This window comes from Ligilactobacillus murinus DSM 20452 = NBRC 14221, assembly GCF_001591685.1.
In the GTDB taxonomy this organism is placed as follows: domain Bacteria; phylum Bacillota; class Bacilli; order Lactobacillales; family Lactobacillaceae; genus Ligilactobacillus; species Ligilactobacillus murinus.
Genome location: NZ_BCVJ01000012.1, coordinates 1 through 42322 on the forward strand (window position 1 = coordinate 1; position 42322 = coordinate 42322).

Annotated in this window: 36 protein-coding genes; 9 read left to right on the forward strand and 27 right to left on the reverse strand. The window is 41.4% G+C overall.

Annotated elements, in window-relative coordinates; genetic code table 11:
• Nucleotides 1-21 precede the first annotated feature (21 nt).
• The 3 genes from pyrG to LMU01S_RS03740 all read right to left on the reverse strand — a co-directional run bounded on the left by pyrG (nucleotide 22) and on the right by LMU01S_RS03740 (nucleotide 2822).
• Nucleotides 22-1620, reverse strand: coding sequence for a CTP synthase (pyrG, locus tag LMU01S_RS03730; RefSeq protein ID WP_004048741.1), 1599 nt, complete (start codon nucleotides 1618-1620; stop codon nucleotides 22-24).
• Between the two features lie 171 nt (nucleotides 1621-1791).
• The gene (gene rpoE / locus LMU01S_RS03735; protein WP_056960121.1) at nucleotides 1792-2367 is read right to left on the reverse strand and encodes a DNA-directed RNA polymerase subunit delta; all 576 of its coding nucleotides are present in this window, start codon (nucleotides 2365-2367) and stop codon (nucleotides 1792-1794) included.
• Between the two features lie 44 nt (nucleotides 2368-2411).
• Nucleotides 2412-2822, reverse strand: a complete 411-nt coding sequence (locus tag LMU01S_RS03740) for a YwiB family protein (protein WP_056960123.1) — start codon at nucleotides 2820-2822, stop codon at nucleotides 2412-2414.
• 119 nt (nucleotides 2823-2941) lie between these two features.
• Between LMU01S_RS03740 and LMU01S_RS03745 the strand changes: the two genes are divergently transcribed.
• Nucleotides 2942-4255: an HD domain-containing protein gene (locus LMU01S_RS03745; RefSeq protein ID WP_056960125.1), complete on the forward strand. Its 1314-nt coding sequence runs from the start codon at nucleotides 2942-2944 to the stop codon at nucleotides 4253-4255.
• A gap of 652 nt (nucleotides 4256-4907) precedes the next feature.
• On the opposite strand, the gene LMU01S_RS03755 is transcribed toward LMU01S_RS03745, so the two are convergent.
• The 4 genes from LMU01S_RS03755 to LMU01S_RS03770 form a co-directional block, all read right to left on the reverse strand.
• On the reverse strand, nucleotides 4908-5276 hold the full coding sequence (locus tag LMU01S_RS03755) for a DUF3899 domain-containing protein (protein ID WP_172477232.1): 369 nt from the start codon (nucleotides 5274-5276) through the stop codon (nucleotides 4908-4910).
• Between the two features lie 17 nt (nucleotides 5277-5293).
• The gene (locus tag LMU01S_RS03760; protein WP_056960129.1) at nucleotides 5294-6298 is read right to left on the reverse strand and encodes a hypothetical protein; all 1005 of its coding nucleotides are present in this window, start codon (nucleotides 6296-6298) and stop codon (nucleotides 5294-5296) included.
• A 93-nt stretch (nucleotides 6299-6391) separates the two neighbouring features.
• A complete protein-coding gene (locus LMU01S_RS03765) occupies nucleotides 6392-7159 on the reverse strand; it encodes a YibE/F family protein (protein ID WP_056960131.1) in 768 nt (255 codons plus the stop codon).
• Complete coding sequence (locus LMU01S_RS03770) at nucleotides 7146-8255, reverse strand: YibE/F family protein (RefSeq protein WP_056960133.1); 1110 nt, start codon at nucleotides 8253-8255, stop codon at nucleotides 7146-7148. The genes LMU01S_RS03765 and LMU01S_RS03770 overlap by 14 nt, the downstream gene beginning before the upstream one ends.
• A gap of 94 nt (nucleotides 8256-8349) precedes the next feature.
• Between LMU01S_RS03770 and LMU01S_RS03775 the strand changes: the two genes are divergently transcribed.
• Together LMU01S_RS03775 and LMU01S_RS03780 are read left to right on the forward strand one after the other, a co-directional pair.
• Nucleotides 8350-9315 (forward strand): biotin--[acetyl-CoA-carboxylase] ligase, encoded by a 966-nt coding sequence (locus LMU01S_RS03775; RefSeq protein ID WP_056960136.1) that lies wholly within the window; start codon nucleotides 8350-8352, stop codon nucleotides 9313-9315.
• 1 nt (nucleotide 9316) lies between these two features.
• Nucleotides 9317-9781 (forward strand): low molecular weight protein-tyrosine-phosphatase, encoded by a 465-nt coding sequence (locus LMU01S_RS03780; protein ID WP_056960138.1) that lies wholly within the window; start codon nucleotides 9317-9319, stop codon nucleotides 9779-9781.
• Nucleotides 9782-9856: 75 nt separating this feature from the next.
• Here LMU01S_RS03780 and LMU01S_RS03785 read toward each other — a convergent pair whose 3' ends face one another.
• Entirely contained in the window at nucleotides 9857-11479 is a 1623-nt protein-coding gene (locus tag LMU01S_RS03785; RefSeq protein ID WP_004048765.1) for an ABC-F family ATP-binding cassette domain-containing protein, read from the reverse strand.
• A 62-nt stretch (nucleotides 11480-11541) separates the two neighbouring features.
• On the reverse strand, nucleotides 11542-12213 hold the full coding sequence (locus LMU01S_RS03790; RefSeq protein WP_056960140.1) for a DUF6198 family protein: 672 nt from the start codon (nucleotides 12211-12213) through the stop codon (nucleotides 11542-11544).
• A 261-nt stretch (nucleotides 12214-12474) separates the two neighbouring features.
• Here LMU01S_RS03790 and LMU01S_RS03795 point away from each other — a divergent pair, with 261 nt between their 5' ends.
• Complete coding sequence (locus LMU01S_RS03795; protein WP_056960143.1) at nucleotides 12475-12699, forward strand: hypothetical protein; 225 nt, start codon at nucleotides 12475-12477, stop codon at nucleotides 12697-12699.
• 75 nt (nucleotides 12700-12774) lie between these two features.
• Here the strand turns inward: LMU01S_RS03795 and LMU01S_RS03800 are convergent, their stop codons facing one another.
• The 3 genes from LMU01S_RS03800 to purR all read right to left on the reverse strand — a co-directional run bounded on the left by LMU01S_RS03800 (nucleotide 12775) and on the right by purR (nucleotide 16228).
• Nucleotides 12775-13749 (reverse strand): ribose-phosphate diphosphokinase, encoded by a 975-nt coding sequence (locus tag LMU01S_RS03800; RefSeq protein WP_010689673.1) that lies wholly within the window; start codon nucleotides 13747-13749, stop codon nucleotides 12775-12777.
• Between the two features lie 94 nt (nucleotides 13750-13843).
• Nucleotides 13844-15244: a bifunctional UDP-N-acetylglucosamine diphosphorylase/glucosamine-1-phosphate N-acetyltransferase GlmU gene (gene glmU / locus LMU01S_RS03805; RefSeq protein ID WP_056960144.1), complete on the reverse strand. Its 1401-nt coding sequence runs from the start codon at nucleotides 15242-15244 to the stop codon at nucleotides 13844-13846.
• A gap of 150 nt (nucleotides 15245-15394) precedes the next feature.
• On the reverse strand, nucleotides 15395-16228 hold the full coding sequence (purR, locus tag LMU01S_RS03810) for a pur operon repressor (protein WP_004048778.1): 834 nt from the start codon (nucleotides 16226-16228) through the stop codon (nucleotides 15395-15397).
• Between the two features lie 371 nt (nucleotides 16229-16599).
• Here purR and LMU01S_RS03815 point away from each other — a divergent pair, with 371 nt between their 5' ends.
• From LMU01S_RS03815 to ispE, 4 genes are all read left to right on the forward strand, one after another.
• Nucleotides 16600-17814 carry an argininosuccinate synthase gene (locus LMU01S_RS03815; RefSeq protein ID WP_056960146.1) on the forward strand — a complete coding sequence of 405 codons (1215 nt, stop codon included), beginning with the start codon at nucleotides 16600-16602 and terminating at the stop codon, nucleotides 17812-17814.
• Nucleotides 17807-19192 (forward strand): argininosuccinate lyase, encoded by a 1386-nt coding sequence (gene argH, locus LMU01S_RS03820; protein WP_056960148.1) that lies wholly within the window; start codon nucleotides 17807-17809, stop codon nucleotides 19190-19192. The genes LMU01S_RS03815 and argH overlap by 8 nt, the downstream gene beginning before the upstream one ends.
• A 107-nt stretch (nucleotides 19193-19299) precedes the next feature.
• On the forward strand, nucleotides 19300-20433 hold the full coding sequence (locus tag LMU01S_RS03825) for a glycerate kinase (RefSeq protein WP_056960150.1): 1134 nt from the start codon (nucleotides 19300-19302) through the stop codon (nucleotides 20431-20433).
• Between the two features lie 77 nt (nucleotides 20434-20510).
• Nucleotides 20511-21386, forward strand: a complete 876-nt coding sequence (ispE, locus tag LMU01S_RS03830) for a 4-(cytidine 5'-diphospho)-2-C-methyl-D-erythritol kinase (RefSeq protein ID WP_056960152.1) — start codon at nucleotides 20511-20513, stop codon at nucleotides 21384-21386.
• A 55-nt stretch (nucleotides 21387-21441) separates the two neighbouring features.
• Here the strand turns inward: ispE and LMU01S_RS03835 are convergent, their stop codons facing one another.
• The 6 genes from LMU01S_RS03835 to pdhA form a co-directional block, all read right to left on the reverse strand.
• On the reverse strand, nucleotides 21442-22305 hold the full coding sequence (locus tag LMU01S_RS03835; protein ID WP_056960154.1) for an alpha/beta hydrolase: 864 nt from the start codon (nucleotides 22303-22305) through the stop codon (nucleotides 21442-21444).
• A gap of 174 nt (nucleotides 22306-22479) precedes the next feature.
• Nucleotides 22480-23499: a lipoate--protein ligase gene (lplA, locus tag LMU01S_RS03840; RefSeq protein ID WP_056960156.1), complete on the reverse strand. Its 1020-nt coding sequence runs from the start codon at nucleotides 23497-23499 to the stop codon at nucleotides 22480-22482.
• Between the two features lie 24 nt (nucleotides 23500-23523).
• Nucleotides 23524-24930 (reverse strand): dihydrolipoyl dehydrogenase, encoded by a 1407-nt coding sequence (gene lpdA, locus LMU01S_RS03845; RefSeq protein ID WP_056960158.1) that lies wholly within the window; start codon nucleotides 24928-24930, stop codon nucleotides 23524-23526.
• A gap of 5 nt (nucleotides 24931-24935) precedes the next feature.
• On the reverse strand, nucleotides 24936-26222 hold the full coding sequence (locus LMU01S_RS03850; RefSeq protein ID WP_056960160.1) for a dihydrolipoamide acetyltransferase family protein: 1287 nt from the start codon (nucleotides 26220-26222) through the stop codon (nucleotides 24936-24938).
• Between the two features lie 15 nt (nucleotides 26223-26237).
• The gene (locus tag LMU01S_RS03855) at nucleotides 26238-27215 is read right to left on the reverse strand and encodes an alpha-ketoacid dehydrogenase subunit beta (RefSeq protein ID WP_056960162.1); all 978 of its coding nucleotides are present in this window, start codon (nucleotides 27213-27215) and stop codon (nucleotides 26238-26240) included.
• On the reverse strand, nucleotides 27215-28315 hold the full coding sequence (pdhA, locus tag LMU01S_RS03860; protein ID WP_056960164.1) for a pyruvate dehydrogenase (acetyl-transferring) E1 component subunit alpha: 1101 nt from the start codon (nucleotides 28313-28315) through the stop codon (nucleotides 27215-27217). Before pdhA ends, LMU01S_RS03855 begins: the two co-directional genes overlap by 1 nt.
• A 538-nt stretch (nucleotides 28316-28853) precedes the next feature.
• Between pdhA and LMU01S_RS03865 the strand changes: the two genes are divergently transcribed.
• Nucleotides 28854-30212 carry an MFS transporter gene (locus LMU01S_RS03865; RefSeq protein ID WP_056960166.1) on the forward strand — a complete coding sequence of 453 codons (1359 nt, stop codon included), beginning with the start codon at nucleotides 28854-28856 and terminating at the stop codon, nucleotides 30210-30212.
• A 109-nt stretch (nucleotides 30213-30321) separates the two neighbouring features.
• On the opposite strand, the gene LMU01S_RS03870 is transcribed toward LMU01S_RS03865, so the two are convergent.
• The 9 genes from LMU01S_RS03870 to LMU01S_RS03910 form a co-directional block, all read right to left on the reverse strand.
• Entirely contained in the window at nucleotides 30322-30555 is a 234-nt protein-coding gene (locus LMU01S_RS03870) for a Veg family protein (protein ID WP_056960168.1), read from the reverse strand.
• A gap of 92 nt (nucleotides 30556-30647) precedes the next feature.
• Nucleotides 30648-31544 (reverse strand): 16S rRNA (adenine(1518)-N(6)/adenine(1519)-N(6))-dimethyltransferase RsmA, encoded by an 897-nt coding sequence (gene rsmA / locus LMU01S_RS03875; protein ID WP_056960170.1) that lies wholly within the window; start codon nucleotides 31542-31544, stop codon nucleotides 30648-30650.
• Nucleotides 31537-32106, reverse strand: coding sequence for a ribonuclease M5 (rnmV, locus tag LMU01S_RS03880; RefSeq protein ID WP_112195981.1), 570 nt, complete (start codon nucleotides 32104-32106; stop codon nucleotides 31537-31539). Before rnmV ends, rsmA begins: the two co-directional genes overlap by 8 nt.
• Nucleotides 32107-32114: 8 nt before the next feature.
• Entirely contained in the window at nucleotides 32115-32882 is a 768-nt protein-coding gene (locus LMU01S_RS03885) for a TatD family hydrolase (RefSeq protein ID WP_056960175.1), read from the reverse strand.
• Nucleotides 32883-32941: 59 nt separating this feature from the next.
• A complete protein-coding gene (gene metG, locus LMU01S_RS03890) occupies nucleotides 32942-34972 on the reverse strand; it encodes a methionine--tRNA ligase (protein WP_056960176.1) in 2031 nt (676 codons plus the stop codon).
• Nucleotides 34973-35098: 126 nt separating this feature from the next.
• Complete coding sequence (locus tag LMU01S_RS03895) at nucleotides 35099-35596, reverse strand: phosphatidylglycerophosphatase A family protein (RefSeq protein ID WP_056960178.1); 498 nt, start codon at nucleotides 35594-35596, stop codon at nucleotides 35099-35101.
• An 18-nt stretch (nucleotides 35597-35614) separates the two neighbouring features.
• Nucleotides 35615-36571 carry a hypothetical protein gene (locus tag LMU01S_RS03900; RefSeq protein ID WP_056960180.1) on the reverse strand — a complete coding sequence of 319 codons (957 nt, stop codon included), beginning with the start codon at nucleotides 36569-36571 and terminating at the stop codon, nucleotides 35615-35617.
• On the reverse strand, nucleotides 36558-37832 hold the full coding sequence (locus LMU01S_RS03905; RefSeq protein ID WP_056960182.1) for a hydroxymethylglutaryl-CoA reductase, degradative: 1275 nt from the start codon (nucleotides 37830-37832) through the stop codon (nucleotides 36558-36560). The genes LMU01S_RS03900 and LMU01S_RS03905 overlap by 14 nt, the downstream gene beginning before the upstream one ends.
• A 124-nt stretch (nucleotides 37833-37956) precedes the next feature.
• Nucleotides 37957-42322 (reverse strand): ZmpA/ZmpB/ZmpC family metallo-endopeptidase (locus LMU01S_RS03910; RefSeq protein WP_156470378.1); only part of this gene is annotated, 4366 nt, incomplete at its 5' end.

Consider the following 42322-nt stretch of genomic DNA (forward strand, 5'->3'; position numbering starts at 1 on the left):
ATCGAAGTGCTTTTAAATGCGCTATTTTCCAGCAGCCGCCGTTACGAAAGCTGCAAATAAACCTTCTGGACGTTGTGGACGTGACAAGAATTCTGGGTGGTATTGCGCAGCCACGAAGAATTTGTTTTCAGGAATTTCCACAACTTCAACTAAATGGTTGTTTGGTGAAGTACCAGCAAAGACTAAACCTTTTTGCGCCATGATCTCACGGTATTGGTTGTTAAATTCATAGCGATGACGGTGACGTTGTTGGATCACATCTTGGTCACCGTAAGCTTTTGCTGTCTTTGTTCCAGGTTTTAATTTACATGGATAAATGCCTAGACGTTGTGTACCACCCATCTCTTGAACTTCAGCTTGATCAGCCATCAGATCGATGATCTTATTCTTAGCATTGGGATCAACTTCAGCCGTATTGCTATCTTCAAGACCACACACATCGCGGGCAAATTCAATACATGCCATTTGCATACCTAAGCAGATACCTAAGAATGGTACGTCATTTTCACGCGCATAGCGGATCGATTGGATCATCCCTTCAAGACCACGGTCACCAAAACCACCTGGCACGATGATCCCATCATAGCCACCTAATTGTTCAGCCACATTTTCAGCAGTCAATTTTTCGGAATCAAAGTAATCGATCTTGATCTTAGAATCGATCGCATAACCTGCATGACGCAAGGCTTCGTTAACTGAGATATATGCATCAGGTAATTGAACATATTTACCAACTAAAGCGATCTTAACTTCACCATCTAAGTTACGTACCTTATCAGCTAATTTGCTCCAATCAGTCATATCAGCTTCTGGTGTTTCAAGATGCAACTTCTTACATACGATATCATCCATGTGTTGTGCTTGTAGGTTCAATGGAATCTGATAAAGTGTATCCACGTCCATTGATTCGATCACAGCTTCTGGTTCAACGTCACAGAAATTAGCGATCTTATCACGCATACTTTGAGAAATTGGTTTTTCTGTCCGAACGACCAAAATATTTGGTTGGATACCTAAACCACGTAATTCCTTTACACTGTGTTGGGTCGGCTTTGTCTTCATTTCACCAGCTGCGTTCAAGTATGGTACTAAAGTCGTGTGGATGTAAACAACATTTTCACTACCGACTTCAGACTTCATTTGACGCAAAGCTTCAAGGAATGGAAGTGATTCGATATCGCCTACTGTACCTCCGACCTCTGTAATAACAACATCTGCATCAGTGATCGTGCCAGCACGCATGATCTTTTCTTTGATCATATTTGTAATGTGTGGGATAACTTGGACTGTTGCGCCTAAGTAATCACCACGGCGTTCTTTTTTCAAAACTTCTGAGTAGATCTTACCAGTTGTAACGTTTGAGTATTTGTTCAAATTGATATCAATGAAGCGTTCATAGTGACCGAGATCCAAATCAGTCTCTGTACCATCATCGGTCACGAAAACTTCACCGTGTTGATATGGGCTCATCGTCCCTGGGTCAACGTTGATGTATGGATCGAATTTTTGGATCGTAACTTTTAATCCGCGGTTTTTCAATAAACGGCCTAGTGAAGCGGCAACAATACCTTTACCTAGAGATGAAACAACGCCGCCCGTAACAAAAATATACTTGGTCATTATTAAATGCTCCTTTAATTTAATTTATCAGGGTAGAACTAACAAAAATAACAAGCTCCCTATTCACCTCTTAGAATAGGGAGCTTGCCTTGCCGTACGTCTGACTTCACCTATAAGTGAAGCGCCCATATTGAATTTTACATAAAACACTGCTTGACGTCAAGCATAAAATTATTGATCTTCTAAATCAGCATCTGACAATTCAGTCAACTGACCTTCGATACCATCTGGAAGATCATCTTCTTCATCTTCTGGATCGTCGATATCACTTAGATCTTTGCTATAAGCTTTCAATTCGCGATCTTCATCATCATCGTCTTCATCATCATAATCATCATCTAGATCAACATCTTCTGGATCATCATCATTGTAATCGATCACGTCATCATCGTCAGTTGCATCAGCCAAGAAAGCATTGACCTTCTTACGCTTCTTGCGTGGAAGAGTTTCTTCTTCTTCGTCTTCAGAGTGAACGAGTGCTTCGTCGATCGATTCAAATGGATACCATGAGCGTAAGCCCCAAAGATTATCTCCTAAAGAGATGAAGCTGCCATCAACATTTAAATCTGTATAAAATTGCGCTAAACGATCACGGATCTCTTGGTCGCTCTTACCAAGATATTCTTGAATTGCGTTTGTTAAGTCAGCAAAGGCCATCACATCACCTTTTTGACTTAAAATTGCGTGTGCAACTTCGACCATTGATAATTCATTGCGGTTAGCATCTTTGAATATTTCTAGCTCCAAACTGGTACACGTCCTTTCCACAGTTTACTCTTCATCTTACAATATTAAGCTTTGAATTGCAATTCTAATTTATATTCTCCCAATAATTCTTCACCCGAATATAAAAGATATTCCACCTTTAACTCACCGCTAGTTTCAGCGAGCGGTTCATATTTGTAAGTCGTGCACTTGGCCACCAGAGAAATGATCCCATAAGCGGTCTTATACTTAGCATTGGTTTGCTGACCTTCAACTAAATTTAACTGCAAAGCTAATTGCCCTTGGCGTCTAGTCAGCAATAATTCAGCTGGCTTGATCTTTAAGATCGTTTGGGCGCCAGCTTTAGCCTCAGTATACCGTAAATATATAGTTTCTCCTTTACGCGTCAATTCACCCTGTTCGAGCAATTCAAATTTTTCGATCTCACCTGCCTGAGTTTGAACAGTTTTTAATTTTATTTCCACTGGTACTTGCATTGTCAAAACGCTCTACCCCATTTCTAAACATGTACAATTGATCACTCAACGTATATACTTATTATAACAATAATTATTACGAAGGGGGCTTTAAAATCACAACTCGCTATACCTCAAAAATGTTACCTTTAGAAAAGGTCTTGCGTGATCCGATCCATGACTATATCTATATCAAACATCAAGTCATTCTCGATCTGATCAACACCCGCGAATTCCAACGCTTGCGGCGGATCAAGCAACTGGGAACGACTAATTACACTTTTCATAGTGCCGAGCATTCTCGTTTTACACACTCGGTCGGCGTTTACGAGATCACTCGGCGGATCTGTGATCTATTTGCACGAAACTATGCCACTAAAACACAAGGGGATGGTGGTTGGGATGATAATGAGCGCTTAGTAGCCTTATGCGCTGCCCTTTTACATGATGTTGGACACGGGGCCTACTCACATACATTTGAGCATATTTTTGAAACCGATCATGAAGAGATGACCCGTACGATCATCACATCAGAAGACACCCAGATCAATGCAGTTTTAAAGCAAGTCGCGCCTGACTTTCCCCAAAAAGTTGCTAGCGTGATCGCTAAGACTTACCCCAATCCCCAAGTCGTCCAAATGATCTCTAGCCAGATCGACGCTGATCGGATGGATTACCTTTTACGCGATTCGTATTTCACTGGGGCTAACTATGGAACCTTTGATCTGACCCGGATCTTACGTGTCATGCGTCCAAGTGAAAATGGGATCGTCTTTGAATACAGTGGGATGCATGCGGTCGAAGATTATATCATCAGTCGGCTGCAAATGTATCAACAAGTCTATTTCCATCCCGTTTCACGCTCGATGGAAGTTATTTTAGGCCACTTGCTAAAGCGCGCTAAAGATCTCTATTTAGCTGGTAAATTACCCAAAGATTTTGCCACCGAGCTGTTACGGCCTTTCTTTGAAAAAGATTTCACACTCGCAAATTACTTGCGCCTTGACGATGGGATCTTAAATACTTGCTTTGAAAACTGGCGAACTGCCAAAGATCCGATCTTAAGTGACTTAGCCCAACGCTTCTTAGATCGCCAACCTTTAAAATCAGTACGCGTCACAGAAAAGCAAACTGGGCTGTTACCAAAGTTGGCCGCATTAGTGACTAATTCTGGCTATGATGCCAATTACTACACTGCAACTAATGATAGTTTCAACTTACCCTATGCGCTTTATGATTCTAAAGCCAAGATCAATTTGATCCAACCAAATGGCGAACTAGAAGAACTATCCGAGGTCTCACCGCTAGTCAAGGCTGTGACTGATAAAGAACTAGGAGACGAGCGCTTCTTCTTTCCTAAACAGATGTTAGGTACACCTGAAGAGCAACAAGATATCTTTCAACCTTACTATCAAGAATTTTTGCAACACATCAAAAATGATCGGCTCATCTAAAGAGGCTAAAAAATAGGATAAACGGTCGTAAATGACTTTTCGGTCATTTACGACCGTTTTTATATATCACTATGCTTTTTTGATCCTATGGTCTTAGTGTAATGATCTGCATACTGACTATGGATATCATTTTCGCCTAAAATTTTGAATACCTGTAAAGCTTGCTCCATTTTAGAGCGTCCTGTCGTAATATCTTGCTCAAATTCAAAATATTACAGACAAAATGAGCTTTTTACTCAGCTATTTAGTCTTAGTTTTTATCTTTACCTTTTTTGAATACTTCAGTAATGTGTTATTTTCCAAAACAGTTTCTAAAACGCATATCTCATCGCTGACTTCATTACGTTCGAGCTGCGGACGCTTATCCTCGTTAGTATCGTTGCTGCTGTCGAGCTTACTTTTGACATATCTTTCAGTCAAAGTCGTAGTTTTATTGAATTTTATTTTAGCGATGAGTGCAAGTTTAGGCGTGATCTATTTAGCGCTCAAAGACAAAACAGCTCAGACTTAAATCAGATGTGAGCTATTTTGGTTTGAGCCCATTTCTCAGATGAAGCTATAAAAAATGAACCATGATCTTTGAAAAATCAAAGATCATGGTTCATTTTCTATCCTGTTGTCCAATAGTAGTTTTTCTCCGCCGCATCAAAATTTACAATGTGACGACAACAGCTAAAATTATCATAAAGCTCCCTAAAAGTAAGCAATTGAAGCTAAACTTCTTAAAATGGATCGGGGCATTTTTCTTTTCTGAAGCTACTCGTTTGATATCGATCTTGCGTTTAGCAAATTCTTCATCACTTTCACCTTTGCGTTGGCGTTGAAACCACCCAGCCAACAAGTTAGCGTGGAGTAAAATATCAAACATCATTAAACACAATAATGCTAGTCCACTCATAAATAAAATATCTGAAACCAAAATATGGTTGCTAGTCAAACGCCCAACGATCGTCAAGAGCAACACGATCCCTGCGATCACTAGATCACCTTTGAGCCAAATGTTTTCTTTGACAAATTGCATTCTCTTCTCACCCATTGTTAATTAAGTTTTTCGTACTGTCCGCTGACTTCATTTAACTTTTGTGAAGCGCCACTGGCCAGATCAAATCGATACATCCCCTTCAAATTGGAAACTTGCGGATCACTTGGACTGGTATGTCTGATCTCGATCTGATAGTGATCATTACCTAGGTCTTGAACATAATATTGGTCCCCAGCTTCTTGTGGGATCGCAGTCGCCTTCCGAAAGGCACTCAAGACATCTTGGTTGCTCATCTTAGCTGACATCGAGGAGACCGCCTCACTTGGAGCACTGGCGATCTCACTGCCAGTTTCTTTTTTATACTCTGAGCTTAGTAACTTTGAGCTCCGTGCATTAGTGTAGCCAGCTTTAGGCGTCACGTTACTCGACGCAGTTACTTCACTAGCACTAGTAGCGGTACTACTTTGTTCAGAGCTAGCCGTTGCTTGAGCCGAAGCGATCTTAGCTTTATATCCAGTTTCTTTTTCTTGTAACATCGCCACAGCTTGATACTTGCTCGATAGTGAGTCTAAGGCTTGCAAACTCCCACCCGCTGCTTGATAAGCACCAGCCTGATAATATTGTTCAACTTCAGCGGCATAATGTTTAGCCAACTTTACGGCCTGATATTCTTTTTCAAGTTCATTGACTTGTTTGACTAAAGCTGTCGGTGATTCAACTTTCTCCAATTGACCTAGGTATTTCTCCGTTTCGGTCAACTTAGCTGCCGTCACAGCTTTTTTAGCTGCTAATAGCAAAGCAAGATCGGCTTTTAAGGCCCGCACATGGGTCGGGGCTTGCTTGATATTTTTGATCTTATTCAATTCATCATAAGCCTGCTTATTTTCACCTGATTCCAAATATGACAGTGCATTTTGATAGCGTTCGTTGACTTTAACTTGAACTGTCTGACTCGTGCTTTCACTAGTCTTATTCGCTGTTTGACTATTCGAACAAGCACTCAAGATAAATATCACACTAAAAAACAAACAGCTCAACGTTAATATTCTTTGTTTTTTCATAACTATCAGCCGACTATTAAAAAATAGCTTTTCCTTTCTGCTTTAAACAAACAGCATAATGATCTTACAGTTACATTATACCATTTTACTCGATCATTTATCGATCTGGGCTCGTTTTTCATTGAGCTTTTTGCCGACCAAATACGTCGTGATCCAGATCACAAAGATCACGGCGATCGCTGAATAAAGGACTGCTAAGCATTCTTTGACAAAGATCTTAGAGTTCAAATAGTAACTAAAATCAGCATCTAACTTATATAATAAAATAAATAAAGCTAAGTCGCTGCCAAACATCCCAAAGAATAACGTATTAAACGTCATCCCCATGATCTGAAAGCCGATCGTCTTGCCACTTTTAAAAACTTCAGGCAAAGTGATCGTGGGGCGTTGTTCGATCAATTCATTCAAACCGCTAGCAACAGCGATCGCAGCTTCGGCAATTGCGCCTAAAGTACTCAAGACAGTTGTTGCAATGAGCAATTGTTCAAAATTGACCCCGACCAAAAGATCAAACGCTTCGATCTCTTCTGATTGTTCGTTAGCAAAACCCTTGATCTGAGCGAAATGATCCAACGGAATGATCAAGATCAACATTACGATCAACACGATCAACGTCGCCTTAAAAGCAATATTGGCCGTTTTTTCATCCTTATTTCCCATATAGATCGTGATCGCTAGAATACAAACGCCTGCAAAAAATGCGACCCAAACTGGTGGCAACCCACCTGTGATCAAGATAACTGTTATAAACAAAATAATAAAATTGAAGACGGCACTAAAAAATGCAGTCAAGCCAGCTTTACCACCAACTATCAACATCAATGCCGCTAAAATAAACGTTAAAATACTAATTGCCGACATTTTGCTTCCCCCCTAAAAACTGGGCACTCAAAAAACTAGCTAACGGAACCGTTAAAACGATCCCGATCCCACTGATCAACGCTTGAACGACTCCTAAAGCCATCGTCCACTCAAACGTATAGGCAATACTGTTGCCTGTCTTAAAATATAAGACCGACATTGCAAACGTTTCGGCAAAAAAGATCAGCAATAAGACATTGATCAGTGGGCCCATGACCGAGCGTCCGATCACTTGACCTGATTTGAATAATTGTTGCTTCGTCAATTCAGGTTGGCTGCGTTTCATCTCAAAAAGCGTTGAAACGATATCCGTTGCTGCATCCATTACTGCCCCTAATAAACCGATCACTGTCGCGGCTAAGAAAAGTTGCTTAGGTGATTGCGTGGCAAAATCTAAAGCTTCATAGTGTACGCCCTTGCTTTTAGTAAAATACAAGACTAAACAGCCAATGACTAGCGCACTGGTCGTTCCTAAAAAGATCGCCAAAAAAGTCACGCTAAATTGCTTGTTTAGGCCGATCACTAACGCTAGGGATAATGCAGTAAAGAGCAAAGCCGCTATTGCAAAAAGCCAAAAGAAATTTGTCAGATTCAAAAAGACATCCATTTGGACTATCAATAAAAATAAGACGAAATTTAAGATTACGCTCAATAACGAACGTATCCCTTGAAACTGCATCGTTAAATATAGTAATACAACGACCAACCAACTCAACATTATCAAATAGACGTCTCGCTTATAGTGTGAGATCACGACATCTTTTTGGCCACGATGTTCATGGATATTGACAAATATTTGTTGCCCTAGATGATATTTTTGGTCAAGTCCGCCTGAGCTTGAATAAGTGTTATTGACCTTAAAGCTTTGCCCACGGTATTTGCCATTTAAGATCTCTAACGTCAACGTCTGGCGGGTCGTCTCATCGCTATTATTATACACATCGGTCGTTTTTTCTGGTGTAGCTTGCTTAACGGCGACCACTTTTCCGATCGGTTGTTGATATAAAAATGCATCATTGCGCAAAAATAAATATAAACATAGGCCACTGACCAAGATCAAGGCTAGCTTGAGCCATGTTTTGGTGTTGACTTTCATTTTAGTTCCTCCAAAAATCAGTTTATTTAACCATATCACAACTTAGCCCTTAACATGTTAAAATATATCTAAACTTTGAAAAGGATGTGCCCTAATGAAAACTTCTGAACGTGTTTTAGAATTATTGACAAGAAGTGAAACTTATCTTTCCGGGCAAGAATTAGCTGATCGTTTACAGCTCACCCGAGCAGCGATCTGGAAAGCGATCGAACAGCTAAGAAAAGCCGGCTATCAGATCGACAGCAAACCACATGTGGGCTATCGCTACACTGATAGTGATACTTTGAATCAAACTGCGATCTTACAAGCTCTTTCTTTAGACTTAGACCTAGAACTCCAAGTATTTGACTCACTTCCTTCGACTAATCTCAAAGCCAAAGAACTTGGATTAAACCCTACTTCACAAACACCACTAGTTGTTATCGCCGACCATCAAACAGCTGGCTATGGGCGCTATCACCGGGATTTTATCTCACCTAAAAATACCGGGATCTATCTTAGTATCCTCTTAGCCAACAAAAGCCCTGATTTTGATCCTGGGTTACTCACGACAGCAACTGCCATCGCGGTCACTCGCACCTTAGAAAAAACACTGGCGCTAAAGCCCACGATCAAATGGGTCAACGATGTTTTAGTTGATGATAAAAAGATCTGTGGTATCCTGACCGAAGGGATAACTGATCTAGAGACTCAAAGTTTGAGTCAAGTAGTTGTTGGAACTGGGATCAACTTTTTAACTGAGATCTCAACTTTTCCCACTGAGCTTCAAGCACGAGTCGGAACTTTAGCACCTTATGTCAAAAAAAATCGGCTCTCACGCAACCGTTTCATCGCGACCTATCTAAATGAATTCTTCAAAATTTACCAAAATTATACGACGGGATCTTTTATGGATGAATACCGAGCTCACTGTGACTTGATCGGTAAACACGTCACTATCCAACGCCCCACTGGTACCTTAGAAGCACAAGTAATTGACATTAACAACCACGGTGCTTTAGTCTTAGAGAACGGAAAAGTTTTGAATTCTGGCGAAGTTATCAAAGTTAGGAAGGTGTAATATGAAAGTTATTTTTGTTTGTCTCGGAAATATCTGTCGCTCCCCGATGGCTGAAGCAATGTTTAAGGATCTGGTGTCTTCAGCGGGGCTGAGTTCACAGATCCAAGTCGATTCTGCAGCTACAAGCACATACGAGCTAGGTTCTCCACCTGATAGGCGCACTGTCAATGAACTAGCTAAACACGGTCTATCAGCCACTAATATGATCGCACGCCAACTAAATGCAACTGATTTTTTAGAAGCTGACTATATCTTAGTGATGGATGAAAATAACCTCCGGGATGCTAAAAGAATGGCACCGGATAAAAACTCAGCCGCTAAAGTCAAATTAGTTTACTCACTGACCCCTGGAAAAGAAGACCATGTCGTAGCTGACCCTTGGTATACTGGTGATTTTGCAAAAACTTACGCTGATCTAAGCGAAGCCTTGCCATTTTGGTTCGAATATCTAAAAAAGAGGATATAACTATATAAATAACGCGGGGCCGACAAGATGCGTAGCTTTACGCTTTAAGTCGGTCCCGCGTTATTTAGTCTATTTTTAATATAATTCTTTTACTTGTTCTTGGACGGTTTCATGGTTCAAGAATTCATCATAGGTCGTATCAAAACGATCAACGACACCCTTGCCTGAAACTTCAATGATATGATCAGCGATCGTTTGGATGAATTGGTGGTCGTGAGAAGTGAAGATCAACGAACCCTTAAAGTCGATCAACGCGTCGTTTAAAGACGTGATCGATTCAAGATCCAAGTGGTTAGTTGGGTCATCTAATAACAAGACATTGCCCTTTTCAAGCATCATCTTGGATAACATACAACGCACTTTTTCGCCCCCAGATAAGACCTTGATCTGCTTATCGATGTCATCACCTGAGAAGAGCATTTTACCTAAAAAGCCCCGCAAGAAAGTATTGTCATTTTGTTCTTTATCCGCATATTGCCGTAACCAATCTAAGATCGACAATTCATCATTGTTGAAGTTAGCATCTAGATCACGTGGCATATAACTTGGGATCGCAGTTTGGCCCCAAGTCACAGAACCGGTATCTGGTTCTAATTTACCAGCTAAGATCTGCATCAAAGTCGTTGTTGCCAAGTCATTTCTTGAAATGATCGCAGCTTTTTCACCTGGGCGGATCATAAAGCTGACATTGTCCAAGATCTTGACCCCATCGATCGTCTTTGAAACATTTTCGACCCGAACTAAGTCATTTCCCAATTCACGTTGCATCTCAAATTTAACGAATGGATACTTGCGTGAAGATGGTTTGATATCATCTAAAGTGATCTTTTCTAATTGTTTCTTACGTGAAGTAGCTTGCTTAGACTTAGAAGCATTGGCTGAGAAACGTGCGATAAATTCTTGTAACTCTTTGATCTTTTCTTCTTTTTTAGCATTGGCATTGGCTTGCAATTTAGCAGCTAATTGGCTTGATTCCAACCAAAAATCATAGTTACCCACATAAAGCTTGATCTTACCAAAGTCAACATCACACATTTCCGTGCAGACTTGATTCAAGAAGTGGCGGTCGTGAGAAACAACGATCACGATCTTAGGATAATCCGCCAAGAAATCTTCCAACCAGCTGATCGTTTGCACATCTAAACCGTTTGTTGGTTCGTCTAGCAATAAAATGTCTGGTTCACCAAAAAGCGCTTGCGCCAACAACACTTTGACCTTTTCACTTTCGGATAACTCACTCATCTTTTGGGTGTGCATACTTTCAGCGATCCCAACTGATTGTAACAATTGAGAGGCATCTGCTTCAGCATTCCAGCCGTCCATTTCAGCAAACTGCGCTTCTAAGTCGGCTGCCTTTAACCCATCTTCTTCAGTAAAATCAGCTTTGGCATACAAAGCATCTTTTTCTTTCATGATATCATAGAGTTTCTTATGGCCTTGGATCACGGTCTCAAGCACTTCAAATTCTTCAAACCCAAAGTGATTTTGGTTCAAGCTAGAGATCCGTTCATTTGGTCCAGTCGTGATCGTCCCTGTCGTTGGTGTCAATTTACCTTCTAATAGTTTTAGGAAAGTGGACTTACCAGCACCATTGGCTCCGATAACGCCATAACAGTTACCTGGTGTAAATTTTAAATTGACGTCATCATAGAGCAAACGTCCTGAGAAGTTCAAACTTACATCGCTTACTGTGATCAATGATATTTCCTCGCATTCTTTAAGTTATAATTTCTATTGTAACATATTACTGCACCAAAAACTCAAAGCTTCGTGGCTAAATTTTGGTGTCTTAGACTTGGAAAAACAACTTTGTCGGCTATTCCAACTATTGTGCCTTGAAAAGCCAAAGCAAACAGCGTACCAATATTTATCGCATATAGCTGATGTGTCACTAACAGTGAGATCACGATCGCTATGATCGGCGGTGTAAAGACGAGCAATTGCGCTACTGTCGCATTACCATGTAAATATTTGAACCGTATGATCTGCATTAAGTCATCAACTGGATGGAGCATCCAATTTACGCGCTGATAGATCGAAATAGCTACTGCGATCAAAACGACTCCCAAACAATCTAGTATCACTTGCGACCACAGTGGGAGGTATGTGATATGTAATTTTAGTAATTGGACTTCAAAAACACCTACTAGCCATGAAAATGGCACCATAAAGATCAAATTACCCAAAACTCGTTTAAAATCAAACCGTCCTAAAATGATGATGTTTGTCATGATAACAATGATCCCGGATAAGATCAACATCACACTCAACGTGATCGGTAAGACTTTTGAAAGATTAACAGCTGCTGCGGTCCAAAGCGCACTCCCTAAATTGATCGCAACCGTCAAGGCATTGCCTAAACTATTTAAAAAGATCGAAAAAATAAAGTAGCCTAATAATTTTGGCTTACTTATCGTCTGTATTGCTTGCATTTTCTTCCCCCTATCAATATCAGAGTAGGTCAGTCTCTGCGTTATGTCAACTCGCATCATCAGCTACCGTTTCTCTACACACTGAGATATTGTCATGCTCCGAAAAACAGCTCCTAAAAAATAACTGCAAGCTATCCATGATGAACTCACATCACGGCCAGCTTGCAGTTATTTCTACGGAGCTACCGTTTTTCTACGCACTGAGATAAATTAGTGCTACAATTGACTTGTAGTTGAGACCATATGAAAGGCGTGAATTTTATGAGTGAAAATATCTTCTTTAATCCTGGTGATTCGATCGCTAGTGATTTTGACTTTGAAAATGCCTATGTTGCTGCCCAGATCTATCACCACAAGGCTGCTAAGCCTGTCTTGATCGCCCAAGAAAAAGATGGCAAACCGTACTTTATCTTTGACGAAGCAGCGGCGATCGCCGAAGAACACGCTAAAGCTAAAGCGTTTTCTGTCGTGAAACGATTAAAATAAAAAACTGTTTTCTTAACACAAAAATAGGAGAAAGCATCTAGTCGAGCTAGATTGCTTTCTCCTATTTAGTTTGAGCTATTTTCTCCGGAAACGAGTCGTAAATAATGGACTGACCGGTTTGTTTTCGTGGATCCGCTTGATCGCATCCCCGATAAGTGGCCCAACTGAAACTTGAACTAACTTATCGATCTGTTTTTCTTCTGGAAGTTGGATAGAGTCTGTCACTACCAATTGTTTGATCGGTGATTTTTCGATCCGTTCGATCGCTGGACCTGACAAGACTGGGTGAGTTGCGGAAGCATAAACTTCGATCGCCCCTGCATCCATCAATGCTTGAGCCGCTAAAGTGATCGTACCAGCTGTATCGATCATATCATCGATCAAGATACAACGTTTGCCATCAACTGAACCAATGATGTTCATGATCTCAGCAACATTGGCACGTGGACGACGTTTATCAATAATTGCGATCGGTGCTTTCAAAAATTCAGCTAACTTACGTGCACGTGTCACACCACCATGGTCAGGTGAAACCACAACTGCATCTTTATCCAAACCTTGAGTCAAGAAGTAGTCAGCCAATAATGGGGCACCCATCAAGTGGTCAACTGGAATATCAAAGAAGCCTTGAATTTGAGCAGCGTGCAAGTCTAACATGATCGCACGGTCTGCCCCAGCTTTTTCAACCATATCTGCAACTAACTTGGCTGTGATCGGTTCACGTGAACGAGCTTTACGATCTTGACGAGCATAGCCGTAATACGGAATAACAACATTGATCGTAGCTGCACTTGCACGACGCAAGGCATCGATCATAATCAAAAGTTCCATCAAATTGTCATTGACCGGTGCTGAAGTCGATTGAATGATAAAAATTTCATCACCACGAATTGATTCTTCAATGTTAATGCGAATTTCACCATCACTAAAACGGTCAACAGAGGTCTTTCCCAAAGGTACGCCAACAGCAGCAGCAATTTTTTCAGCCAAAGGCTTGTTTGAGTTCAAAGCAAAAATTTTGATCTTTGAACTATTATAGTTTTCAGACATAGCATCCTCCAAAACAAATTTATCTAATTATAATACTATTCATTTATTCTACTAAAATCAAGCTTTTTAGAAAGGTTTTTGGATTTGAGATAAACTAATCCTTATTTTCGCTTTCTGCCGCTGCTTTTGCGACTGGATAACGATCATAATATCCTGGTTTATTCACTTGACGTCCGCGAGCGATCGCCATCTCACGTGAAGCTACATCTTCGGTGATCGTCGAACCCGCTGCCACATAGGCGTGGTCTGCGATCTCAACTGGTGCAATAATATTTGAACCACTTCCGATAAACGAATAGTCGCCCACATTAGTATGATGTTTATTTTGACCATCGTAGTTGACAAATACCGTGCCACAGCCCACGTTGATCTCTTTTCCAAGAGTCGCATCGCCAACATAGGTCAAATGCCCAACTTTAGTATTCTTGCCTAAAGTTGCCTTTTTAACTTCAACAAAGTTACCGATATGCACGCCTTCACCAATGTCAGCTTGTGGTCTCAAATGACTGTATGGTCCGATATTAGAGCCATTACGCATGATGGCTCCTTCAAGGAAGGAAGCTTTTACTTCGATCCCATCTTCTAAAACTGTATCGCGTAATTCAGAATGCGCCCCGATCACACAATCTTCTCCGATGACTGTCTTGCCCTTCAAACTGACACCGGGCTCGATCACAGTATCGGCTCCGATCTTAACGTCAGCTTCGATATAAGTCGTGGCTGGATCGATCAATGTGACCCCATTTTTCATATGCAACTCGTTTATCCGACGTTGCATGACTTTAGTTGCCTTAGCCAAGGCGATCCGGTCATTGACACCCATTGATTCTTCAAATTCATCCATGCAGTAAGCTCCGACTGGGCGACCTTTGGCTTTTAAGATCTCGATCACATCAGGCAAGTAATATTCACCTTGGGCATTGTCATTTTTTACTTCATGCAAAGTCTTGAACAAAGCTTGGTTATCAAAGCAATAAACACCTGTATTGATTTCATTTACCAAAGCTTCTTCTGGGGTCGTATCTTTTTGTTCGACGATCTTTTCAACTTCATCGCGATGATTTCTGATCACACGCCCATAACCAAATGGTTCATCCGTTTTAGCTGTCAAAACAGTTGCGACTGCGCCACTTTGTTCATGTTGTTCAAATAGTTTAGCAAATGTTTTTGCTGTAAATAACGGAGTGTCGCCACATGTAACCAAAGTCATCCCCTGTTTGTCACCTAAAAGTTCTTCGGCTTGTAAAACAGCATGACCTGTGCCCAATTGTTCAGCTTGTAGAGCATATTTTGTCCGCTTTCCTAAAGTCTCTTCAACTTTAGCCGCTCCGTGTCCCACGATCGTCACGATCTCATCGATCTGATCTTTTTCAAGCTCAGTCAAAACATGGTCGACCATTGCCTTACCGCAGACTGGATGTAATACTTTGTATAATTTTGATTTCATTCGTGTGCCTTGACCCGCTGCCAAGACGATTGCATATTTTGCTGTCATTTCAGAATCTTGCCTCACTAAAGGCATCCCTTTCTCAGAATAATTAGTAAACACTATCTAATGATAAACCACTGTCACCCTAGTTTCAAGCGTCCAAACCCAATCAAAAAAGCACTAAACACCTGACTTGATGTTTAGCGCTCAACGGCTTTATTTGTTACCAAATACTTTTTCTAAATAGTTTCCTGGACTAACAGAGATCGTCTTATCTAAAGTATTGACTTGATCAACTTTTAGCAATGAAGTGTAGTCATCGACCATGCGTTTTCCATCAAATGAACCTTCAGCAAAAACCGTGATCCCGACTAAGTTTGACTCGAATTCTTCGATCATTGACTTCATCCCATTGACCGTGCCGCCACCTTTCATGAAATCATCGACGACTAACACATTAGAGCCTCGCTTAAGACTGCGCTTGGACAATTCCATCTTTTCGATCCGTTCACTTGAACCAGATACATAGTTGACCGAAACAGTCGAACCCTCAGTGATCTTAGAATCACGACGCACGATCACAAATGGCACATTCAAGTAACTAGAAACGCTTTGAGCGATCGGGACCCCTTTAGTTGCCACTGTCATCACCGCATCGATCTGTTTATCGATATATTGGCGTGCGATCACGCGTCCAACTTTACGTAAAACGTCAGGTCGGCCTAAAAGATCAGACAAGTATACATATCCGCCCGGTAAAAGGCGATCTTGTTCTGAAAGTTCGGCTGTCATCTCTTCAATAAATTCACGAGCTTCATATTCTTCCATTGAAGGAATAAAGCGCGCACCACCTGCTGCACCTGGGATCGTCTCTAAAATACCGATCCCACGTAATTTGAAAGTCCGCTTAATAATGGCAAGATCTTCGCTGATCGAAGACTTCGCTGATTCATAGCGTTCAGCAAAAAAGGTCAGCGAGATCAATGTATGCGGTGATTCTAAGAGATATCTCGTCATATCGATCAATCGATCACTTCTTCTGGTTTTCAAATTTATTCCCCCAATGTTTTTGAAATTTTAGTTACATTATACGTTATCAAACGGATTTTTCCTAGTTTTTAAGCTTTAAATAATTTTAAAGTTCGTTTTTCAGGCGATAAACCCCGATTCAAAATTGTTTTATCAGATCTTTTTTCTCTTTCTGATTAACGTTCGGTTCTGAAACAAACTATTATAGGTTATCACTGTCATCGGCTAGCGTCAATACTTTTTTTAAATTCTACTTCAGGATAAATATATAACTTTTTATGTATAAAAATTATATAAACTAAATTTAATACGAATAAATATTAGTTTATTGTTGAATTATTTGCATAAAAATTGTATGATAGCCTCAACAAATGTATAAAGGAGTTTTTAAAATGGCAAATAAAAAGGTCGTACTCGCATATTCTGGTGGTTTAGATACTTCCGTTGAGATCGCTTGGCTCAAAAATAAAGGCTATGATGTGATCGCTTGTTGTATTGATGTTGGTGAAGGTAAAGACCTAGCTGCTATCCAAGAAAAAGGTTTAGCAGTAGGCGCAGTTGAGTCTTTAGTCATTGATGCTAAAGACGAATTCGCTAGTCAATATTGTTTAACGGCACTCCAAGCTCATACATATTATGAACAAAAATATCCACTCGTTTCAGCTCTTTCACGTCCTTTGATCGTTAAACACCTAGTCAAGATCGCTAAAGCCTACAAAGCAAGTGCGATCGCGCATGGTTGTACCGGTAAGGGCAATGACCAAGTCCGGTTTGAAGTCGGGATCCATGCGCTAGCTCCGGAAATGTTGATCGAAGACCCGATCAGAGATAACCATTGGTCTAGAGAAGAAGAGATCGACTATGCTCTCCAAAATAATATCCCCGTGCCGATCAACAAAAAAAGCCCTTATTCAGTCGACGAAAACTTATGGGGACGGGCAAATGAATGCGGTATTTTAGAAGACCCGTGGCAAAGTGCTCCACTAGACGCCTATGCTCGGACTTTACCTTTAGAGCAAACACCTGACGTTCCCAGTGTGATCGAACTTGAATTTGATCAAGGTGTCCCCGTTAAATTAGCGGGAGAAAAACTTAAATTAGCTGATTTGATCTTAAAACTTGATCGCTTGGCTGGCCAACATGGGATCGGGCGGATCGATCACGTCGAAAATCGGCTGGTCGGGATCAAATCCCGTGAGATCTATGAGTGTCCAGCAGCTACGGTTTTGATGACAGCCCACAAAGATCTTGAAGATATCACGCTTGAAAAAGAAGTCGCCCATTTCAAACCTGTGATCGAACAAAAGCTCAGTGAATTGATCTATAACGGGTTGTGGTTCTCACCGTTGATGCCCGCGCTCCAAGCTTTTTTAAAGCAGACCCAGACTAATGTTACTGGTGTTGTTCGCGTCAAATTATTCAAGGGTAACGTCATTTGTGAAGGTCGCAGATCGCCTAATTCCTTATACGATGAAAAGCTAGCGACCTATACTGCTGCTGATCAATTCGATCAAGAAGCTGCCAGTGGTTTCATCAAGCTTTTTGGCCTTCCAACTCAAGTCTATGCCCAAGTTCAACAAAAAAATGGAGGAAATAGCTATGAGTGATAAATTATGGGGGGGACGTTTTGAAGCGTCCCCGGATCAATTCGTTGATGAATTTGGAGCTTCGATCAGTTTTGATCAGTTGCTAGCAAAAGAAGACCTCCAAGGTTCACTTGCCCATGTAAAAATGCTCAAACATACCCAGATCTTGAATGCCACCGAAGCAGATCAGATAATTGCGGGGCTAGAAACGTTAGCACACAAACTAACTACGGGTGAACTGGAATTTTCAGTCGCAAACGAAGATATCCATATGAATTTAGAGGCTCTGTTAGCCCAAGAGATCGGCCCAGTTGCAGGTAAACTTCATACTGCCCGAAGCCGAAATGATCAAGTTGCAACTGATCTACATCTTTATTTAAAAAAGCGCCTTCCCCAAGTATTGGAGGCGATCGCTGAATTGCAAAAAGCGTTATTGTGTCAAGCAAAAAAGCATCAAACGACACTGATGCCTGGTTTTACGCATTTACAACACGCCCAACCGATCACGTACGCCCACTATTTGATGGCATACTGGCAAATGTTCAAACGTGACTATGAGCGTTTTGACTTCAATCAAAAGCACACCGACATCTGTCCATTAGGTGCAGCAGCTTTAGCAGGAACAACATTTCCGATCGATCGCAAATTTAGCGCAGACCAATTGGGGTTTAGTGAGATCTATGCCAATTCATTAGATGCCGTATCTGATCGTGATTTTGCCTTGGAATTTTTAAGCAATAGTTCGATCTTGATGGTCCACCTTTCCCGTTTTTGTGAAGAACTTATCTTATGGTGTAGCTATGAGTTTGGCTATCTTGAACTATCCGATAAATTCGCTACAGGAAGCTCGATCATGCCCCAAAAGAAAAATCCTGATATGGCTGAATTGATCCGGGGGAAATCCGGCCGTATCTTTGGTGATCTGATCGGTCTACTAACAGTATTAAAGGGCCTTCCTTTAGCCTACAACAAAGATATGCAAGAAGATAAAGAAGGTGTCTTTGATGCTGTCAAAACGATCATCCCCTGTCTTAAGATCTGCACTCAAATGGTCGAAACATTGAGTGTCAACCAAGAGCGGATGGAACAAGTGCTCACGACTGATTTTTCTAATGCCACAGAACTAGCCGACTACTTGGCTAAAAATGGAGTGCCCTTCCGTCAAGCGCATGCGATCGCCGGCAAGTTAGTCTTACACCAGATCAAACAACAGCAAACACTTCAAGATACCGACTTAGCAACTTTCCAGAAATTTTCACCGCAGATCAAAGCAGATGTGTATTCTGCTCTTGATCAAAGAACAGCCGTCAAGCGCCGTAACTCTTATGGCGGAACTGGTTTTGCCCAAGTTGAACAGCAGATCGAACTTGCTGAGCAGTTTATGCAAAAAATTAAATAATTTAACTAGAGGATAGAAATTGAACTTGTGAAATTTTTATCCTTTCTTTTTATTTGGCCTTGCGCTAAACTCAAAGATAATAGCACTAGAAATGAGGCCTTTTATTCGTGAAAATCATCATTGCACCCGATTCTTTCAAAGAAAGTATGACTGCCAATGAAGCAGCCCAAGCTATCTATGCTGGCTTTAAACCCATCTTTCCCACAGCTACATATGAATTGATCCCACTAGCAGATGGAGGAGAAGGCTTTGTCGATACGATCTTAAATACTGTTCCTGGAAAAATTTATTCCTATCAAGTAATGGGACCAAGAAAACAAACAGTTACAGCAAAATTGGCCGTGATCGATGCGGGCAAAACTGCACTCCTTGAGACTGCGGCTGCTAGCGGACTACATCTTTGTAACGGTATAAAAGATCCTCTGACGGCTACTAGTTACGGAACAGGCGAATTGCTCAAACATGCTTTAGATCTTGGTGTAGAGCATATCATCTTAGGTCTTGGAGGTAGTGCGACTAATGATGGTGGTGCTGGCTTACTTCAAGCCTTAGGCGCTAAATTTTATGATCGGTTTGACTATGAATTGCCTCTAGGCGGGATCCATCTACAAGCACTTAAAAAAATCGACATCAGCACCTTAGATCCGCGCTTACAAACAACTAAGATCACCCTTGCTAGTGATGTAGCTTCGCCTTTCATTGGACCTAACGGGGCTAGTATGGTCTTTTCCCCGCAAAAAGGTGCTTCCCCTGAGGCTGTGATCCAACTTGAACAAGCTTTGACTAATTTTTCACAAATTATCAAGGCTACTTATGGTAAAGATATCGCCACTACTCCTGGTGCAGGCGCAGCTGGTGGGATCGGTGGGGCATTGCTTGCTTTCACTAACGCTACCTTAACTTCAGGGGTCGAGCTCGCGATCACTTTGACTGGTCTTGAGCAAAAAGCGACTGCAGCTGATATTTTACTGACCGGCGAAGGCAGTTTAGATAGCCAAACAAAATTAGGAAAGACGCCCCTTGGGGTTTTACGCGCGGTCAGATCCGTTTCACCTGATTGCACCGTGATCGGCTTAGCTGGTAAGCTCGAAGCCGTTGCTGAATTGCATCAATTAGGTTTTGATGCTGTCTTTTCGTGTACTCCTGGTGTTATCAACTTGGAACAGGCCTTAAGATCAGGACCAAAACACTTGACACAAACAGCAAATGAAGTGGCACATTTATTGCAAAAATTCGTTTAGCGTGTTTGACTCTTTTAAAATAGCGCGTAGTTCAGTATAATTAAACTAATAATTTCAATGATAGACAGGTGAATCAAATGGAGATATCGGAGAAAGCTCCGGCTAAATTGAACTTCAGCTTAGATACCCCATTTCGTCATCAAAACGGTGAGCCAGAATGGAAAATGGTAATGATCGCAGTTGATTTAGCCGATTACGTACACATCCAGACCCTTCCTAACTCGCATAAGATAACCGTCTCGACTGACTCTGGTTTTTTACCAAGTGATCAACGAAACTTAGCCTATCAAGCCGCTAAGATGTTGCGCGATAAATACCAGATCAATGAAGGCGTAGCGATCACGATCGATAAAAATATCCCCGTAGCTGCCGGCATGGGGGGTGGGTCTTCGGATGCTGCGGCTGTCCTACGTGGCTTAAACAAGTTATGGCAGCTTGGACTCTCACGCAAAGAACTTGCTAAGATCGGGCTAGAGATCGATTCAGATGTTCCGTTTTGTATCTATAGCGAACCAGCCCTTGTGACTGGTAAGGGCGAGATCGTGACCCCGATCGGTCCTTTACCCCCATTGAAGCTCATCATCGCTAAACCACGCGACAGTGTCTCAACCCCTAGCATCTTAAGAAAGATCGATTATGATAAGATCAAACATCAAGATGTCGATGCTGTCGTTTGTGCGATCAAGGCCCAAGATTATGCAACGATGGTCACTAAGATGGGAAATACTTTAGAACCGATCACTGCTAGACGCCACCCTGAGATCTTGAAGATCAAGGAAAAAATGCTCCAATTTGGCTGTGATGCAGCCCAAATGAGCGGCAGTGGACCAACAGTTTTTGGGGTCTGCCAAAAAGCTTCACGAGCCCAACATATTTACAATAGTTTACGTGGTTTCTGTAAGGAAGTTTACATCGTTAGTCCTTATAATTTAGACCAGCAAGCTTGTTTTTAAAAAACTAAGACCAGATAAAGTCCTTAACTGTTTAAGAACTCTATCTGGTCTTTTTTTAATGATGCCATGCAAGCGGCCGGTTATTCCACAAGATCTTATCCATCGTATCCAAAACTTTAGCACTTTGATGCAAGTCGGTATAATCCGTATTGGTATAAACAGCTTGATAATATTTAGACCAATTGGGATGAATGATATTTTTCAAAAATAGTGACTGTACATTGGGCACCGAGCCGTCAGTTTTTTCACCATCGACCGAGCCCATCAAATTATAAAAATCGATACTAGCAAGTGGATCAAATTCTTTAAATTTCTTCAACAAGCGCTGATAATTTTTATCGGTCGAGGCTTTGGTTTGAGCCTTGGCATAGCTCGTATTCTCATCTACACTTTCATCGATCGGTGTTCCCAATAAGATCACCTTAGGAAAAGCGATCTCTTTTTGTAACGAACTTGAATCTGCCAAAGCATGTATCAAAGCACTCCCGCCCCATGAATGTGCGATCACATTGAGTTTATCGACATGATAATCTCGGTGCAAGCGTGTAAGTACCTGTTGCAGCCACTTTGTCTGTGGTTGGTAATCTTTTGTATAATTCCAATCAAAGATCAATTGGATCAAAGCATTTTTCTTATTAGCTACACTACCTTGGACCTTGACCTTACCCGTTGGCGTCACATGGATCGTCATCGTCTTTTGTGCGATATTTTCTTTTTGGTAGTATTCGATCAATTTACTGTAAGTCCAACCATTCCCACCCCATCCAGGGACTAGGAGCGTTGGAACATCGCTATACGCAATATCCGAACGCAACTGTTTCGTGCGTAATGCTTCTCCAGGTGTTCCACGTAAAAGCCATAATTGGAGGCAGATCAGCCCGACTAAAACACTGCCTAAAATCACCCACCATTTTTTCAAGACTGTGCTCGCCTTCTTTCTACTAGTGCATAAATTATAGTCCTTTTTGCTGATTTATGCATCCGTTTTGACTTCAATTTTTTATTTAATAATTTCTATTATTTTCATCAGTAATGAGATAAGCTCAAATAAAGATCCCGCTATGAGCTTCATAACGGGATCTTTACTAAAGTCTTATTTTTGGACTGCTAACAATTCTACTATTTCTTCAGTTGGAATACCAGCAAAATATTGGGTGAGATCTAGCTTAGCTAAAGCTTGACGAATTTCCGCTGGAGCGTATTTTACACCCACCAAGAGCGCTTCTACTTCACCGACATCTTTTTTACCAAAGAAATCACCGTAGATCTTGACCGAAGTGATCACGCCATTATCGATCAAGAAACGTGCATCGATCGTTCCACCGGTGAAACGATGTCTTTTTTGAACTGTAAACTCGGGAGAACGTCCATAGACCCAATCCCAATTTTTATACAGCTCTTGTTCGATTTTTGCGATCTCAGCTTTATCCGTCTCATCTAAATAATATTCGAATTTTTGGGCTTGCTCTAATGAATCTACTTGCCAGATCTTTTTGATCAATTCATCCCGGAAGCCGAAGGTATCTAGTGCTTGATACTGTTTATCCAAATAGGGTTTGATATTTGTTACGTGCGAACGAACTGACTTAACACCCTTTGATTCGATCTTATCTTTAGGTACACGCAACGCATTTTCGACAGCACTTGTATCCACATCAAACATCAAAGTCCCATGGGAAAAAGTTTTGTCACCCTTTGTATACATCGCATTACCAGAAAATTTCTTACCGTCGATCACGATATCATTGCGCCCTGTCACCTCAGCTTTGGTAGCGCCCATCTCATGCAATGCTCTGACGATCGGCTGGACCAATGTCTTAAAATCACCAAATTTTTGATCTTTAGCTGGCACGACAAAGCTAAAACACATATTGCCTAGATCTTGATACATCGCACCACCACCGGAAAGGCGACGGGTGATCGTGATCTCGTTATCTTCACAATATTTCTGATTGATCTCTTCCATCGTATTTTGGTTTCGACCTACGATGATACATGGCTTTTCGATATAAAACAGCATAAATGTTGCTTCCAATTTACCACTGTTCATCAAATACTGTTCCGTTGCTAAGTTAGTTCTGATATCATCAGTTTGCATTACTAGATACTGCATTTTTATCCCTCATTTGCCTAAAAATTAAATATTAGTTGGAAAACCAAGCGCCACATCAGCAGCATCCATCACAGCTTCACCTAATGATGGATGTGGGTGGATCGTTAAGCCGATATCTTCAGTCGTTGCGCCCATTTCGATCGCCAAAGTCAATTCGTTGATCAAATCACTCGCATGAGCCCCAACGATCTGAGCACCTAGCAAGATATCCGTTTCTTCTTCGAAAACTAAACGAATGAAACCATCAGTCTTACCCATTGAGATCGCACGCCCATTAGCAGCAAATGGGAATTGCGCCTTTTTAGCCTTAAAACCTTTTTCTTTAGCTTCGGCTAGGGTCAAGCCAGTCGTTGCGATCGAAGTATCCGTATAACAAACTGCTGGCATCGCACGATAATCGACCGTTGTCTTCATGCCAGAGATCGCTTCAGCAGCTACTTTACCTTCATAGCTCGCTTTATGAGCCAAGGCAAAACCAGCCACGATATCACCGATCGCATAGATATGTGAGATATTTGTACGACTTTGTGCATCAACTGGGATCAAACCACGATCATCGATCTTGACCCCGGCTTGTTCTAAGCCCATATCAGCTGTATTTGGACGACGCCCAACTGAAACGATCACATAATCAGCCGTGATCTCTTGGGCTTTGCCATCGACCTCAAAGGTGACCTTGACGTTATCATCCGTTTGTTCAGCATTCTTAGCCAAAGCATTGGTGTAGATATCTACACCTTGTTTGCTAAAGTGATGTTCGACCACTTTAACAAGATCTTTTTCATAGTTAGCTAAGATCATCGGACCACCTTCAAGGATCGTTACATGTGAGCCTAAGTTAGCATATGCCGAAGCTAATTCACATCCGATATAACCGCCACCAACAACGACTAATTCTTTAGGAACTTCACGTAAATTGAGAGCCCCCGTTGAGTCTAAGACACGACCCTTAAACTTAAAGTTAGGGATCTCGATCGGATGACTTCCTGTGGCGATGATCAAATTATTGAAACTATATGTTTGAGCATGGCCTTCCTTATCGATCACACGTAAATTGTGATCATCTTTCAAGAAAGCATCACCCCAAACAACATCGATCTGATGCTTTTTAAATAGTGATGCGACCCCACCAGTGAGCTTAGAAACAACACTATTTTTCCACTCGATCGTTTTATTGAAATCAAGTTTAGCTGCTGTTACTTGGAGTCCCATATCTTGGGAGTGCATTGCGTATTGGTAGTGGTGTGCTGCTTCGATCAAGGCCTTTGATGGGATACAACCTACGTTCAAGCAAACACCACCGATAAATTCACGTTCGATCACGGTTACTTTTTGGCCTAATTCAGCTGCATGGATCGCAGCTACATACCCACCAGGGCCCGCACCGATCACGACTGTATCTAATTCAATTGAAAAATCTCCAACTACCATCTAGCTCATCCTTCCATTAATAACAATTCTGGGTCTGCCAATAATTCTTTGAGTCTGTTGACTGCTTTTTGAGCTGTCGCACCATCGATCACACGATGATCAAAGGCCAATGACAACTTCAAGACGCGTGCGATCTGAACTTCATCATCCACTACAACAGCTTCTTTAGTGATCTTACCCATACCTAAGATCGCAACTTCTGGCCAATTGATGATCGGTGTAAAGAAACCACCACCGACCGAACCGATATTAGTGATCGACATACCAGTATGATTCATATCATCACGTGCTAATTTATTTTCCTTAGCTTTGGCTGTATTATTTGAGATCTGTTCTGCGATCCCAAATAAACTAAGTGCATCTGCATGTTTAACATTTGGTACGAACAAACCATGGTCGGTATCTGTTGCGATCCCTACGTTGATGTAATCTTTATAAGCGATCGTTTGATTTTGCATATCGACCGAACTGTTGAAGATCGGGAATTCCTTCATGATCACGGCTAAGGCTTTGACCATATAAGCCATAAAGGTCAATTTGACACCACGCGTTGCTGCCAATTCCTTATACTTCTTACGGTGATCCCAAAGTTTATCCACGACAACTTCATCAAAGACATGTACATGTGGGATCTGGGAAACTGAGCGCACCATTGCATTAGCAGTTGCTTTTCTGATCGGTGACATCTTTTCAACTGTTTCAGGCCAAGCAGCACTTGCACTAGCTGGCAAAGCAACAACTGGTTCTTCTGTTTTTGTCTCTGGAGCTGCTACTGGTGCATCTTGTGGCAAACTCAAAGCTTGTTCAATATCGGCTTTCGTTACTTGTCCGTGACGTCCAGTCCCCTTGATCTTAGCCAACTCGACTCCATTTTCACGGGCAAATTTACGCACTGACGGCATCGCTAAAACTGGTAAGGAGTGATCTTGCACAGATACTTCAACAGGCGCTTTGCTTGTTGGTTCAGCGACTGGCTCTGGGGCTGGTTGAGTTTTTTCTTCTGCTTTAGCTGGTGTCTTTGTCGCACTATCATCAACGTTGCCTAACCCTTCTGCAACTTCTAACTCTACTAAAACATCGCCAACTTCAGCCGTTTCACCTTCTGGAACTACGATCGCAGTTACTTTTCCGGCTACAGGACTAGGAATTTCTTCGACGGATTTATCATTTTCGATTTGAACTAGATCAGCATCTTCTTTGATCGTATCGCCGACTTTAACGTGCCATTCACCAATGACACCTTCAGCGATCCCTTCCCCAATATCTGGGAGCTTAAATTGATATTTACTCATAAATCTTCACCTTTCCTAGAAATTGACCGTTTCTTTTACTTTTTCAATGATATCTTGTTTGTTTGGTAACCAGATCGTTTCAGCATCGCTAAATGGATATGGTGTGTCCGGCGCATCGACCCGTGCGATCGGTGCTTCTAATGATAAAATACCTTTTTCAGCGATCAAGGCTGCTACTTGAGAATTGATCCCTGCTTGGCGTTGTGCTTCTTGGACCAAGACAACTCGGCCAGTGCGTTTGACTGATCCTAAGATCGTTTCTTCATCCAATGGGGAAACTGTACGCAGATCAACAACTTCGGCTTCGATACCTTCTTTAGCTAATTCATCAGCAGCTAGTAAGCTTTCATGGACCATATAACCGTAAGAAATGATCGTTACATCTTTGCCTTCACGCTTGATCGCTGCTTTATCTAAGGCTACAGTGTATGCTTCATCTGGAACTTCTTGTTTGAAAGAGCGATATAACTTCATATGTTCTAAGAAAACAACTGGATCATCTGAGCGGATCGCTGCCGTCAATAGGCCCTTGGCATCATATGGATCACTTGGGATAACGACCTTTAACCCCGGTGTTTGTGCCATCAATCCTTCCAAACTATCCGAGTGTAATTCTGGCGTATGGACCCCACCACCAAACGGAGCTCTGATCGTCACTGGCATTTTACGGGTACCACCTAAGCGGAAACGTGTCCGAGCGATCTGAGCGGCGATCTCATCCATAACTTCAAAGACAAAACCAAAAAATTGGATCTCAGGTACAGGCCGAAAACCTGTCAAAGCTAAGCCAACTGCAAGACCACCGATCCCTGATTCAGCTAAGGGCGTATCAAAGACTTGATCTTCACCGACTTTATCTTGTAAGCCATCAGTAGCACGGAAAACACCACCATTTCGACCAACATCTTCACCAAATACCAAAACATTTTTATCACGTTTCAATTCATCTTCCAAAGCCTGTGTAATTGCTTTGATCATCGTTGTTTTAGCCATTATGCTTCCTCCTTAGCCGCAAATTTTGCAATTTGTTCCTCTAAAGTCGGTGGTGTTTCGACAAAGACATTTTGAAGATATTCACTCACCTTTTGTTTTGGTGCTTGTTCCGTCTTTTTCATTGCTTCATTGATCTGGTCATTTACTTCTTCAATGTAAGCTTCTTCTTGTTCTTCTGACCAGAGACCTTTTTCATCTAAATAAGTGCGTAATCTTACCAGTGGATCTTTCTTTTCCCACTCTGCTTCTTCATCAGCAGTCCGATAACGATGCGGATCATCACCAGAAAGTGTATGTGGGCCAAAGCGATACGTCAAAGTCTCGATCAAGACTGGGCCATTACCCGCTACACTGTATTTACGCGCCTCGCTCATAACTAAATAGACTGCCAAAGCATCCATCCCATCAACTTGAAGACCTGGGATCCCAGCAGCTAGACCTTTTTGTGCTAAAGTTGGAGCCGCAGTTTGAACCGCTCTTGGTACTGAGATCGCATAACCGTTATTTTGCACAACAAAGATCGCAGGTGCTTTGTAGGCACCAGCAAAGTTGATCCCTTCGTAAAAATCACCTTGAGAAGTCCCACCATCACCAGTATACGTATACGCTACATTCTTAGCGCCTTTTTTCTTGAACCCTAAAGCTACACCAGCAGCTTGAACATATTGGGCCCCGATAATGATCTGTGGTGGTAAAGCAGCTAGATCTTCTGGATATTCATTTCCTAAAACATGCCCACGCGACCATAAGAAAGCCTTTTCCAAAGGTAACCCATGTAAGACTAATTGCGGAACATCACGATAAGCAGGTAATAAGAAATCTGGCTTTTCCATCGCAAATTCAGATGCGATCTGCGAAGCTTCTTCCCCAGCAGTTGGAGCAAAAAATCCTAAACGCCCTTGACGATTCAGCTTGGTAGAACGTTCGTCTAATACACGTGACCATAACATTTGTTTAAACAATTCCACGATCTGTTCATCACTTAGGTCTGGGAAAAAGTTTGGATCGATCACTTTGCCATTTTCATCCAAAACTTGAAGCGGTTTAATTTCACTAGGAGAGATCGTCTTTAACGCTTCAAAATCAATTTTTTGTGCCATTTTAAAACTTCCTTTCTTTAAACATAAGGAATCAATCTTATTTTCAATCTTTATACAGCGCTTACATTGCCAATTATAACGTATTGGTCACTAAATGTTAATTTTGTGCACTCCTTAATTTGTTAGCCGATACCCTAGAAACATTGATTTTGCGCAATATTTTAGACGTAAACTTTTTTTACCTTGTGGACAATGTTACTTTTATCACAAACATCTGGCTTAAAATATGTTTTAATTTTTTAAATTAAATCACAATATTACCAACCTTTTATCCTGGGTCGTTTTATTTGTAACTTATAGACATTAGAACTATAATACCTTTGTAAATATAGAAAGGAAGTTTTAGCTATGACACGCCGTAATGATTCCAAGCTCGAACATCGGCTCGAAGAAAACCGTCTAAACGATGCTAGACGTCGTGAGAACGAAGAAAAAGAACAGGAAGCGAAAAAACATCGCGAAAAATAAACTTTGATGCTATAATGAAGTCCGAATTTTTTTTCGGACTTTTTTACATATTTAGAAAGTAGATGAACAAATGGAACTCACCGAAACTAAACGAAAACTATTTATTTTTACCCTATTAGCAGGTACTTTTACCATGTCGATCAGTCAATCAGCGCTTTCAACGGCTTATCCTGCCTTGATGCACTTCTTTACGGTCGATGCCGCAACGATCCAATGGTTGACGACCGGTTTTATGTTAATGATGTGTGTGATGATGCCAGTCAGCCCGTGGCTTCTCAATAATATTTCTTTTAAACATCTCTATCTCAGTGTCTTAGCCCTTTTTGGGATCGGCACTTTAATGATAATTTTTGCCCCAACTTTTTGGTTTGCACTATTAGGACGCTTATTAGAAGCTACTGCTGTCGGTATCTTATTTCCGTCATTTCAAACTGTTTTGATGACGATCACCCCTAAAGACAAGCGGGGACAAACTATGGGGGCTGCTGGTTTAGTCATGGGTTCAGCTTTAGCTGTTGGACCGATCATCTCTGGGATCGTCTTAAATTTTTTACGTTGGCAAGCTCTCTTTTGGCTATTTTGCTTTTTAATGCTCGTGATCTTCTTGGCCGCTTGTGTGACGATCAGTAATGTCATGGAGCAAAAACCTTCCCAATTAGATGTCTTCTCATTATTTTATGAAGGCGCTGGGCTAGGCATGGTATTATATGCACTGACTGCCTTTAAAGATCCCGCTCATTTACTATCAAGTGTTCTACTCTTACTCTTAGGACTTGGTTTATTGATAGCATTTTGCCAGCGTCAACTAAAACTGGCAGAACCCCTCTTAGAATTGCGAATCGTTAAATATTTAGATTTTGATATTGGGCTATTACTAACCGGACTTTCTTACATGTCCTTGATCGTCGTCACGATCGTTTTTCCGCTCTATTATCAAAAGATCCTCGGTCTAAGCCCGCTAGCTTCTGGGCTTTCCTTAGTCTTACCTGCTGTTTTACTGAGCGTGTTAAATCCTATGACCGGTAAGCTAGCCGACAAATGGGGCTTTAAACCTGTTCTTTTAGTTGGCGTCAGCATGTTGCTTAGTGGTTGGGCGGGACTTCTCTTATGGCAAGATCACTTGGGACTACCGCTCTTGATCGCCTTTTCAATGGTGATCGAAGGGGGCAATGCCTTTGTCATGATGCCGGCTACAACGCTGGGCGCTAATTCCGTCCCTAAAAACTTGATCGCACATGCAACTGCACTAACGACTACGATCCGCCAGCTCCTTGGTAGTCTAGGGGTCATGGGCGCAACCTTATTGTTGAGCAGTGCTGGTCAAAGTATCACCCAAAAATCAAGCTATTCCCGCGTCTTTATCTGCTTTTTACTCATTGAAGCCATAGCTTTAGTCTTAGCGTTGCGCTTAAAAGAAGTTAAAAAATAAGCTAGGAGAGACCCATACAAATGGGTGCTCCTAGCTTATTTACTGTTTCAAAAAATTAAATCTCGGTACCTAAAATCCTAATAAGGGTCAGCGATGATCAACTCATCGCTTAATCAAAATCTAGAATGATATTATTGGTCAAAACGTCGGTGTAACTATATGATACGCGTTCAACGGCATTTTTTTCGTGACTTAATTCTACGATAAATACAGCGGGGAAAGTTTCCCGCAAGATCCCATGACGTTTAGTAACTTTTTTGCGCCCAACGTGGGACGTTACCGTTAAACCAGCGCCAATGCAATTGTCGAGCTTGCTCTTGATTTTTACTAATGTAGTTGGCAATGCGCTTCACCTCTCTGTGAGAAACATTGTAACATAATTTTACAAAAAACGCAATTATACCATACCCGAACAAACACTTCAATATTTAAAAGTTATTTTTTAATAATTTTTTCATTGACTAAAGCATCAGCTAATTCGACCATTTGTGCGATCGTTAACTTTTCCGCACGGATCCCCGGTTCGATTCCGACCTTAGCTAAAGCTGTCTGCATTTTTTCTTTGATCTCAGGAGTCTTACCATACATTCCTTGCAAGTTGTTCCAAAGGCTTTTACGCCGATGTAAAAAGATCCCTTTGACCATTTGCTTGAAGAACTTTTCATCAACTGGCTCATAGGTTTGAACGGCTTTTTTCTCTAATACAATAATCGCAGAATCAACTTTAGGTTGGGGAATGAAAACTGTTTTAGGCACGATAAAAGCCACTTTAGCATCCATCTCGTATTGGACCGCCACACTCAAAGAACCGTAATCTTTGGTCCCTGGAACAGCGGCTAAACGATCAGCCACTTCTTTTTGCATCATCACAACGATCCGGTCAAAATCAACTGGGGCTTCCAACAAATGTAAAATGATCGGCGTTGTAATGTAATATGGTAAATTCGCCACCAACTTGATCTTATGTTTTCCATCAAAATTTTTAGCGATCAATTCTACTAGATCGGCTTTAAGTACGTCTTGATGAACGACTGTCACGTTATCATAAGGTGACAAAGTGTCGGCTAAAACAGGGATCAAACGGTCATCGATCTCTAGCGCCATGACTTGATGTGCATTCTTTGCCAACTGTTCAGTCAAAGCACCGATCCCTGGTCCGATCTCGATCACGTCATCTTCTGGCGTTACGTCAGCAGCGGCCACGATCTTATTTAAAATATTGATATCAGTTAAGAAGTTTTGGCCTAAACTCTTTTTAAATGTCAAACCATAACTCTCCATGATCGCCCGCGTTCTAGTTGGTGAAGCGATCTCTGGTAATTGATTATTCATCGATTTTTCCTTCCTCTACTTGTTCTAAATATCTTAGTGCAGCGGCAAATTCTTCTGGGGTGATCTGAAAGAGGTTCAACCGCTTATAGAGCTGCTTGCCGTTGACATAGCCGATCCGCAAATATTCGCCCAAGATTCGCCGTCTGATCTTGGCTTTAGGACCTGATATCAAGCCTGCTACTGCTAGATCTTCACGACTGATCATTGGCGTCGCATCTGGCTCTTCTGTATATAAATTACGTAAAGCCTCCCGGATCGCCTCTGGATCAGCATGTTCAACGCCAAGACTCCCCTTGTGATCTGGAGCAGCAGCTTTTTTAGTCAAAAAGGCATGCTTGACCCCTGGAACAGCTTCTTGGATGATCTTACGGATCTTTTCACCTGAAAAATCAGGGTCGGTAAAGACAATGACCCCACGTTTGTCATGTAATTCTTCGATTTGTGCGAGTGTCTCATCACTGATCGCTGACCCTCTAGTTTCAAGGGTATCTGCATTGACGGCTAAGTTGATCCGCTTAGTATCATCTTTACCTTCAACAACGATAACTTCTTTGATCTTCATCTTATCTGTCATTTTATCTTCAACACTTTCTTTGCATTAGCAGTTGTGATCTGCGCTAATTTTTCAGGCGCGATCTGTCTTTCTTTAGCTAAAAACTCTAACGTATAGCGGGTCATTGCTGGTTCATTGATCTTACCCCGAAATGGCATCGGTGTCAGATAAGGCGCATCGGTTTCAACTAACATATGCTCCAATGGTGTCATTAAGGCTGCCTGTTTTACTTCCTTAGCATTGCCAAAGGTCACGACACCACTAAATGACAATTCCATCCCTAGATCCAAAAATTTTTCGGCCCAGTCAGCATCCCCGTTAAAACTGTGCATGATCCCACCGATCTTTGCGATATCTGCCTCTTTTAAGATCGCATAACAGTCCGCGATCGCATCCCGATCATGGATACTTATCGGAAGTTGTAATTCATGTGCGAGCTTTATTTGACGTTCAAAAACTTTCCATTGGACTTTTTTAGGCACATCACAATGATAATCAAGCCCGATCTCACCGAGAGCTTTTACTTTCGGGTGCACCAAGACCTCGCGTAATCTGCTTTCAAAATTTGCATCGTAGTCTAAAGCACTTTCGGGATGACAGCCAAATGCCCCATAAATATTTGGATATTTTTCAACTAGATCAAGCATGCGCTCCGTACTCGGGGTATCGTAACTGATGACTAACATTTCGGTCACATCTAAAGCTTTGGCCCGCTCTATCACATCAGGAATATCATTTTTAAATTCAGTAGCATTGATATGAGTATGTGAATCAAAAATCTCCATTTTTTTCCTTTCTTACGCTAAAAGGCACACGGTCAGCCCATGTGCCTTCTATCACTTAATTAGCCAACTAATGATCCGGCTGGGATCTCATCGGGAACAGTTATCAATTGTACTGTATCACCAAATTCAGCTGATAAGAGCATCCCTTGGCTGATCTCGCCTCGCATCTTACGTGGTTGTAAGTTTGTTACCGCGATCACTTTTTTACCGATCAATTTTTCTGGTTCAGGATACCATTGCGCGATACCCGAAAGGATCTGACGTTCACCTTCATCGCCCGCATCCAACCGGAATTTAAGTAGCTTATCGGCGCCCTTGACCCGCGAAACATCCTTGATCAAAGCCACCCGTTGTTCAACTTTATCAAATTTATCAAACTTGATCTCTTTTTTCGTTGACTTAAGCTCTGTCTTTTCAGGATCAAATTCAGCTTGAGCTTCGATGGCTTCTTGCATTGCTTTTCTCCCTTTTTGTTTTTCATTTTTAGTCATCTTAGACTTGATATATTCAACTTCAGCTTCGATGTCTAAACGTGGGAAGATCGGTGTTCCCTTCTTAACAACAGTTGTATTTTCTGGGAGAGCAAAATAGTCCACATCCTTGATCGCCATATTATCTAATGGTAGACCTAATTGAGTAAAGATCTCTTTTGGTGCGTGTGTCATCACTGGTTGCAATAAGATCGCGATCAAACGTAAACTTGCAGCTAAGTGAGCTAGGACACTGTCTAATTCTTCAGCTTTAGCCTCATCTTTAGCCAAGACCCATGGTTCAGTCTCATCGATATACTTGTTAGAACGTGAAACAAACTTCCACAGTGCTTCTAAAGCTAATGCAAAATGTGCTTGATCCATGTTAGTTTCGTATTCAGTGATCGCTTCTTTAGCTGACTTTTCTAAATCTAGATCAAATGCAGTAACATTTGAAGTCAACGTTGGGATCACGCCCCCACGATATTTATTGATCATCGCTACAGTCCGGTTCAATAAGTTACCTAAGTCATTAGCCAAATCGTAGTTGATCTTTTGCACAAAATCTTCTGGTGTGAAGATCCCATCATTGCCAAATGGAACCGCCCGCATCAAGTAATAGCGTAATGCATCTAGCCCATAACGTTTCGTCAACATTTCTGGATAGACTACATTGCCCTTAGACTTAGACATCTTACCGTCTCGCATGACTAACCAACCATGACCGATAATATGTTTTGGCAAGGGAAGATCTAAAGCCATCAAAATGATCGGCCAGTAGATCGTATGGAAACGAACGATCTCTTTACCCACCATATGAACATCAGCCGGCCAATACTTGTTGAAAAGTTCTTGATCCTTGCTGCCATAGCCCAAAGCTGTAATATAGTTACACAAAGCATCGATCCACACATAGACCACGTGTTTTGGATCATTTGGTACTTTAACGCCCCAATCAAAACTAGTCCGTGTGATCGCCAAGTCCTCTAAGCCAGGCTTGATGAAATTATTCAACATTTCATTTTTACGACTTTGTGGAATGATGAAATCTGGATGTTCATTGTAGTATTCGACCAAACGATCAGCATACTTGCTCATCTTGAAGAAATAGGATTCTTCTTCGACCAGTTGAACTTCATGCCCAGATGGAGCTTTCCCACCGATCATATTGCCCTGTTCATCCCGATAAACTTCGGCTAATTGTGATTCAGTAAAGTATTCCTCATCTGAAACAGAATACCAACCCTTGTAAGAGCCAAGATAGATATCGCCCTTATCCAAAAGTTTTTGGAAGATTTTTTGGATCGCTTTTTCATGATATTCATCCGTTGTTCGGATAAATTTATCATTTGTGATCTCAAGCTCTTGCCATAATTTTTGGATCGCTTCAGCCATCATATCAACATATTCTTTAGGCGTCATATTCAAGTCTTGGGCTTTTTGTTCGATCTTTAACCCGTGTTCATCTGTCCCTGTCAAAAAGAAGACATCAAAATCTTGCAAACGTTTGTAGCGTGCTAAAACATCGCAAGCGATCGTTGTATATGAGTTACCGATGTGTAGCTTTCCTGATGGGTAATAGATCGGCGTTGTAATGTAATATGTCTGTTTATCAGCCATTAACTAGTCATTTCCTTTCGCTTAAAACTGCTATTAGTGCAAGTTTATCATCGTCAAATTTTCAATAAAAATAGTATAACATAACCACGTACCTATTATTAGCTGTTTCAAGCAAAAAAACAGGGACTAGGCATATTTATGTGCAATTTTGCCACAAGTAGCGGCTACGATCGCGGCCAAAAGATCATCGATAAAGGTGTTGACGTGTTCGGGGCTCGTATCGAATTTCTTGATGATCCCAGATTTTACGCGGTCAAAATACCCAAAATTGGTAGCTCCGATCGTACCATAGATATTGGCGATCTGTAATGCTAAAGTTTCATCGACCCCAAAAACTCCCGAATCATTTTCGATGATCTCGGCTAATGGTGAAGCCACTTTTCTTTCTTCTGTCAAACGATCGAGCTCTAACATGACCATTGCATTATTCAATAATTCCCGCTTGTGCATCACATCATTGACATCTTTTTTGCATTCTTCTAAGGTCAAGCCTAATTCAAAGTCCTTTTGGGTCTCATAGACCAACTTAGCCAATTCATCTAAACTGACACCGCGTTTAGCTAAGCGTGCGATCACAAATTCATGTGCCTTAGTATCAGGATATTTAAAGTTTTTTTGATACATTGAAATACCTTCTTTTTATTAACGTAATAAGTAGTCTACACCTAGAGTGGCTAAAAGTTTAGTAACTGGCATCGCATAGAGTTCTTTAAATTTTTCAGCAGGTTTTTCACCTAGGTCTGGTAAGATAAATGAATTTTGGCCATCGACCTTAAAGCGACCAACATAGGCTGATTTAAACGTCAAATTCTCTTGCCAAGGTGTATGATAAAATTCAAATAGTGCACTTGCTTCCAAGCGTAATTGCCGTTCACTCAAAACAGGTGTTATTGTGATGAAATCATTTAAGTGCATAGGTAATAAATTCCATTCGCTGAGTTGTTTATCAAATGATTTCCATAAACGTACCACACCACGTCGCACTTCAAAAGCCGTCTTAAGTGACTTTTCTGTCATGATTGCATAGAGTTTTTGAGCAGCAGCTAAGGAGAGCGGATAGTTTTTTTCCAATTCCGGCAATACTTGTGCTAGATCATCAGCAAAAAAGACCAACGCATCTAGTAACGTTACCGTCCGTAAGACCATCCATTCATCGCGTTTTCCTTTTGGTTCAGGCTTTAAGATCGCTAAAACACCTTTTAGATATAACTTTTCGATCCTCTCATCTACAAAACCCAATTTTCGCTGTTTAGCATAGACTTTAGTGTGTAAGACCGTATCATATAGGTCGATCCCGGCTAGCATAAATTTATGATCTTTATTCGTATCGCCAGTCGTCAAATTAAATGCTACTTGTGGTGTCTTGTCTAGCATCAATAAAAAGTGCAATAACTCATGCGCGACTGTATAATCTGGATCGGTCTGATCATAAACATCAACTTTTAATTTGCCCCCATGTAAATAGTGTTGGGCTTGATCATGGCGTAAATAGCCCACTTTTTTTGGTTCTTTAAATTCGATCTCGACTCCAGCGGGGAATTTCTCCTCAACTTGGGCGATCAATTCTTGTGTTTTAGTTGTTAAATCATTTTTGTTCATGATCATTTCCTCTTATCTCTTCTAAAATCTGCTTAGCTGTAGCAGAATCACGCGCTTTTTTAGCTAATAATCCCGCTACGACAGCTGAAACTTCACTAGGGCTGGCTCCCACTGCGACTGCTAAGCTTTTTAATTGTAACTTCATATGGCCCTTTTGGATCCCATCAGTCACTAAGGCATATAGCGCTGCTAAATTTTGTCCTAAGCCAACAGCAGCCACGATCTTCTCTAATTCTTTAGCATCTTGTAATTCTAAAAGTCGATGGTTAAGTTTCACTAAAGGTACGATCGAGACCGAGCCACCAACTGATCCTAGGGGCAACGGCAATTCTAGTTCACCTATCAGCTTATCACCTTTGACTTGCCAAGTACTCAATCCTTGGTAACTGCCATTGCGCGTCGCATAGGCATGCGCCCCGGCTTCGATCGCCCGCCAGTCATTACCACTGGCGATCACGACCGCATCGATCCCGTTCATGATCCCTTTATTATGCGTTGTGGCTCGATAAGGATCAAGCTGAGCTAACCGGCTGGCAGTTGCGATCTTTTGCGCGATCTTTTCTCCTGCTAACTCACCTTTAGTCAGTTCAGAAACCGGGATCTCACAAGTGACTTTTACTAAACAGCGGGTCGCATAATTGGATAAAATACTCAGCAAGATCTCTGTATCAAGTTCAGTTCGCAAATAACTCGCACAAGCCTCTAACATCGTATTCAACATGTTAGCGCCCATTGCTTCTTTAACATCGACGATCAGATCAAGCGAGATCAGATCTGGAGCTAAGATCCGTACTTTGATCTCACGGGCACCCCCCCCGCGACAAACGATCGATGGATGAGCTTCATTAGCTAATTGAAGTAATTTAGCTTGCTTTTGTTCAAGTTCTTGGGCCAATTTAGTGGCGTCTTTGACCTGTTCGATGACGATCTGCCCGATCATCAAGCGTTCTTTTAGTTCACTTTTGAAACCTCCGCTTCGCTTGACGATCGCGGCTCCATGACTGGCAGCTGCGATCACCGATGGCTCTTCAGTCACCATTGGGATCAAATATTCTTTCCCATCAATGACATAATTCAACGCTAAACCTTCCGGGATCTGATACTGCGTGATAAAGTTTTCGATCATCGTATCTCCCAATGTAAGATCAAGCTTGGGATCTATCAAAGAGTCTACTTCAGCTTGCGTCAATTTTTTTTGTTGTACTAAAATATCTAGCCGTGTCTGGCGATCTTTTTGATAGTATTTGCTAAATCCGTTCATAATATATTTCCTCAGATCTCTATTCTGTTATCCGTTAGACCCTTTTAGTTTAAGCATTATCACTTAAAAACACAAGTAACAAACCAAAAAAGCAAGGGAATTTGCTCCCTTGCTCAAAAATATCTCAGTTAAAGATCGAAGTCTTAAAACTATCAGTCAGAGAATGATATTCGACCATGATCGCCTTCTTTAGATTATCTACGTTGACGGCTCGCTTACCCGCACGCATCAATAACATATCAGCTGCACTTGCTTGGTCCATCAACGTCTGTAACTTAGCAAACGAATCGATTGTTTCTTGTTTCTTGTTGTACGTGATCGTGATCGCTCTTAAATTATCTTTTTTAGCGATCCGTTCATTGAACATCGCTTTTTTGAATTCAGCATAATTTGCATACTCTGTACCCCAGATCTGTTTAAAGATATAGGCATCACCAAAGACTTCGCCTTCAGCTTTAGCCTGATTTTTATATTGATTAGAGACGTATGGGATAAAGCCTTCTTCCCAACCACGATCTGCTAAGAGTTCAAAAGCTGTCTTTCTAAAGAGCAAGCCCCCAACACTGCCGTTATCATTTTGAAGCCCAGCATAGATCGGAGCGTACAATGGCACTGTCATATAGACGTTCTTGCCATAACTTCCACCACTAAGACTGCGTGCAACTACGATGTTGTTATCGATCAGACTTTCCCAACTCGTCAGTTTGATACCTTCAGCATAAGTCAGACCACTATTAGTGATCTTATCTTGTTTAGCATTCGTATCATAAGTGATCTGCCGTAGATACTGGCGCCGATCGGCATTACTCATCGCTACGATCGCTTGGGCTTCCGCATAATCTAACAAATAGGTAACATCAAAGACGCCTTTCATATAGCGTTTGAGGTCGGCACTCGAAGTAAAATCACTAAAACTACTTGCTTGTGTTAAATTCTTTTTATTTGACCAATCAAAAGCCAAGTTCAAGCCATATTGACTCTGATCTGGAGTAGATGGCACTTCTAATAGCCCCATCGCAAAAGTCTCAGCTCCCATTTCTTGACGACGATCATAGCCGTTAAAATAAACAGCCCCATCTAGATTATGCGTCATTTCATGAGAACTTACAGCCACACCGTAATCACTCAACTGACCATCGACTACAAAATGGACTAATGAACCAGTTGCATAGGCCCCGAGCCCATTAGGAGCATACATCTTACCAACTGGAGCAAAGAATTCATAAACTCCAGACACTGATTTATCGAACTTATCGACCCAGCGATTCTTCCAATTGCCTGTTTTAGTATTATCAATGATCCAATATCCATCCCAGATCGGAATATCGCGTGTGAGCAATTGATTTTTCACTTTATCATCGACGATACGATACCAAGTATCATAATAATCCGCCATGATCTGTGCATACTTATCGACAGCTCGGTCAATATTGGCTTGTTTAGCCGCATACACAGTCGGGTCACTTTTAAGTGCTTCATCGATATAACGCTCATAGATACCAAATGAGACGGTTGTCATCGTCGTGAACATAAACATATTTTTCTCACTCAAGTTGAGGAGCGGTAAGAGGTAGTTTAGATATTCCAAACGATTTTTGCCCTTCAGCCGATCATATATCTGAACTGTGGCATCAGGCACTTGTTTAGATGCTGCTTCATAAACATACGCTTTAGTTGCTCCCTTGAACCACGTGTTGTCATCTAACTGTGGGGCAAACAAACGGCGATTATGCTCTAAATAGGTAACGACATCTTGATCACCTGTCAGCTGACTAAAGAGGGCTGCATATGTCGCATAATTATTTTTGACCGCTAATTTTGTTCCCTGCTTAGAAAAGTCACTTAACCATGACAAAATATCTACTTTCTTACCATAGAAATCTGGATAATAAGCCGCGATCGCATGCAGATCTAACTCACCATAATTGATGTGATATAACCGTTCCAGATACGCCAACGCTAGTGTCAATTCTAGTTTCTTAGCTTCTAATCTCTGCTTGAGATCTTCACGGATCACCGCAGAATTTAGGTCAACAACAGCCATTGAAGTCGTCAAAGAACCCAGTTGAGCTTTGATGTCTTTTTGGACTTTGGCAAATGCATCTTGGAGATACAGCTCATTTAGCTGTTCGATCCGCAATTGTTCTACCGCCTTAGCTTCGATCGCAGCAGTTTTTTCAGCTGTCAACACTTCAGCTGGATGCATTTTTTGATAATTTTCAAGGGCTGTTTTTTTAGCCTTCTTCAAACTATCTTCTGCTGGTTTTAGAGCTAAACTTGCCGTTGTTTCTGTAGCATAATAGTTCAATGTTTGGTAAGCAGTAACGACTTCTGTGAGCAATTGATCCCATTCTCCGCCCAATTGATATGGTGTATAGAGCAGTCCATTAGCGAACTGATACTCACTGATATTAGTTTGTTTATACTCACCTAAGGACTCAAGTGCTACTTTAGTTACCGTTTCATCAGCAAAATGGAGCAATAGGCTCGTCAATTGCCCCGGCTCTACGACCGAATCACCTACCACTTTTCCAGCTTTCATTGGGACAACTGCCGTCAACGCGGTCGTATAAAGTTTATCGCTTGGCAAAACTTTATTTCCATATTTCAAAATAGTATACCGATCATAAAATGGTAGTAATTTTTCCATATTTCTGTAAGCTAATTCGCGCTCAGCTTGATAATTTGGCAGTTGCGAATAATCGATAATTTGAGCTACGGTCGCGGCTTTCCATGTTGGAGCAGCGACTTGCCAATTTTGGAGCATTTCCTTGGCGGTCGCTTCAGTGATCGCAGTCGGATAATCATTAGTCAGACCACTTGCGACCTCAGAAACATAGTACGTCTTTTGATGAGGGGGCCTTTTGAAATCAACATCACCGTGGAAAATATAACCATTTTCCATCTTAACTGCACTTATCGCATCAACAACTCGCCCGTTTGTCCAAGCACTTCCGATCAGACCACCAGCACGTTTTACTAGACCATCATTTTTTATCGTCCCTGTAGCATAACTCTTTTCGACCACACCACTTGCCAAACGTCCAACTAAGCCACCAACATTATCATTGGTATTATGGACCTTAGCCGTCAGATAAACATCTGCAAAGCTGCGCGCGATCCTAGAATTTTCAGCATATCCGACTAAGCCACCACCTTGATCATAAGCATTACCTGTCAGGGTGATCGTACCGGTAAATGATGCTCGTGAGATCTGCGTATTATTTTTGATCCGCGCTGCTAGACCACCAGTTGTTTGCGTCGAAGCGATCGTACCTTTTATATTGACATTGCTGATCAAAGCTCCATCTAAGACACGAGCTAAACTCCCAGTGTTAGCAATATTATCATTGATCTCAACATTTTCTAACAAGATATTTGCTATCGTTGCACCCTTGACCACATTAAACAGTGGTTTATTCAAATTGGAGATCGTATAGGAATTACCAGCTTTACTGCGCAAAGTCCCACTAAATGTCTCAGTGATATAGTTGGCATCTGTCCCAGCAAAGCCAAGAGCATTCAGATCGGCTGCGAGGATAAAATCACCCGTTGGATCAGCTTTTATCGCCTTGATCAACTCAGCAAAGTTGGTGTATTCATTTGAAACTTCTGTCTTATCGATCAAAAAAGTGTGTCCCGTAGAAAAATCACGTTTGTCAGCTTGATAAGTCACCAATTCTGGGGTCGCGATCGTAGCTTGATACTTAGTCTTTTCACCTAGTTTGATCTCTTCAAATGAAGCGACCGGTAAATACCAATCTTTTTGTTGGCGTGACACGATCTTGGCAACATATTTATTAGAATCAGTTGGTAACTCAGCTAAACTAGAAACTAACTCTAGACCACCATTGGTTCCTAATTGGTATAAGCTGATATTATCAACATTTTTCAGCTCAACTTTTTTAGGTGTCAATTCCACCGTGATCGGTTTTAAGTTCTCAGTCTGATCACCTTGACCAATATCATAAGTGTACTCTGTTTCGAGTCGATAATTCGTATTGTAAGCTAGATCAGCAAAAGTCGTCGTTAAGGTAGCTAGATCAACTAATTTTTCAGTTATTTTTTCGTTTTCTTTGTACAAACTTACTTTTATAGCCTGTAATTTCTTATTAGGATCAGTTACAGTGTAGCTAACAGTGGCTACTCTATTATCAACAGACTCGTCTGTCTTAACGAGCTCGACTAATGGCTTAGCATATAACTTAGTTCCTTTAGCAACGACCTCATTTACTGGTACTTTGGTGATTTCATTACTCTTTTCTACACGTGCAAGCTCTTTTCCATTAGTATCGCGTGTCACTTCATATACGATCGTGCGCTCGCCTACTTGGCCTGCTGTTTTAACGACTGTTGTTCCAACAAAAAGTTCGGGATCACTTTGGATCTCACTCGTATAAGGGATCTTCTCTACTAAAACTTCTTCTGTCACTGTGGTTTTTGGCTTAGTCCCTTGGGCGATCACCTCTGTCACTGGCGCTTTGGTTATA

Coding starts and splice junctions, on each gene's coding strand:
- LMU01S_RS03770 (WP_056960133.1), bottom strand. CDS start 8,255: ATGAAAGTCAACACCAAAACATGGCTCAAGCTAGCCTTGATCTTGGTC.
- LMU01S_RS03740 (WP_056960123.1), bottom strand. CDS start 2,822: ATGCAAGTACCAGTGGAAATAAAATTAAAAACTGTTCAAACTCAGGCA.
- LMU01S_RS03765 (WP_056960131.1), bottom strand. CDS start 7,159: ATGTCGGCAATTAGTATTTTAACGTTTATTTTAGCGGCATTGATGTTG.
- LMU01S_RS03905 (WP_056960182.1), bottom strand. CDS start 37,832: ATGAACGGATTTAGCAAATACTATCAAAAAGATCGCCAGACACGGCTA.
- LMU01S_RS03855 (WP_056960162.1), bottom strand. CDS start 27,215: ATGGCTAAAACAACGATGATCAAAGCAATTACACAGGCTTTGGAAGAT.
- LMU01S_RS03900 (WP_056960180.1), bottom strand. CDS start 36,571: ATGAACAAAAATGATTTAACAACTAAAACACAAGAATTGATCGCCCAA.
- glmU (WP_056960144.1), bottom strand. CDS start 15,244: ATGACAGCAAAATATGCAATCGTCTTGGCAGCGGGTCAAGGCACACGA.
- LMU01S_RS03895 (WP_056960178.1), bottom strand. CDS start 35,596: ATGTATCAAAAAAACTTTAAATATCCTGATACTAAGGCACATGAATTT.
- rnmV (WP_112195981.1), bottom strand. CDS start 32,106: ATGAAGATCAAAGAAGTTATCGTTGTTGAAGGTAAAGATGATACTAAG.
- LMU01S_RS03775 (WP_056960136.1), top strand. CDS start 8,350: ATGAAAACTTCTGAACGTGTTTTAGAATTATTGACAAGAAGTGAAACT.
- ispE (WP_056960152.1), top strand. CDS start 20,511: ATGGAGATATCGGAGAAAGCTCCGGCTAAATTGAACTTCAGCTTAGAT.
- LMU01S_RS03850 (WP_056960160.1), bottom strand. CDS start 26,222: ATGAGTAAATATCAATTTAAGCTCCCAGATATTGGGGAAGGGATCGCT.
- LMU01S_RS03815 (WP_056960146.1), top strand. CDS start 16,600: ATGGCAAATAAAAAGGTCGTACTCGCATATTCTGGTGGTTTAGATACT.
- argH (WP_056960148.1), top strand. CDS start 17,807: ATGAGTGATAAATTATGGGGGGGACGTTTTGAAGCGTCCCCGGATCAA.
- LMU01S_RS03745 (WP_056960125.1), top strand. CDS start 2,942: ATGTTACCTTTAGAAAAGGTCTTGCGTGATCCGATCCATGACTATATC.
- rsmA (WP_056960170.1), bottom strand. CDS start 31,544: ATGAATAATCAATTACCAGAGATCGCTTCACCAACTAGAACGCGGGCG.
- lplA (WP_056960156.1), bottom strand. CDS start 23,499: ATGCAGTATCTAGTAATGCAAACTGATGATATCAGAACTAACTTAGCA.
- LMU01S_RS03865 (WP_056960166.1), top strand. CDS start 28,854: ATGGAACTCACCGAAACTAAACGAAAACTATTTATTTTTACCCTATTA.
- LMU01S_RS03885 (WP_056960175.1), bottom strand. CDS start 32,882: ATGGAGATTTTTGATTCACATACTCATATCAATGCTACTGAATTTAAA.
- lpdA (WP_056960158.1), bottom strand. CDS start 24,930: ATGGTAGTTGGAGATTTTTCAATTGAATTAGATACAGTCGTGATCGGT.
- LMU01S_RS03795 (WP_056960143.1), top strand. CDS start 12,475: ATGAGTGAAAATATCTTCTTTAATCCTGGTGATTCGATCGCTAGTGAT.
- pdhA (WP_056960164.1), bottom strand. CDS start 28,315: ATGGCACAAAAAATTGATTTTGAAGCGTTAAAGACGATCTCTCCTAGT.
- pyrG (WP_004048741.1), bottom strand. CDS start 1,620: ATGACCAAGTATATTTTTGTTACGGGCGGCGTTGTTTCATCTCTAGGT.
- metG (WP_056960176.1), bottom strand. CDS start 34,972: ATGGCTGATAAACAGACATATTACATTACAACGCCGATCTATTACCCA.
- LMU01S_RS03780 (WP_056960138.1), top strand. CDS start 9,317: ATGAAAGTTATTTTTGTTTGTCTCGGAAATATCTGTCGCTCCCCGATG.
- LMU01S_RS03760 (WP_056960129.1), bottom strand. CDS start 6,298: ATGAAAAAACAAAGAATATTAACGTTGAGCTGTTTGTTTTTTAGTGTG.
- LMU01S_RS03800 (WP_010689673.1), bottom strand. CDS start 13,749: ATGTCTGAAAACTATAATAGTTCAAAGATCAAAATTTTTGCTTTGAAC.
- LMU01S_RS03790 (WP_056960140.1), bottom strand. CDS start 12,213: ATGCAAGCAATACAGACGATAAGTAAGCCAAAATTATTAGGCTACTTT.
- LMU01S_RS03755 (WP_172477232.1), bottom strand. CDS start 5,276: ATGCAATTTGTCAAAGAAAACATTTGGCTCAAAGGTGATCTAGTGATC.